The 57,671-nt window shown below is 71.5% G+C and carries 51 protein-coding genes and 2 pseudogenes (1 of these 53 running past the window's edge); 37 read left to right on the top strand and 16 right to left on the bottom strand.

The window, feature by feature from the left end; genetic code table 11:
• The 6 genes from arc to prcA all read left to right on the top strand — a co-directional run.
• Positions 1-1,720, top strand: the 3' portion of a protein-coding gene (arc, locus tag JF597_RS30680) for a proteasome ATPase (protein WP_294002788.1). It extends 47 nt beyond the left edge of the window; only the last 1,720 of its 1,767 coding nucleotides appear in the window; the start codon falls outside the window, past its left edge; its stop codon occupies positions 1,718-1,720.
• Between the two features lie 244 nt (positions 1,721-1,964).
• The gene (gene dop / locus JF597_RS30675) at positions 1,965-3,476 is read left to right on the top strand and encodes a depupylase/deamidase Dop (protein ID WP_366916466.1); all 1,512 of its coding nucleotides are present in this window, start codon (positions 1,965-1,967) and stop codon (positions 3,474-3,476) included.
• Positions 3,477-3,666: 190 nt separating this feature from the next.
• A complete protein-coding gene (locus JF597_RS30670) occupies positions 3,667-3,885 on the top strand; it encodes a ubiquitin-like protein Pup (protein WP_234531430.1) in 219 nt (72 codons plus the stop codon).
• Between the two features lie 32 nt (positions 3,886-3,917).
• Positions 3,918-4,487, top strand: a complete 570-nt coding sequence (locus JF597_RS30665) for an endonuclease VII domain-containing protein (RefSeq protein WP_294002786.1) — start codon at positions 3,918-3,920, stop codon at positions 4,485-4,487.
• Positions 4,439-5,284: a proteasome subunit beta gene (prcB, locus tag JF597_RS30660; protein WP_294002784.1), complete on the top strand. Its 846-nt coding sequence runs from the start codon at positions 4,439-4,441 to the stop codon at positions 5,282-5,284. The genes JF597_RS30665 and prcB overlap by 49 nt, the downstream gene beginning before the upstream one ends.
• Before the next feature lie 69 nt (positions 5,285-5,353).
• Positions 5,354-5,992: a proteasome subunit alpha gene (gene prcA, locus JF597_RS30655; protein ID WP_294002782.1), complete on the top strand. Its 639-nt coding sequence runs from the start codon at positions 5,354-5,356 to the stop codon at positions 5,990-5,992.
• An 81-nt stretch (positions 5,993-6,073) separates the two neighbouring features.
• Here prcA and JF597_RS30650 read toward each other — a convergent pair whose 3' ends face one another.
• Complete coding sequence (locus JF597_RS30650) at positions 6,074-7,090, bottom strand: LacI family DNA-binding transcriptional regulator (RefSeq protein WP_294002780.1); 1,017 nt, start codon at positions 7,088-7,090, stop codon at positions 6,074-6,076.
• Positions 7,091-7,178: 88 nt separating this feature from the next.
• Here JF597_RS30650 and JF597_RS30645 point away from each other — a divergent pair.
• From JF597_RS30645 to JF597_RS30595, 11 genes and pseudogenes are all read left to right on the top strand, one after another.
• Positions 7,179-8,416, top strand: a pseudogene (locus tag JF597_RS30645) (MFS transporter).
• A 9-nt stretch (positions 8,417-8,425) separates the two neighbouring features.
• Positions 8,426-9,787, top strand: coding sequence for a Pup--protein ligase (pafA, locus tag JF597_RS30640; protein WP_294002778.1), 1,362 nt, complete (start codon positions 8,426-8,428; stop codon positions 9,785-9,787).
• Between the two features lie 114 nt (positions 9,788-9,901).
• Complete coding sequence (locus JF597_RS30635) at positions 9,902-10,900, top strand: FKBP-type peptidyl-prolyl cis-trans isomerase (RefSeq protein WP_294002776.1); 999 nt, start codon at positions 9,902-9,904, stop codon at positions 10,898-10,900.
• Between the two features lie 75 nt (positions 10,901-10,975).
• Positions 10,976-11,347 (top strand): FKBP-type peptidyl-prolyl cis-trans isomerase, encoded by a 372-nt coding sequence (locus JF597_RS30630; RefSeq protein WP_294002774.1) that lies wholly within the window; start codon positions 10,976-10,978, stop codon positions 11,345-11,347.
• 206 nt (positions 11,348-11,553) lie between these two features.
• On the top strand, positions 11,554-12,507 hold the full coding sequence (locus JF597_RS30625; protein ID WP_294002772.1) for a WYL domain-containing protein: 954 nt from the start codon (positions 11,554-11,556) through the stop codon (positions 12,505-12,507).
• A gap of 19 nt (positions 12,508-12,526) precedes the next feature.
• Positions 12,527-13,537: a YafY family protein gene (locus JF597_RS30620; protein WP_294002770.1), complete on the top strand. Its 1,011-nt coding sequence runs from the start codon at positions 12,527-12,529 to the stop codon at positions 13,535-13,537.
• Between the two features lie 186 nt (positions 13,538-13,723).
• A complete protein-coding gene (locus JF597_RS30615) occupies positions 13,724-13,984 on the top strand; it encodes a hypothetical protein (protein WP_294002796.1) in 261 nt (86 codons plus the stop codon).
• Positions 13,985-13,994: 10 nt separating this feature from the next.
• Complete coding sequence (locus tag JF597_RS30610) at positions 13,995-14,189, top strand: hypothetical protein (RefSeq protein ID WP_294002768.1); 195 nt, start codon at positions 13,995-13,997, stop codon at positions 14,187-14,189.
• Positions 14,190-14,449: 260 nt separating this feature from the next.
• Positions 14,450-14,734, top strand: a complete 285-nt coding sequence (tatA, locus tag JF597_RS30605) for a Sec-independent protein translocase subunit TatA (RefSeq protein ID WP_181806521.1) — start codon at positions 14,450-14,452, stop codon at positions 14,732-14,734.
• 47 nt (positions 14,735-14,781) lie between these two features.
• Complete coding sequence (tatC, locus tag JF597_RS30600) at positions 14,782-15,723, top strand: twin-arginine translocase subunit TatC (protein ID WP_294002763.1); 942 nt, start codon at positions 14,782-14,784, stop codon at positions 15,721-15,723.
• An 83-nt stretch (positions 15,724-15,806) separates the two neighbouring features.
• On the top strand, positions 15,807-18,659 hold the full coding sequence (locus JF597_RS30595; RefSeq protein ID WP_294002761.1) for a DEAD/DEAH box helicase: 2,853 nt from the start codon (positions 15,807-15,809) through the stop codon (positions 18,657-18,659).
• A gap of 98 nt (positions 18,660-18,757) precedes the next feature.
• Here JF597_RS30595 and atzF read toward each other — a convergent pair whose 3' ends face one another.
• The 4 genes from atzF to JF597_RS30575 are packed head-to-tail and all read right to left on the bottom strand — an operon-like array spanning position 18,758 to position 25,366.
• Complete coding sequence (gene atzF / locus JF597_RS30590) at positions 18,758-20,413, bottom strand: allophanate hydrolase (protein ID WP_294002759.1); 1,656 nt, start codon at positions 20,411-20,413, stop codon at positions 18,758-18,760.
• A gap of 17 nt (positions 20,414-20,430) precedes the next feature.
• Positions 20,431-23,943, bottom strand: a complete 3,513-nt coding sequence (locus JF597_RS30585; protein ID WP_294002757.1) for a 5-oxoprolinase/urea amidolyase family protein — start codon at positions 23,941-23,943, stop codon at positions 20,431-20,433.
• Entirely contained in the window at positions 23,940-24,545 is a 606-nt protein-coding gene (locus JF597_RS30580) for an urea amidolyase associated protein UAAP2 (protein WP_294002755.1), read from the bottom strand. Before JF597_RS30580 ends, JF597_RS30585 begins: the two co-directional genes overlap by 4 nt.
• Positions 24,542-25,366, bottom strand: a complete 825-nt coding sequence (locus tag JF597_RS30575; RefSeq protein WP_294002753.1) for an urea amidolyase associated protein UAAP1 — start codon at positions 25,364-25,366, stop codon at positions 24,542-24,544. Before JF597_RS30575 ends, JF597_RS30580 begins: the two co-directional genes overlap by 4 nt.
• Before the next feature lie 184 nt (positions 25,367-25,550).
• Here JF597_RS30575 and JF597_RS30570 point away from each other — a divergent pair, with 184 nt between their 5' ends.
• From JF597_RS30570 to JF597_RS30545, 6 genes are all read left to right on the top strand, one after another.
• Positions 25,551-26,177, top strand: coding sequence for a TetR/AcrR family transcriptional regulator (locus JF597_RS30570; RefSeq protein ID WP_294002751.1), 627 nt, complete (start codon positions 25,551-25,553; stop codon positions 26,175-26,177).
• Positions 26,178-26,510: 333 nt separating this feature from the next.
• A complete protein-coding gene (locus JF597_RS30565) occupies positions 26,511-28,130 on the top strand; it encodes an ATP-binding protein (RefSeq protein WP_294002749.1) in 1,620 nt (539 codons plus the stop codon).
• Positions 28,127-28,534 carry a roadblock/LC7 domain-containing protein gene (locus JF597_RS30560; RefSeq protein ID WP_089103096.1) on the top strand — a complete coding sequence of 136 codons (408 nt, stop codon included), beginning with the start codon at positions 28,127-28,129 and terminating at the stop codon, positions 28,532-28,534. Before JF597_RS30565 ends, JF597_RS30560 begins: the two co-directional genes overlap by 4 nt.
• Positions 28,531-28,959 (top strand): DUF742 domain-containing protein, encoded by a 429-nt coding sequence (locus tag JF597_RS30555; protein WP_294002746.1) that lies wholly within the window; start codon positions 28,531-28,533, stop codon positions 28,957-28,959. The genes JF597_RS30560 and JF597_RS30555 overlap by 4 nt, the downstream gene beginning before the upstream one ends.
• Positions 28,940-29,560: an ATP/GTP-binding protein gene (locus JF597_RS30550; RefSeq protein WP_294002744.1), complete on the top strand. Its 621-nt coding sequence runs from the start codon at positions 28,940-28,942 to the stop codon at positions 29,558-29,560. The genes JF597_RS30555 and JF597_RS30550 overlap by 20 nt, the downstream gene beginning before the upstream one ends.
• Before the next feature lie 64 nt (positions 29,561-29,624).
• A complete protein-coding gene (locus JF597_RS30545) occupies positions 29,625-31,112 on the top strand; it encodes a cytochrome P450 (protein ID WP_294002742.1) in 1,488 nt (495 codons plus the stop codon).
• Here JF597_RS30545 and JF597_RS30540 read toward each other — a convergent pair.
• Positions 31,109-32,065, bottom strand: coding sequence for an RluA family pseudouridine synthase (locus JF597_RS30540; protein WP_294002740.1), 957 nt, complete (start codon positions 32,063-32,065; stop codon positions 31,109-31,111). The genes JF597_RS30545 and JF597_RS30540 overlap by 4 nt on opposite strands.
• An 85-nt stretch (positions 32,066-32,150) precedes the next feature.
• A complete protein-coding gene (locus JF597_RS30535) occupies positions 32,151-33,677 on the bottom strand; it encodes an amino acid permease (RefSeq protein WP_294002738.1) in 1,527 nt (508 codons plus the stop codon).
• 237 nt (positions 33,678-33,914) lie between these two features.
• Between JF597_RS30535 and JF597_RS30530 the strand changes: the two genes are divergently transcribed.
• The 3 genes from JF597_RS30530 (at position 33,915) to JF597_RS30520 (ending at position 36,531) form a co-directional block, all read left to right on the top strand.
• A complete protein-coding gene (locus tag JF597_RS30530) occupies positions 33,915-34,550 on the top strand; it encodes a PadR family transcriptional regulator (RefSeq protein WP_294002736.1) in 636 nt (211 codons plus the stop codon).
• Positions 34,551-34,747: 197 nt separating this feature from the next.
• A complete protein-coding gene (locus JF597_RS30525) occupies positions 34,748-35,758 on the top strand; it encodes an ATP-binding cassette domain-containing protein (RefSeq protein ID WP_294002734.1) in 1,011 nt (336 codons plus the stop codon).
• Complete coding sequence (locus JF597_RS30520; protein WP_294002732.1) at positions 35,755-36,531, top strand: ABC transporter permease; 777 nt, start codon at positions 35,755-35,757, stop codon at positions 36,529-36,531. The genes JF597_RS30525 and JF597_RS30520 overlap by 4 nt, the downstream gene beginning before the upstream one ends.
• Before the next feature lie 91 nt (positions 36,532-36,622).
• Here the strand turns inward: JF597_RS30520 and JF597_RS30515 are convergent, their stop codons facing one another.
• The 3 genes from JF597_RS30515 to JF597_RS30505 all read right to left on the bottom strand — a co-directional run bounded on the left by JF597_RS30515 (position 36,623) and on the right by JF597_RS30505 (position 39,043).
• Positions 36,623-37,468: a siderophore-interacting protein gene (locus JF597_RS30515; protein WP_294002730.1), complete on the bottom strand. Its 846-nt coding sequence runs from the start codon at positions 37,466-37,468 to the stop codon at positions 36,623-36,625.
• 116 nt (positions 37,469-37,584) lie between these two features.
• A complete protein-coding gene (locus tag JF597_RS30510) occupies positions 37,585-38,514 on the bottom strand; it encodes a 5'-3' exonuclease (RefSeq protein WP_294002794.1) in 930 nt (309 codons plus the stop codon).
• A 355-nt stretch (positions 38,515-38,869) separates the two neighbouring features.
• Positions 38,870-39,043, bottom strand: a complete 174-nt coding sequence (locus tag JF597_RS30505; protein ID WP_294002728.1) for a hypothetical protein — start codon at positions 39,041-39,043, stop codon at positions 38,870-38,872.
• A gap of 343 nt (positions 39,044-39,386) precedes the next feature.
• Between JF597_RS30505 and JF597_RS30500 the strand changes: the two genes are divergently transcribed.
• Positions 39,387-39,959, top strand: coding sequence for a helix-turn-helix domain-containing protein (locus JF597_RS30500; RefSeq protein WP_294002726.1), 573 nt, complete (start codon positions 39,387-39,389; stop codon positions 39,957-39,959).
• Between the two features lie 112 nt (positions 39,960-40,071).
• Complete coding sequence (locus tag JF597_RS30495) at positions 40,072-40,782, top strand: helical backbone metal receptor (RefSeq protein WP_366916465.1); 711 nt, start codon at positions 40,072-40,074, stop codon at positions 40,780-40,782.
• Here the strand turns inward: JF597_RS30495 and JF597_RS30490 are convergent.
• Positions 40,694-41,812, bottom strand: a pseudogene (locus tag JF597_RS30490) (TDT family transporter). The gene JF597_RS30495 and the pseudogene JF597_RS30490 sit on opposite strands and share 89 nt — an antisense overlap.
• A 70-nt stretch (positions 41,813-41,882) precedes the next feature.
• Here JF597_RS30490 and JF597_RS30485 point away from each other — a divergent pair.
• On the top strand, positions 41,883-42,803 hold the full coding sequence (locus JF597_RS30485) for a LysR family transcriptional regulator (RefSeq protein ID WP_294002724.1): 921 nt from the start codon (positions 41,883-41,885) through the stop codon (positions 42,801-42,803).
• 455 nt (positions 42,804-43,258) lie between these two features.
• Here JF597_RS30485 and JF597_RS30480 read toward each other — a convergent pair whose 3' ends face one another.
• Entirely contained in the window at positions 43,259-43,951 is a 693-nt protein-coding gene (locus JF597_RS30480) for a gamma-glutamyl-gamma-aminobutyrate hydrolase family protein (RefSeq protein ID WP_294002722.1), read from the bottom strand.
• A gap of 59 nt (positions 43,952-44,010) precedes the next feature.
• Positions 44,011-44,745, bottom strand: coding sequence for an FCD domain-containing protein (locus JF597_RS30475; protein ID WP_294002720.1), 735 nt, complete (start codon positions 44,743-44,745; stop codon positions 44,011-44,013).
• A gap of 108 nt (positions 44,746-44,853) precedes the next feature.
• Between JF597_RS30475 and JF597_RS30470 the strand changes: the two genes are divergently transcribed.
• Genes JF597_RS30470 through JF597_RS30455 form a run of 4 tightly spaced genes read left to right on the top strand, consistent with a single transcriptional unit; the run spans position 44,854 to position 49,240 of the window.
• Complete coding sequence (locus JF597_RS30470; protein ID WP_294002718.1) at positions 44,854-46,212, top strand: glutamine synthetase family protein; 1,359 nt, start codon at positions 44,854-44,856, stop codon at positions 46,210-46,212.
• A gap of 8 nt (positions 46,213-46,220) precedes the next feature.
• Positions 46,221-47,600 carry an aldehyde dehydrogenase family protein gene (locus JF597_RS30465; protein ID WP_294002716.1) on the top strand — a complete coding sequence of 460 codons (1,380 nt, stop codon included), beginning with the start codon at positions 46,221-46,223 and terminating at the stop codon, positions 47,598-47,600.
• On the top strand, positions 47,597-48,388 hold the full coding sequence (locus JF597_RS30460; protein ID WP_294002714.1) for a 3-oxoacyl-ACP reductase: 792 nt from the start codon (positions 47,597-47,599) through the stop codon (positions 48,386-48,388). The genes JF597_RS30465 and JF597_RS30460 overlap by 4 nt, the downstream gene beginning before the upstream one ends.
• A 48-nt stretch (positions 48,389-48,436) precedes the next feature.
• Positions 48,437-49,240, top strand: coding sequence for a DUF2510 domain-containing protein (locus JF597_RS30455; protein ID WP_294002790.1), 804 nt, complete (start codon positions 48,437-48,439; stop codon positions 49,238-49,240).
• Here JF597_RS30455 and JF597_RS30450 read toward each other — a convergent pair.
• Entirely contained in the window at positions 49,237-50,439 is a 1,203-nt protein-coding gene (locus JF597_RS30450) for an amino acid deaminase/aldolase (protein ID WP_294002712.1), read from the bottom strand. The two genes, JF597_RS30455 and JF597_RS30450, sit on opposite strands and share 4 nt — an antisense overlap.
• A 1,736-nt stretch (positions 50,440-52,175) precedes the next feature.
• Between JF597_RS30450 and JF597_RS30445 the strand changes: the two genes are divergently transcribed.
• On the top strand, positions 52,176-53,306 hold the full coding sequence (locus JF597_RS30445) for a hypothetical protein (protein WP_294002710.1): 1,131 nt from the start codon (positions 52,176-52,178) through the stop codon (positions 53,304-53,306).
• Complete coding sequence (gene mycP, locus JF597_RS30440) at positions 53,303-54,466, top strand: type VII secretion-associated serine protease mycosin (protein ID WP_294002708.1); 1,164 nt, start codon at positions 53,303-53,305, stop codon at positions 54,464-54,466. The genes JF597_RS30445 and mycP overlap by 4 nt, the downstream gene beginning before the upstream one ends.
• Positions 54,467-54,590: 124 nt before the next feature.
• Here the strand turns inward: mycP and JF597_RS30435 are convergent, their stop codons facing one another.
• A complete protein-coding gene (locus JF597_RS30435) occupies positions 54,591-55,604 on the bottom strand; it encodes a serine hydrolase (protein ID WP_294002706.1) in 1,014 nt (337 codons plus the stop codon).
• Between the two features lie 150 nt (positions 55,605-55,754).
• On the opposite strand from JF597_RS30435, the gene JF597_RS30430 reads away from it, so the two are divergent.
• On the top strand, positions 55,755-56,489 hold the full coding sequence (locus JF597_RS30430; protein ID WP_294002703.1) for an SseB family protein: 735 nt from the start codon (positions 55,755-55,757) through the stop codon (positions 56,487-56,489).
• A gap of 7 nt (positions 56,490-56,496) precedes the next feature.
• Here the strand turns inward: JF597_RS30430 and JF597_RS30425 are convergent, their stop codons facing one another.
• Positions 56,497-56,871 carry a DUF1844 domain-containing protein gene (locus JF597_RS30425; RefSeq protein ID WP_217550395.1) on the bottom strand — a complete coding sequence of 125 codons (375 nt, stop codon included), beginning with the start codon at positions 56,869-56,871 and terminating at the stop codon, positions 56,497-56,499.
• A 376-nt stretch (positions 56,872-57,247) separates the two neighbouring features.
• On the opposite strand from JF597_RS30425, the gene infC reads away from it, so the two are divergent.
• Positions 57,248-57,671: translation initiation factor IF-3 (gene infC, locus JF597_RS30420; protein WP_294002698.1), on the top strand; the 424-nt coding region annotated here is incomplete at its 3' end.

The raw sequence follows: 57,671 nt of genomic DNA, 5'->3' as shown, positions 1-57,671 counted from the left end.
AGGGTCCGACGACCCGTCCGAGCAGATCGCCTATCTTGAGCAGGAGATCGCCGTCCTGCGACGCAAGCTCGCCGACTCTCCGCGACACACGAGGATTCTCGAAGAGCGGATCGTCGAGCTGCAGACGAACCTGGCCGGCGTGTCCGCCCAGAACGAGCGACTCGCGAACACCCTCCGCGAGGCCCGCGACCAGATCGTGGCCCTCAAGGAAGAAGTCGACCGACTCGCACAGCCGCCGGCCGGCTTCGGTGTCTTCCTCACGGCGAACGAGGACGGCACCGCCGACATCTTCACCGGCGGCCGCAAACTGCGGGTGAACGTCAGCCCGAGCGTCGACCTGGACGACCTCAGGCGCGGCCAGGAAGTCATGCTCAACGAAGCGCTCAACGTGGTCGAGGCCATGGAGTACGAGCGCGTCGGCGACATCGTCACCCTCAAGGAGATCCTCGAGGACGGCGAGCGCGCCCTCGTCCTGGGGCACACCGACGAAGAACGGGTGGTCCGGCTCGCCGAACCCCTGCTCGACGTGAACATCCGCCCCGGCGACGCCCTGCTGCTCGAACCCCGCTCCGGCTACGTCTACGAGATCGTCCCCAAGAGCGAGGTCGAGGAACTCGTCCTCGAAGAGGTCCCCGACATCGGCTACGAGCAGATCGGCGGACTCGGCGGCCAGATCGAGGCCATCCGGGACGCCGTCGAGCTCCCCTACCTCTACCCCGACCTGTTCAAGGAGCACGAACTGCGCCCGCCCAAGGGTGTCCTGCTCTACGGACCCCCCGGATGCGGCAAGACGCTCATCGCCAAGGCCGTCGCCAACTCGCTGGCCAAAAAGGTCGCCGAAGTCACCGGCCAGGCCGCCGGCAAGAGCTTCTTCCTCAACATCAAGGGCCCCGAGCTCCTGAACAAGTACGTCGGCGAGACCGAGCGGCAGATCCGCCTCGTCTTCCAGCGAGCCCGCGAGAAGGCCAGCGAGGGCACCCCCGTCATCGTCTTCTTCGACGAGATGGAATCCCTCTTCCGCACCCGCGGCTCCGGCGTCAGCTCGGACGTGGAGAACACCATCGTCCCCCAGCTGCTCGCCGAGATCGACGGCGTCGAAGGCCTTCAGAACGTGGTCGTCATCGGCGCCTCCAACCGCGAGGACATGATCGACCCCGCCATCCTCCGCCCCGGCCGACTCGACGTGAAGATCAAGATCGAGCGTCCCGACGCCGAGGCAGCCAAGGACATCTTCGGCAAGTACCTCACCGAACGCCTCCCGCTCCACTCCGACGACCTCGGAGAGCACGGCGGCAGCAAGGCCACCACCGTCGAAAGCATGATCCAGACGGCAGTGGAACACATGTACGCCGAATCCGAGGAGAACCGCTTCCTGGAAGTCACCTACGCCAACGGCGACAAGGAAGTCCTCTACTTCAAGGACTTCAACTCCGGCGCCATGATCGAAAACATCGTCGGACGCGCCAAGAAGATGGCGATCAAGGACTTCCTCGAGCACAACCAGAAGGGCCTCCGCGTCTCCCACCTCCTCCAGGCCTGCGTGGACGAGTTCAAGGAGAACGAGGACCTGCCCAACACCACCAACCCCGACGACTGGGCCCGAATCTCCGGAAAGAAGGGCGAACGGATCGTCTACATCCGTACCCTCATCACCGGAAAGCAGGGCGCGGACACCGGACGCTCCATCGACACGGTGGCCAACACCGGACAGTACCTGTAAAACACAGGGCGGCTGCGGGTGCCCTCACCGGGTACCCGCAGCCGACTGTTTTTCCGGCCAAAACCGGAACCGAGGCGAGCAAGGCAATGACGCAAATGATCTCCCCACCAGCGCAAAGGCGTTCTAGGCTCTTTCCTACCGCCGAGTCGCGCAGTGCGGGGACGGGCACCGCACACGCACCGGAGCGCCAGCGGTACGCGAGCGGAGCCCACGACCGAGGGCTCCGCCGGGCAAGGAGGGCCGCATGACCGTACGGCGAGTAATGGGCATCGAGACGGAGTACGGGATCTCCGTCCCCGGCCACCCCAACGCCAATGCCATGCTCACCTCGTCCCAGATCGTCAACGCCTACGCGGCGGCGATGCACCGGGCCCGGCGGGCCCGCTGGGACTTCGAGGAGGAGAACCCGCTACGGGACGCCCGAGGCTTCGACCTCGCACGCGAGGCCGCCGATGCCAGCCAGCTCACCGACGAGGACATCGGCCTCGCCAACGTGATCCTCACCAACGGCGCACGCCTCTACGTCGACCACGCACACCCCGAATACAGCGCCCCCGAGGTCACCAACCCCCGCGACGCCGTCCTCTGGGACAAGGCCGGCGAACGCATCATGGCCGAAGCCGCCGAACGAGCCGCCGCACTCCCCGGCGCCCAGCCCATCCACCTCTACAAGAACAACACCGACAACAAGGGCGCTTCCTACGGCACGCACGAGAACTACCTGATGAAGCGGGAAACCCCCTTCTCCGACATCGTGCGCCACCTCACCCCCTTCTTCGTCTCCCGCCAGGTCGTCACCGGCGCCGGCCGCGTCGGCATCGGCCAGGACGGCCACGAACACGGCTTCCAGCTCAGCCAGCGCGCCGACTACTTCGAGGTCGAGGTCGGCCTGGAGACCACACTCAAACGGCCCATCATCAACACCCGCGACGAACCCCACGCCGACGCGGAGAAGTACCGCCGCCTCCACGTGATCATCGGCGACGCCAACCTCTCCGAGATCTCGACCTACCTGAAACTCGGCACCACGGCCCTGGTCCTCTCCATGATCGAAGACGGCTTCATCGCCGTCGACCTCGCCGTCGACCAGCCCGTACGCACCCTCCACCAGGTCTCCCACGACCCCACCCTCAAGCGCCTCGTCACCCTCCGCAGCGGACGCACACTCACCGCCGTCCAGCTCCAGATGGAGTACTACGAGCTCTCGCGCAAATACGTGGAGGAGCGCTACGGCGCCGACGCCGACGACCAGACCAAGGACGTCCTCACCCGCTGGGAGGACACCCTCAACCGCCTCGAACACGACCCCATGAGCCTCTCCGGCGAACTCGACTGGGTCGCCAAACTGGAGCTCATGGAGGGCTACCGCCGCCGCGACGACCTCGACTGGGACGCCGCCAAGCTGCACCTCCTCGACCTCCAGTACGCCGACGTACGGGCCGAGAAGGGCCTCTACAACCGCCTCGCCGCCCGCGGCCGCATGAAGCGGCTCCTGGCCGAGACCGACGTCGAACGGGCCCGCACGAGCCCTCCCGAGGACACCCGGGCCTACTTCCGCGGCCGCTGCCTCGAGCAGTACGCCGACGACGTCGCCGCCGCCAGCTGGGACTCGGTCATCTTCGACCTCCCCGGCCGCGACAGCCTCCAGCGCGTCCCAACCCTGGAACCGCTACGCGGAACGCGAAATCACGTCAAGGAGCTCCTGGACCGCTGCCGCACCGCAGAAGACCTGGTCAGGGTCCTCTCCGGCGGCTGAACGGGTACCCGGAGCACACCGGGCGGCCGGGGTCAAAACCCCGGCGCCCGGGAATCATCGAGGTGGCCCCCGTACGTTGGAGAAACTGCGGGGCCGATGTCGGACCCGGCTTGTAGGGTCTGATCATCACCGATCGGCAGGAAAGCCGACCTGTCGACCCATGTCGGGCGAACTGAGCGGGGTGAGTGTCATGGCAACCAAGGACACCGGCGGCGGACAGCAGAAGGCGACGCACTCCACCGAGGAGGTCGAGGAGCAGGCGGCAGAGTCGCAGGGCTCCGAGGACCTCAAGGAACGGCACGAGAAGCTGTCGGACGACGTGGACTCCGTCCTCGACGAAATCGATGATGTGCTCGAGGAGAACGCAGAGGACTTCGTGCGCTCATTCGTTCAGAAGGGTGGCGAGTAGTCTTCGAATCGAAGGTGGCGGGGGCGCTTCGGATGGCAAGCGAAGAAGGTGTGAAGCGCTGTGTGCGGTGCGGGGAGTGCAAGCCGCACGCAGCGTTCGCCCGTAAGCGGTCCAGCCTGGATGGTTTGCAGCGCCATTGTCGGGACTGTGCGACCAACTATCACTGCGGCGCCCCGGGGCTTCCCGGCGGCGTTCGCGTGCCTGAGGGACACAAGCGTTGCCGTGGATGCGGGGAAGTGAAGCCGCACAGTCAGTGGCACCGAAGGGGCCAAGGCCTTGCCAGCCGCTGCCAGGCCTGCAGGGCGGCGGCTCAGCCCGCTCAGTGTCTTCGGCGCAGGTATGGGCTCACCGAAGCCGAACGCGACGAGTTGATCGCCTCCCGAGGCGGCGTCTGCTGTATCTGCCTATCCGCCCCCGCCGTGCATGTGGATCACTGCCACAAGACGGGTAGGGTCCGAGGCGTACTGTGCTTCAACTGCAATTCGGCCATCGGTCTGTTGAGGGACGATCCCGAGACGCTCAACCGAGCCGCCGACTACCTGGAAGGAAACGCGTGGAAGCCAACACTCGTAGCACCGGGCGTCTACCAGCTGCCTTCCTGACGCCTGGGTCCTCCTCGTTCATGGACTTTCTCGGGGAGCACCAGCCGGAGCTGCTGCCCGGCAGGCGGCAGTTGCCGCCCACGCAGGGGGTGATCGAGGCGCCGCACGGGACCACGATCGTGGCGGTGACCTTCCCCGGGGGCGTGGTGCTCGCCGGTGACCGTCGGGCCACGATGGGCAATGTGATCGCGCAGCGGGACATCGAGAAGGTGTTCCCGGCCGACGAGTACTCGGCGGTCGGTATCGCCGGCACCGCCGGTCTCGCCGTGGAGATGGTGAAGCTCTTCCAGCTGGAGCTGGAGCATTTCGAGAAGGTCGAGGGCGCCCAGCTGTCCCTGGAGGGCAAGGCGAACCGGCTGTCGACGATGATCCGGTCCAACCTGGGCATGGCGATGCAGGGTCTGGCGGTCGTGCCGCTGTTCGCCGGGTTCGACGTGGACCGGGCGAAGGGGCGGATCTTCTCGTACGACGTGACGGGCGGTCGTTCCGAGGAGCACCACTTCGCCGCCACCGGGTCGGGCTCGATCTTCGCGCGCGGTGCGATGAAGAAGCTCTTCCGTGAAGACCTGTCCGAGGAGCAGGCGACCACACTGGTGGTACAGGCTCTGTACGACGCGGCCGACGACGACTCGGCGACGGGTGGTCCCGATGTCGCGCGCCGGATCTACCCGATCATCACCGTGATCACCGAGGGCGGTTTCCGCCGGCTCACCGACGACGAGTCCTCTGAGCTCGCCCGTGCGGTGCTGGCGCGCCGTCTGGAGGAGCCGGACGGCCCGCGCGCGGCGCTGCTGTAGGGCGTCGGCGTTCTTATCAAGGTGATCCCAGTGACTTCGACGGAACCCTAAGGAAGGGGACGGATACCGGTGTCGACGCCGTTCTATGTCTCACCTCAGCAGGCGATGGCGGACCGTGCCGAGTACGCCCGGAAGGGCATCGCGCGTGGCCGCAGTCTGGTTGTGCTCCAGTACGCCGACGGCATCGTGTTCGTCGGTGAGAACCCGTCCCGTGCGCTGCACAAGTTCAGCGAGATCTATGACCGGATCGGTTTGTACGCGCACACGTTGCGCACGATCTTCTCGTCGGCGGCGGAGAAGCCGTACGAGGTGGAGCTGGTGGTCGCCGAGGTGGGGGAGACTCCGGAGGGTGACCAGATCTATCGGTTGCCGCACGACGGTTCGATCGTGGACGAGCACGGTTCGGTGGCGGTCGGTGGCAGTGCGGAGCAGATCAGTACGTATCTGGACCGTGAGCACCGGGAGGGTATGACGCTGGCGGAGGCTCTGAAGCTGGCGGTGACGGCGTTGTCGCGGGAGCCGAACGGTACGCAGCGGGAGATTCCGGCGGAGCGTCTTGAGGTTGCGGTGCTGGACCGGACGCGTCCGCAGCAGCGGAAGTTCAAGCGGATCGTCGGTCCGCAGTTGTCGCGGCTGCTGGAGTCGGGCGGTGCGGCCACGGCTGCGGAGGCGGATGAGGCCGAGGAGTCGGGCGGGGACGTCGAGTAGCCCTCGGTATCAGCCCCGCTCTGCGCGCCCCGTCCGGTGGTCACCGGACGGGGCGCCGGCGTGTGTGCACCCGTTCGGCGGCTATGAGGGGCGTGGGGGTGCTGTGGAGCCGCGTACGACGAGTTCTACGGGGATGTCTCCGTGTTCGGGTTCGCGGCCGTCCAGGACGGCGAGGAGGGCTTGCATGCCGCGTTCGCCGAAGAGTTCGGCGTCGAGGCGGACGGTGGTGAGTTCGGGGTCGATGGCGGTGGCGAGGGCGAGGTCGTCGAGGCCGGTGACGGAGATGTCGTCGGGGATGCGCAGGCCGTGGCGGCGGAGGGCTTTGTAGGCGCCGGCGGCGAGTTTGTCGTCGTCGCAGACGAGGGCGGTGGGGTGGGGGCCGGGGGTGGTGAGGGCGGCTTCGGTGGCGGCCTGGGCGTCTTCGATGGAGATGGGGGCGTGGATGGTGCGTACGGAGGTGCCGGGGACGGCTGCGGTGCGGGTCGCCAGTTCGCGGGCGCGTGCTTCGAAGGTCCAGGAGGGGACGTCGGCGGCGAGGTGGAGGAAGTGGCGGTGGCCGAGGCCGAGGAGGTGGTCGGCGACCTGGCGTACGCCGTCGGCGATGTCGAGGTTGACGGTGGCGGCGCCGAGGCTGCCGTGGGGGTCGCTGTCGAGCATGACGAGGGGGAGTTGGTCGCCGCGGATGGCGGTGAGGGCGTCGGCGGCCATGGAGGAGGCGATGACGCCGTCGAGGGCGGCCTGAGCGGAGGCGAAGGGGTCGCGGGCCGGCCCGATGCCCTCGGGGGAGGGGTAGAGGACGACTCCGAAGCCGTTCTCGGCGGCCACCCGGGCGGCGCCGGTGTAGACGCCCGCGAAGAACTCGGTGGTGAGGGCGGGGACGACGAGGAGGACGGTGCGGGTGTGGCCGAGGCGGAGGTTGCGGGCGGCGAGGTTGGGGCGGTAGCCGAGGTCGCGGGCGGCTTCGCGGACGCGTTGGGCGGTGGTTTCGGAGACGCGGCCGCGCCATTTGTCGCCGAGCACGAGCGACACGGCTGCCTGGGAGACGCCGGCGGCTTGGGCGACGTCGCGGCTCGTGGGGCGCGTGCTGCTGGATGGCACCGGGGGTGGGCTCCTTCGTCTGGACGTGTGAACAGCGCACATGGTACGTATGGGAGCCGGGGTTATACGTAAAACGTGGAGGCGGGACATGGCCGCGGGGTACCTGGAGATCCTCAGGGCGAGGCACGCGGCCCGGCTGCTGACGGGGACGCTGGTGGGGCGGTTGCCGAACGCGACGGCCGCGATCGCGATCGTGCTGTTCGTGCGGGCGGGGGGCGGTACGTACAGCCTCGCGGGGGCGCTGGCGGCGGCGTACGGGGTGGCCAACGCGGTGGGTCAGCCGGTGCTGGGGCGGCTGGTCGACCTGTGTGGGCAGCCGCGGGTCCAGTTGCCCGCGGCGTTCGCGTCGGCCGTCGCGATGGCCGTGTTCGCCTTCGCGGGTACCGGGTCGCCGGTGGTGGCGTACGGGGCCGTGGCGGCGGCCGGGTTGTTCACTCCGCCGCTGGAGGGCGGTCTGCGTGCTCTGTGGCCGAGTGTTCTCGGCGCCGAGGAGCAGGTGCACACGGCGTATGCGATGGATGCGGTGGCGCAGGAAGTCATGTTCACGGTGGGGCCGTTGCTGGTGACGTTGTGCGTGTCGCTGTGGTCGGCGCAGGCGGCGTTGCTCGTGGTGAACGTGGTGGGGGTGCTGGGGGCGCTGTCGGTGGTGGTCTCGCCGCCGTCGCGGGCGTGGCGTTCGGCGCCGCGTGCGGCGCACTGGCTGGGGGCGCTGCGTTCGCCCGGGCTGCTGGCGCTGCTGGCGGCGTTCCTGTTCGTGGGGGTGGCGATGGGGTCCATCACGGTGGCCACGGCGGTGATGCGGTGTACGGCTGGATGATGGCGGCTCTGGGGCTGGGTGCGCTGTCGGGGGGCAGTGTCTACGGGGCGCGGCGGTGGGTGGGGGAGCCGGCGCGGCGACTGCGGGTGCTGGTGGCTCTTCTGGCGGTGTGTTATCTGCCGTTGATGCTGATGCCGGGAGCGTTGGCCATGGTGTTGCTCACGGTGTTGGCTGGGGTGTTCCTGGCGCCGGCGATCGCGTGTGCGTTCGTGCTGGTGGACCGGCATGCGCCGGTCGGTACGGTCACCGAGGCGTTCTCCTGGCTTGTGACGACGTTCACAGTGGGGGCGTCGGTGGGAACGGGCCTGGCGGGGCCGGTGGTCGAGGCGGGCGGGGCCCTGTGGGGGTTCGCCGTGCCGGGTGCGGCGGGGGGTGTGTCGTTGCTGGTCCTGGCGGTCACGGGGCGGGTCCTCGCAGCTCCCGGTGGGGGTGCGGTGGTTGCGGCCGGTTCGGAAAATGATCCAAATCGTGCTGCCGAACCCCGTTTCAGCTCAGGGGATCGGGCGTAATGTTCAGTCATGGACCGCCGCATTTTCGGGCTGGAGAACGAGTACGGCGTCACGTGCACGTTCAGGGGACAGCGCCGCCTGTCGCCTGACGAGGTGGCGCGGTACCTCTTCCGCCGTGTCGTGTCATGGGGCCGTAGCAGCAATGTCTTTCTGCGGAACGGCGCCCGGCTCTATCTCGACGTGGGCTCACATCCGGAATACGCGACACCCGAGTGTGACAACGTGACCGAACTGGTCACCCACGACAAGGCCGGCGAGCGCATTCTCGAAGGGCTGTTGGTGGACGCCGAACGACGCCTGCATGAGGAAGGAATCGCGGGCGACGTCTACCTTTTCAAGAACAACACGGACTCGGCGGGCAACTCCTACGGTTGCCACGAGAACTATCTGGTGGCGCGGCACGGGGAGTTCTCCCGGCTCGCGGACATCCTGATCCCGTTCCTGGTGACCCGGCAGCTGCTGTGCGGCGCCGGGAAGGTGCTGCAGACGCCGCGCGGTGCGGTGTACTGCGTGAGCCAGCGGGCGGAGCACATCTGGGAGGGCGTCTCCTCGGCGACGACGCGTTCCCGGCCGATCATCAACACGCGCGACGAGCCGCACGCGGACGCGGAGCGCTACCGCCGGCTGCACGTCATCGTCGGTGACTCGAACATGTCCGAGACGACGATGCTGCTGAAGGTCGGCGCCACCGACCTGGTGCTGCGCATGATCGAGGCGGGCACGGTGATGCGGGACCTGACCCTGGAGAACCCGATCCGGGCGATCCGCGAGGTCAGCCACGACATCACGGGCCGGCGCAAGGTGCGCCTCGCCAGCGGCCGGGAGGCCTCCGCGCTGGAGGTGCAGCGGGAGTACTACGAGAAGGCCGTGGACTTCTGCGAGCGCCGCGGTATCCGGACCGGCACGGTCGAGCAGGTGCTGCAGCTGTGGGGCCGCACGCTGGACGCGATCGAGTCGGAGGACCTGGACCGGATCGGCACCGAGATCGACTGGGTGATGAAGAACAACCTCATCAAGCGGTACCGGGCCAAGGACAACATGACCATGTCCCATCCGCGGGTGGCGCAGATAGACCTCGCTTATCACGACATTCACCGTCGTCGAGGTCTGTATTACCTGCTGGAGAAGAAGGGGCAAGCCACGCGGATCTGCAATGACTTGAAGATCTTCGAGGGTAAGTCGGTACCGCCGCAGACGACTCGGGCGCGGTTGCGCGGTGACTTCATCCGGCGGGCCCAGGAGCAGCGCCGGGACTTCACGGTCGACTGGGTGCATCTGAAGCTCAACGACCAGGCGCAGCGCACGGTGTTGTGCAAGGACCCGTTCCGTTCGGTCGACGACCGGGTGGAGAAGCTCATCGCCGGTATGTGAGAGATCGGCACAGAACGCCACACGGGCGCCGTACGTTTTCCGTACGGCGCCCTTCTCACGTCGTAGAGTTGCGCGCACGCCATCCGCAAGATCGACCGATTACGAGGCTCTTCCGTGCGCCGACGCTCTCTTCTCCTTGCCGCTGTTCCCGCGGGACTGGTCACGCTCGCCGGGTGTGGTGACGACTCGTCCTCCTCCAGCAAGGCCAGCGCCTCGCCGTCGGCCACCGCCTCGGTGCCGCCGCCGAAGATCGTGGACGGGCCGTTGCCGGCGATCACGGCGGGCACGAAGTTCGATGAGAAGCCGACGGTGGCCAAGGGCAGCGGGGATCCGTCGAAGAACCTGGCGGTCAAGACGGTGATCGCGGGCGGTGGCAAGACGGTCGCGGAGAACGACTTCATCCAGGCCAACTACCTGGGGCAGATCTGGTCCACGGCCAAGGTCTTCGACCAGTCCTACGACCGTACGCCGCTGCTGATGCAGCTGGCCGCGGGCAGCATCATCGACGGCTGGCGGTACGGGCTGGCCGGGAAGAAGGTCGGCAGCCGGGTGCTGATGGCCGTGCCGCCGACCTGGGGGTACGGCAGCTCGGGGAACTCGCAGGCGGGGATCAAGGGCACGGACACGCTGGTGTTCGTGGTGGACGTGCTGAACTCGTTCAACTCGAAGAGCTCCAGCACGGGCAAAGAGGTCGCGCAGAGCGACGCCGCGCTGCCGAAGATCGGCACGAACACGGACGGCAAGGCCCCCTCGATCGAGATCCCGAAGGCGGACCCGCCGAAGAAGCTGGTGTCGAACTACGTGCTGGAGGGCGACGGCCCGGTGGTGCAGTCGACGCAGACCATCCTGTGCCAGTTCAAGGGGGAGGTCTGGGACAGCGGCAAGGCCTTCGAGCAGACGTACGAGAGCGGGCGGCTGGCCCAGTTCTCGCTCGAGCAGATGCAGGAGGTCCTCAAGGGGCTGGCGCAGGGGATCACCGGCAAGAAGGTGGGCAGCCGCATCATGGTCGTCACGCCGCCGGACCTCGCCTACGGGAACAACCCTCCGAACGGCGGCGTGGTGAAGAAGGGTTCGACGCTGGTGTTCACGGTGGACATTCTTGCGGCGATGTAGTCGTGCGGGCGTGACCCGGGCGGGGATGAAAGACTGTCCGGGTTCCGTGTCGTAACACAAGCAGGAGCCCAAGACGTGAGCATCGACAAGCCCGAGATCGACTTCCCCGAGGGCGAGGCCCCGGCCGACCTGGAGATCAAGGACATCTGGGAGGGTGACGGCGAGGTGGCCCAGGCGGGTCAGACCGTCACCGTGCACTACGTGGGTGTCGCGTTCAGCACCGGCGAGGAGTTCGACGCCAGCTGGAACCGGGGCACGCCGTTCCGTTTCCCGCTCGGCGGTGGCCGGGTCATCAAGGGCTGGGACCAGGGCGTGCAGGGCATGAAGGTCGGCGGGCGCCGCCAGCTGACCATCCCGGCCCACCTCGCCTACGGCGACCAGAGCCCGACGCCCGCGATCAAGCCCGGCGAGACGCTGATCTTCGTCGTGGACCTGATCGCGGTCTGATTCCCCGCCCCGGCCCGGCGCCGTCGGGCGCTGACCGGTCGTGGCCGGAAACCGGCTGCACGAGGGCCCGTGCCGTGCGCGCGGGCCCTCGGCGTCTGCCGGGTCCAGTCCGTTTCGGACCTCGTATTTTGTACTGGCTTTTGCCGTGACGCTCCGGAGCGGTACGGTCATCGGTCAGAAGCACCATAGGGAGGCGAAGGGCGTCGATGGCCATTGCCAAGGCCGAGCGGCTGATGAACCTGGCGCTGTGCCTGCTGGGGACGCGGCGGCCGCTCAGCAAGCGTGAGCTGCGGGAATCCATCGAGGCCTACCTGGAAGCGGGCAGTGACGACTCCTTCAGCCGGATGTTCGAACGGGACAAGGACGACCTCCGCGAACTCGGGCTGGTGATCGAGACCGTCGAGAACCTGGACGGCGAGGTCGGCTACCTGGCGCGCCGCGACAGCAACCGCCTGCCGCCCATCACCCTGGACGCCGAGGAAGCGGCCGCTCTCGGTCTCGCCGCCAAGGTCTGGCAGCAGGCCCGGCTCGCCGGCGCCGCCAGCGGCGCCCTGCAGAAGCTGCGCGCGGCCGGGCTGCCCGAGGACGTCGACCCGTACGAGGCGCACGGCGCCCTCGAGCCGCGCATCCCGGTGCACGAGGCCGCCTTCGAACCGCTGATGCTGGCCTGCCGGGACCGCCGCCCGGTCGTCTTCGACTACCGCAAGGCCACCGCCGCCCACCCCGAGACCCGGAACGTGGAGCCCTGGGCCCTGGAGTGCTGGCGCGGCCACTGGTACCTGGCGGGCTGGGACCGCGACCGGGGCGCCGAGCGGGTGTTCCGGCTGTCCCGGATCACCGGCAAGGTCCGCTCCCGGGGCGCCGCCTTCAGCGCGCCGGTCCCCGACGTCGTCACCGTCCGCGAGACGGTGGCGAGCTGGGCCGGTGAGATCGCGGACCGCTCCGCGCTGATCCGGCTGCGCTCCGGGTCCGGGTACCCCCTTCGGGCGAAGGCCACCGCGGTGCGGGAACTCGGAGACGGGTGGGACGAGTTGGAGATTCCGTACGGGCACGGGCTGGATGCCTGGCTGGTGGAGTTCGGACCGGACGTGATGGTCCTGGAGCCGGCCGAGCTGCGGGCGGACGTCGTCGACCGGCTGCGTGCCGTGGCCAAGGGCTGAGGGGGAGCGGAGCAAGGCAGTGGCAGGCAAACCGGTCAGGCCCGTGAACGCCATCGACCAGACCCGGCGGATGCTCTCCCTGGTGACCTACCTGCGCGAGCGCCCCGGCGCCCGGATCGCGGACGTGGCGCGCGCCTTCGGCATCACCGAGGACGAGCTGGTCTCCGACCTCGACGTGCTGCCCATGTGCGGCACCAGCTTCCGGGGCGGCGATCTGCTGGACATCGACACCGACGGCGAGCGGATCTGGTGGCACAACGCGGCCGCGCTCGGCGAGGAGGCCGCCGAACCGCTCCGGCTCGCCGCCGACGAGGCGACCGCACTCCTGGTCGCCGCCCGCGCCGTGGCCACCCTGCCCGGGCTGCGCGAGGGCGACCGGCAGGCGCTGCTGCGGGCCACCGCCAAAGTGGAGACGGCGGCCGGCGAGGCGGGTGACGCCAGCGCCCGGCTGTCGGTGACCTTCGAGTCCGAGGGCGGGGTCTTCGCCGACGTCGACCGGGCGATCGCGGAGCGCCGCCGGCTGTGGATCCGCTACTACTCGCCCGCCCGCGACGAGGTCACCGAGCGCGAGATCGACCCCATCCGCCTGGTCAGCGTCGGCCACACCTACGTGGAGGCCTGGTGCCGCCGCTCCGAGGCCCGGCGCACCTTCCGGCTGGACCGGGTGGCGGAGATCAAGATCCTTGACGAGCCGTCCGCGCCCCCCGAGATCGAGCTGCGCGACCTGTCCGAGGCCCTGGTGCAGCCGGCCGCCGAGGACCCCGAGGTGGTCGTCGAGGTCGGTCCGGCCGGCCGCTGGGTCGCCGAGTACTACCCGCACGACAGCGCGGATGAGCTTCCCGACGGCGGATTGCGTATTACCCTGCGCACCCCCGATCCGGCCTCCCTGCGCCGGCTGGCGCTCAGGCTCGGCGGTGACGGCCGGATCGTGTCACCGCCCGAGCTGGCCGAGGCCGCCCGCCGGGCGGCCCGCGAGGCACTGGCGGCGTACGACCACGTTGGGCACGGCGACGAGGAGGGGCATGAGTGAGTCGGAGGGGCGCGCCGGTGTCGAGGGGGTGACCGCGCCGAGGCCCGCAGGGTCGAGCACGGTCACCCCCTCGACACCGGCTGAGGCGTGCCGAAGGCGAACGATCAAGAAGGAGGGGCGAGGGTTTTGAACGAGTCTTCGGGGGTTCTGGACGAGTCTTCGGGTCCCGGCGCGGGTGCCCGGGAGATGACGGTCGCGGCCGCCTTCGCCGGGATGAGAAGAGTGGTCCCCGTGGTGTTCCGGGCCGGCTGCCCGGACTGCCGGGGCAGTTTCGAGCTCACCGCGAGCGCCCTGCGCCTGGCCGTCGGAGCCACCAGCAAGACGACGTTCTACTCGTTCACCTGCCCCGACTGCGGGGCCGCCGTCCGCAAGCCCGCCGGCGAGCGGATCGTCGAACTGCTCACCGGCGGCGGGGTCCGCACACTGCGGCTGCACCCCACCGTCTAGGCTCGGCCCCATGTTCTGGGCGATGGTCGCGGTTGCTGTGGGTTTCGTGGGGCTCGCCGTGCTCGGCGTGCTCGCCGTCCGGGTCTTCCTGGAGGCGCGACGGCTGGGCGCGCAGGTCGCGGACTCGGCACGGCGCATCAACCGGGCCGCGGAGGACCTGGAGCGGGCGGCCGAGAGTGCCGCCCGCACTGTGGACGCACTGTGACTCCCGCTGTGCGAGCGGTGTGAGTAGTGGGCCATAAGCGGTTTGCGTCACTTCGCCCTGTCACGGTGCCCGTAGGGACAGGTACGCTGCTGCACGCGGCACGGAGAACGAGGCCCGTTCCGCGGACCGGGAGTACGCACGGGGATTGCCTGACGTTTACCCCTGAGCGTTACGATCGCTGAGAGCACGATCACTCGGACGCATGTCCGACGGATCGCACAGCATCCCACCCAGCCGCCTCGGTGAGAAGGTAAAGACTTATGTTCGGAAGGCTCGGCGCCCCCGAGATCATTCTCATCCTCGTCGTCGTCATCCTGCTGTTCGGCGCGAAGAAGCTTCCCGACATGGCGCGCTCGCTCGGCAAGTCCGCTCGCATCCTCAAGAGCGAGGCCAAGGCGATGAAGGAAGACGGCAACACCACGACCTCCGCCCAGGCGCCCGCCTCCGGCGAGCAGTCCCAGGCCCAGCGCACCATCCAGGCGGCCCCCGGCGACGTCACCAGCGCCCGCCCGGTCAACGAGCCGTCGGACACCACCCAGCGCTGACGCAAGGCCGGTAGCCCCCGGCCTGCCGCACGAGATGAGGACGTGGGTTGCCAAAGTCTGCCCGCAATCAGGAGAAGGATCCCGAGGGGCGGATGCCTCTCGCGGATCACCTTCGTGAGCTCCGCAACCGGCTCGCGAAGGCCATGCTGGCCATCATCGTCATCACGGTGGTCGCCGCCTTCTTCTACAACAACGTCATCGACTTCCTCACCAAGCCGATCCTCGACTCGGTCGGTTGCCATCACACCTTCTCGGAGATGAACACGACGAAGGGTGACGAGCAGTGCGCGCAGATCACCATCAACGGTCTGCTCGCGCCCTTCACCCTCGCCCTCCAGGTCTCCCTGATGGCCGGTGTGGTCTTCGCCTCGCCGGTCTGGCTGTACCAGCTGTGGGCGTTCGTCGCCCCAGGTCTGCACCGGCACGAGAAGAAGTACGCCTACGCCTTCGTCGGCACCGGCGTCCCGCTCTTCTTCGGCGGCGCCTACTTCGCGTACCGGGTCCTGCCGACCACCGCGAAGGTGCTCATCGGCTTCACCCCGCACGGCGTGAGCAACCTGCTGCCGCTCGACGACCTGCTGCAGCTGGTCACCCGCATGGTGATCGTCTTCGGTCTCTCCTTCGAGCTGCCGCTGCTCCTGGTGTTCCTCAATCTCACCGGAATCATCACCGGCAGGCGCATGCTCGGCTGGTGGCGGGCGATGATCCTCGGCATCACGGTCTTCGCGGCCGTGGCCACCCCGAGCACCGACCCGCTCTCCATGCTGGCGCTCGCCGGACCGATCTGGGTGCTGTACTTCGGCGCGGTCGCGTTCTCCCTCGTCAACGACCGGCGCAAGCGCCGCCGCGACGACGACGGCCTCGACGACGACGAGGCCTCCGACCTCGACCTCACCCCCGAGGACATCGGCGAGATCGAGACCGTCTCCGCCAGCCGCGCGCTGCCCGAGGGCCCGGATCGGGTCAACGGCTACGACGACGTGACCTGACAGGGCGACCACAGCCACCGGGAGGTGCCCGCGTCCCATGACGCGGGCACCTCTTCGTCGTCCGTTGTCCCATGTTCCGGATAATGATCGTCCTGTTGTCAGTGGGGACCGGTACGCTCGAAAGCACGATGACAGAGGACCTCTCACCGGCCGAGCGGTATGCGGCGGCCCGCAGGCGGGCCGCCGAGCAGGCCACCGCGCTCGCGTCGTTCCGCGAGATGTACGACTTCGGCCTCGACCCCTTCCAGATCGAGGCCTGCCAGGCACTCGAAGCCGGAAAGGGCGTACTGGTGGCCGCCCCCACCGGCTCCGGCAAGACGATCGTCGGCGAGTTCGCCGTCCACCTCGCCCTCATGCAGGGCAAGAAGTGCTTCTACACGACGCCCATCAAGGCGCTGTCGAACCAGAAGTACGCCGACCTGTGCCGCCGCTACGGCGACGGCATGGTCGGCCTCCTCACCGGTGACAACAGCATCAACCCGGACGCCGCCGTGGTCGTCATGACCACCGAGGTCCTGCGGAACATGCTGTACGCGGGCTCCCAGACCCTCCTCGGCCTCGGCTACGTGGTCATGGACGAGGTCCACTACCTCTCCGACCGCTTCCGCGGCGCCGTCTGGGAAGAGGTGATCATCCACCTCCCGGAGTCCGTGACCCTGGTCTCCCTGTCGGCGACCGTCTCCAATGCCGAGGAGTTCGGCGACTGGCTGGACACGGTCCGCGGCGACACCGAGGTCATCGTCTCCGAGCACCGGCCCGTCCCGCTGTTCCAGCACGTGCTCGCCGGACGCCGGATGTACGACCTGTTCGAGGAGGGCGAGGGCCACAAGAAGGCCGTCAACCCCGACCTCGCCCGGCTGGCCCGCATGGAGGCCCAGCGTCCGTCGTACCAGGACCGCAGACGCGGCCGTGCCATGCGCGAGGCCGACCGGGAACGGGAGCGCCGGCAGCGGTCCCGGGTGTGGACACCGGGCCGCCCCGAGGTCATCGAACGCCTCGACAACGAGGGCCTGCTGCCCGCCATCACCTTCATCTTCAGCCGCGCCGCCTGCGAGGCCGCCGTCCAGCAGTGCCTGTACGCCGGACTCAGGCTCAACGACGACGAGGCACGGGAGAAGGTGCGTGCCCTGGTCGAGGAGCGCACCTCGTCGATCCCGCCGGAGGACCTGCACGTCCTCGGCTACTACGAGTGGCTCGAAGGCCTGGAGCGCGGCATCGCCGCCCACCACGCCGGCATGCTCCCGACCTTCAAGGAGGTCGTCGAGGAACTCTTCGTACGCGGCCTGGTGAAGGCCGTGTTCGCCACCGAGACCCTCGCGCTCGGCATCAACATGCCCGCCCGCTCGGTGGTGCTGGAGAAACTCGTCAAGTGGAACGGCGAGCAGCACGCCGACATCACCCCGGGCGAGTACACCCAGCTGACCGGCCGTGCGGGCCGCCGCGGCATCGACGTCGAGGGCCACGCGGTGGTGCTCTGGCAGCGCGCCATGAGCCCCGAGCACCTGGCCGGGCTCGCCGGCACCCGCACCTATCCGCTGCGGTCCAGCTTCAAGCCGTCGTACAACATGGCGGTCAACCTGGTCGAGCAGTTCGGGCGGCACCGGTCTCGGGAGCTGCTGGAGACCTCGTTCGCGCAGTTCCAGGCCGACAAGTCGGTCGTCGGGATCTCCCGCCAGGTCCAGCGCAACGAGGAAGGGCTCGCCGGCTACAAGGAGTCCATGACCTGCCACCTCGGCGACTTCGAGGAGTACGCGCGGCTGCGGCGGGAACTGAAGGACCGCGAGACCGAACTGGCCCGGCAGGGCGCCTCCCAGCGGCGCGCCGAGGCGGCCGTCGCCCTGGAGAAGCTCAAACCCGGCGACGTCATCCACGTGCCGACCGGCAAGTACGCCGGCCTCGCGCTGGTGCTGGACCCCGGGCTGCCCGCCGGGCGGTCCAACGGTCACCGCGGCTTCGAACAGCACGACGGCCCCCGGCCGTTGGTGCTCACGGCCGAGCGGCAGGTCAAGCGGCTCGCCTCCATCGACTTCCCGGTGCCGGTCGAGGCGCTGGAGCGGATGCGGATCCCCAAGTCCTTCAACCCCCGCTCCCCGCAGTCCCGTCGGGACCTCGCCTCCGCGCTGCGCACCAAGGCTGGGCACATCCCGCCGGAGCGGGCCCGCAAGAAGCGGTCGCAGGCCGCCGACGACCGCGAGATCGCGCGGCTGCGCACCGCGATCCGCGCGCACCCCTGCCACGGCTGCAACGACCGTGAGGACCACGCCCGTTGGGCCGAGCGCTACCACCGGCTGATCCGGGACACCTCCCAGCTGGAGCGGCGCATCGAGGGCCGGACCAACACCATCGCCCGGACCTTCGACCGGATCGTGGCACTCCTGACCGAGCTGGACTACCTGCGCGGCGACGAGGTCACCGAACACGGCAAGCGGCTGGCCCGCCTGTACGGCGAACTCGACCTGCTCGCCAGCGAATGCCTGCGGGCCGGTGTCTGGGAGGGCCTCGGCCCCGCGGAACTCGCCGCGTGCGTCTCGGCGCTGGTGTACGAGGCCAGGGTCGGCGACGACGCCATGGCGCCCAAGCTGCCCTCCGGCAAGGCCAAGGCCGCGCTCGGTGAGATGGTGCGGATCTGGGGGCGCCTCGACGCCCTGGAGGAGGAGTTCCGCATCAACCAGACCGAGGGCGTCGGGCAGCGCGAACCGGACCTCGGCTTCGCCTGGGCCGTCTACATGTGGGCTTCCGGGATGGGCCTGGACGAGGTGCTGCGGGAAGCGGAGATGCCGGCCGGCGACTTCGTCCGCTGGTGCAAGCAGGTCATCGACGTGCTGGGGCAGATCGCGGCGGCTTCTCCTGCGGAGGGCTCGACCGTGGGGAAGGCCGCGCGTAAGGCGGTTGATCTGGTGCTGCGGGGGGTTGTGGCCTACTCGTCGGTGGGGTAGCGGGTTCGTTGGCGGGTGCGGGTGGAGTGCGGCTGGTCGCGCAGTTCCTCCCCCAGCCTTCGGGCGGGGGTACCCCCAGCGCCCCTGGGCAGGGTGCGTCACCCTCGGCCGAGAAAGCTCCGCCAGCCTCCGTACCGTGTGATGTCCTCGGTGTCCGTCAAAGCGCTTGGTTCGCACAGGAAGCCGGGGACGCTGCTGCCGTCTGCCAGTTCTACGCTGCCCAGCGTCATCGGGCGGGGGAGCGCGGCGAGCAGGCGGCCCAGGCCCTCGGGCGGAAGGCTCCAGACCTCCGCCTCGATCGCCGCTCCGGCCTCGCCGACGTGGACCAGGCCCGGCTTCGGCGGGGTCGTCCGCAGCGCGTGGAAGCGGTACGTCGGTGCCGTCGTCGTGGTTCGCTCCAGTACAGCTCCCAGCGCGAGGAGTTGGGAGTTGAGGGGCTGGCCCGTCAGGTGGGCGCCCAGTACCGCCAGGCTCACCCGCGGTTCCAGGGTGCGGGCGATCGTGGCGAGGCGGGTGTCCGTGAACGCCGGGCCGATCAGCATCACGCCGAACGGCCGGCCGGCGACCTCGCCCGCCGGGACCGCCACCGCCGCCAGGTCGAAGAGGTTCGTGGAGTTGGTGAAGCGGCCCAGGCGGGCGTTGGCGCCCAGCGGGTCGGCGGCGACCTCGGCGAGGGTGGGGTGGCCGGGGGCCGTGGGGAGCAGCAGGGCGTCCGCGTCGGCGAGTTCGGCCAGGGCGCGGGTGCGCAGCTCCGTCAGGCGGTCCTGGTCGGTGAAGAGCCGGTGGGCCGGGATGTCGCGGGCCCGGGTGATGATGCCGGCGACGGTGGGGTCGAGGCCCTCGCCACCGGATGAGATCAACTTGTCGACAAAGGGGCCCACCGCCGTGTAGCGCTCGGCCACGAACGCGCCTTCGTAGAGCATGGCCGCCGCCTCGGTGAACGGAGTCAGGTCGAGCGGGCGGATCGAGGCGCCCGCGGTCCTCAGACGGTCCACCGTCTCCTGGTAGGCCTCTGCCCAGCCCTCGTCCAGCTCGCCGAGCTGGGAGAGCGGCGGGACCGCGATCCGCCAGGGGCCCGGGGCCCGCTGGGGGAGCGGCGGGAGCGTGCGGTCCGGTGGGGCCGCCATGTACGACAGGGCCTGCTCCGCCTCCGGGAGGGTGCGGGCGAACACCGTCACGCAGTCGAGGGACGCGCAGGCCGGGACGACACCGGCCGTCGGGACGAGGCCGCGGGTCGGTTTCAGGCCGACGATGCCGTTGAAGGCGGCCGGGACCCGGCCCGAGCCCGCGGTGTCCGTGCCGAGGGCGAGGTCGACGATGCCGAGGGCCACGGCGACGGCCGAGCCGGAGCTGGAGCCGCCGCTGATCCGGCGGGGGTCGATGGCGTTGCGGACCGCGCCGTGCGGGGAGCGGGTACCGACCAGGCCGGTCGCGAACTGGTCGAGGTTGGTGGTGCCGAGGGCGAGTGCGCCGGCCGCGCGCAGGCGGGCCACCACGGGGGCGTCGGCCTGCGGTTGGTACGCGTAGGCCGGGCAGCCGGCCGTCGTGGGCAGCCCGTGCACGTCGATGTTGCCCTTGGCGGCGAACAGGCGGCCCGCGAGGGGGAGGTGTTCCCCCGCGGCGACCCGCTCGTCGATCGCGCGGGCCTCCGCCTCGGCCTCCTCCTGCGGGCGCAGGTCGATCCAGATCTCGGGCCGGTCGACGGCCTCGATGCGCGCGTAGGCGGCACGGACCCGGGAGAGGGTGCTGGACATGGTCTTGCTCCTGTCGCTCAGTTCGCGGCCGGCGCCAGGACGAGCAGGGCCGTCCCCGCCTCCACCTGGTCGCCGGGCCGGGCCAGGACCTCCGTCACCACACCGGGCATCGGCGCGTGCACCCTGGACTCCATCTTCATCGCCTCCAGGGCGAGCAGCGGCTGGCCCGTCGTCACCTCGTCGCCCGGCGCGACGTTCACCTGCCATACCGAGGCCGTGAACTCCGCCTCCACGAGGTGGCCGCCCGGCGGGACGGACACCTCGGCCGGTGCGGCCGCCGGTGCTGCCGAGGCGTCCGCCCTCGCGAACTCGCCCGCCGCTTCCCACGCGTCGCGCTCGGCCGCGAAAGCCGTCTGCTGCCGTGACCGGAACCTCTCGATGGACAGGGCCTGTTCGGTGAGGAACGCCTCGTACGCGGAGAGCGAGAAGGTGCCTTCCTCGATGCGGGGCACGAACCGGCCGGAGGTGATGTCGGCGCGCAGGTCGAGGAGTTCGTCGGCGGACACCGGGTACCACCTGATCCGGTCGAAGAACCGCAGCAGCCACGGCATGCCCGGCTCGAACGCGCCGCGCTGCTGCCAGCCCGACCACACCTGGGTCGTACGGCCCACGAACTGGTAGCCGCCCGGGCCCTCCATGCCGTAGATGCACAGGTAGGCGCCGCCGATGCCGACGGAGTTCTCGGCGGTCCAGGTACGGGCCGGGTTGTACTTCGTGGTGACCAGGCGGTGGCGGGGGTCGAGCGGGGTGGCGACCGGGGCGCCCAGGTACACGTCGCCGAGGCCGAGGACCAGGTACTCCGCGTCGAAGACCGTGCGGTAGACGTCGTCGACCGAGTCCAGGCCGTTGATCCTGCGGATGAACTCGATGTTCCACGGGCACCAGGGGGCGTCGTCGCGGACGCCCGCCATGTAGCGGGCGATCGCCTCGCGGGTCGCCGGGTCGTCCCAGGAGAGGGGGAGGTGGACGGTGCGGGAGGGGACCACCAGTTCACCGGTGGGCGGGAGCGAGGCGACGATCTCCCGTACCGTGGCGAGGAGGTCGGACTGGGGGAGAGCTGCGGGGTCCGTCTGGATCTGGAGGGACCGGATGCCGGGGGTGAGGTCCCTGACCCCGGGCAGGTCCGCCGCCGTCACCGCTTCCATCAGGGCGTGCACCCGCATCCGCAGGGCGAGGTCCAGCTGCATGGGACCGAACTCGACCAGCAGGTTGTCGTCGCCGCTGCGCCGGTAGGTCACGTCACCGTCCCGGGCCAGGACACCGCCGTCGACCATCTCGGGGCGGGGCGCGCCCGTGACGTCGACGGGGGTGAAGCGGACCGTGTCGCCGGGGCGGAGCTGGCCGAGCTTCCAGCGTTCGCCGCTCAGGACGGTCGCGGGGCAGACGAAACCGCCCAGGGAGGGGCCGTCGGGGCCGAGCAGGACCGGCATGTCGCCGGTGTAGTCGACGGCGCCGACCGAGTACGGGGTGTCGTGGATGTTGGAGGGGTGCAGGCCCGCCTCGCCGCCGTCGGTGCGTGCCCAGCGCGGCTTGGGGCCGACCAGGCGGACTCCGGTGCGCGCCGAGTTGAAGTGCACCTTCCACTCGGCCGCGTAGAAGTCGCGGATGTCGTCCTCGGTGAAGAACTCCGGGGCGGCGTGCGGGCCCTCGACGGCCGCGAGCTGCCAGTCGGCGGTGAAGTGCGGGCGTTCGGCGACCGGTTCCCCGTGCGTCACCGCTCCGCCGTGCAGGACGTCACCCGTGCGCAGCGCCCGGCCGCCGTGGCCGCCGAACCGGCCCAGGGTGAAGGTGCTCGCGCTGCCGAGGAAGGCGGGGACGTCCAGGCCGCCGCCGGCGAACAGGACGTAGGTGCGCAGACCGTGCTCGGCAGGGGCGCCGATCTCCAGCAGGCCGCCCGCCGGGACGGTCACCGGCTGCCACTGGGCGACCGGGGCGCCGTCGACCGTGACCGGGGCCGGGGCGCCGGTCACGCAGACGGTGGCGGAGTGGGTGAAGCGCAGGGAGGGGCCCTGGAGGGTGCACTCGAGGCCGGGCGCGCCCTCCGGGTTGCCCAGGGCGCGGTTGCCCAGGCGGAAGGAGCGGTCGTCCATCGGGCCGCTCGGGGGGACGCCCACCTGCCAGTAGCCGGTGCGGCCCGGCCAGTCCTGGACCGTGGTGAGCGTGCCTGCGGCGGCGACCTCGATGCGGGGGGTCGGGTCGGTGACCGTGGCGAGGGAGGCCGTGGAGTGGGCGGCGGAGCGGAAGCGGGGGTCGGTGAGCGCGGCGCGTACCAGGCCGAGGTTCGTCTCGATGCCGTCGACGCGGGTGCGGGCCAGCGCCGCGTCCAGCCGGCGCAGTGCCTCGGCGCGGTCCGGGCCGTACGCGATCACCTTGGCGAGCATCGGGTCGTACGACGTGGTGACCTCGGTGCCGGTCTCCACCCAGCCGTCGACGCGTACGTCCTGCGGGAACTCCACCCGGGTCAGCAGGCCGGCGCTGGGCCGGTGGTCGCGGGAGGGGTCCTCGGCGTAGACGCGGGCCTCGACGGCGTGGCCGCGCGGTTCGCCCGGGTCGCGGACGACGTCGGTCTCGCCCCGGGCCAGGCGCAGCATCCAGGCGACCAGGTCGACGCCGTAGATCTCCTCGGTGACCGGGTGCTCCACCTGGAGGCGGGTGTTGACCTCCAGGAAGTAGGCCTCCTCGCGGGCCGCGTCGTACACGAACTCGACCGTGCCGGCCGAGCGGTAGCCGACCGAGGCGCACAGGTCCCGGGCGGCGGCGGCGAGCCGCGCGCGGACCCGCGGGGGCAGGCCGGGGGCGGGGGCCTCCTCGACCACCTTCTGGTTGCGGCGCTGGAGGGAGCAGTCCCGGTCGCCGAAGGTGACGACCCGGCCGGCGCCGTCGCCGAAGACCTGGACCTCGACGTGGCGGGCGTGCTCGACCAGGCGTTCCAGGAAGACCCCGGCTGAGGAGAAGGACGCGGCGGCGACCCGCTGGACCCGGTCCCAGGCGTCGGTCAGGTCACCGGCCGATCGACAAGCCGACATACCGATACCGCCGCCACCGCCGGTGGCCTTGAGCATGACGGGATAGCCGAGGGCGGAGGCCTCGCGGAGGGCCTCGTCCAGGTCTGCCAGCAGCCCGGTGCCCGGCGCCAGGGGCACACCGGCGGCCTGCGCGGCCGCCCGTGCGGTGTGCTTCGCGCCGAACAGCTCCAGCTGTTCGGGGGTCGGGCCGACGAAGGCGATCCCCGCCTCCTCGCAGCGCCGCGCGAAGGCGGCGTCCTCGGACAGGAAGCCGTAGCCGGGGTGGATCGCGCCCGCGCCGGTGTCCTTGGCCGCTTTGAGCACCAGGTCGGCGTCGAGGTACGACTCCTTCGCCGGGGCCGGGCCGAGCCGGACCGCCTCGTCGGCGAGGCGCACGTGCGGGGCCGAGCGGTCGGCGTCGGAGTAGACGGCGACCGTGCGCAGGCCCAGTTCGCGGGCGGTGCGCAGGACACGGACGGCTATCTCGCCGCGGTTGGCGACCAGCAGCTTCTCGAAGGAGGTCATCGCGCGGCCCCGGTGATCGTCATCTGCACCGCCGTGGGGTCGAAGCCGTTGCAGGGGTTGTTGATCTGGGGGCAGTTGGAGACCAGGACGAGGACGTCGCGTTCGGCGCGCAGGGTCAGCTTCCGGCCCGGGGCGGAGAGGCCGTCGACGATGCCGAGGGTGCCGTCCTTCTCGACGGGCACGTTCATGTACCAGTTGATGTTGGAGACCAGGTCGCGTTTGCCCAGGCCGTGACGGGCGCCCTCGGCGAGGAAGTTGTCGACGCAGGCGTGCTGCGACCAGGTGTGGTGGCCGTAGCGGAGGGTGTTGGACTCCTTGGAGCAGGCGCCGCCGACCGTGTCGTGGCGGCCGACCTCGTCGGCGGTCACCGTCATCAGCGGGGTGTGCTCGTTGGAGAGCAGCACGCTGCCGGTGGTGAGGAAGATGTTGCCCTGGGCGTGGACGGTGTCGGGCGCGCTGTAGCGGACCGAGGTGTCGTGGGCGTCGTAGACGAGGAAGTCGACGGCCTGGTTGCCGTGCAGGTCGGTGATGGTGAGGGACGCGCCCGCGGGGATCACGGCGGACCAGGCGGCGCGGGCCGGGACGACGGTCTGCGTGCTCATGCGAGCCCCCTCGCGGCGAGGAATTCACGGGTGTTGAGGAAGGCGCGGCGGCCTTCGGGGGTGGCGTCCCAGAGGGGAGCGCCGGGCGGGGTGGGCGCGGCGCGCCAGGCCAGGACCTCCAGGGGGGAGCTGACGTAGTCGGGGCGCGGGTCGGCCGGGTGCGGGACGTTGGCGATCAGTACGGTCACGTCCTGTTCGGTGCGGAGCGTGACGCTGCCGCCGGGGCCGGAGGGGCCGGTGAAGTCCAGCGTGCCGTCGTCGCGTACCTCCACGCCCTGGAAGAACGACAGGGACGGCGGGAGGTCGCGCGGTTCCAGGCCGTTCTTGGCCGCCGCCAGTTTGAACAGCTCGCGGCCCGCGGGGGAGGGCGACTGCGGGGTGCCGTCGCCGTACCGCTCGGTGTTGCGGGCCAGGGTGGAGGTGCCGCAGAGCGCGTCGTGCCGGCCGGAGGTGTCGGCGACGACGGAGGCGAGGACCCGGCCCTGGTCGGAGAGGAGCAGGACGCCCTCGCCCAGGTAGGCGTTCCACTGGACCTTGACCGTGTCGGCGACGTTCAGCCGCTCCCAGGGCCGGCCGTCGGCGTACAGCAGGAGGTGGGCACAGGCGTCGCCGACCGGGTCGGTCAGACGCAGCTCGGTGCCGCGGGCCAGGACCCGGTGCGTGTAGTTGCCGCCCGCCACCGTCTCGGCCCACACCAGATGCCCCGCCTCGCAGGGCGGGTCCGGCCAGTCGGCCGCCGGTACGACGGGCATGGCCTCGGCGCGGGTGCCCTCCTGGGCGCGGGCGTGCGCGCGGGCTCCGTACGTGGTCGCTGTCGCCATCGCTGACCTCCGGCTCCTTCGGCTGGGAGAGATTTCTGTCGCTCGACAGAAATTAGGGGCGGGCCGGGTCGGCGGCGTTGCCGTGGCGTTCCGGCCCGGTTACCGAGGTCTCACCGGGCGGCGGACCGGCCGGGGGCGGCGTCGGCGTGCTGGTGGTGCGGCGTCGTGTGCGAGGATCGAACGCATGGGGACGAGCAGTGGCCGCCGGGTCGGCCGGCCGCGAGCCGCGCAGCGACCGGACAGCGGTCTCGAGCCGCGGGCCGAACTGCTCGCGGCGGCGGCCGAGTTGTTCACCACCCGGGGCTACGCGGCCACCACCACCCGGGCCGTCGCCGAGCGGGCGGGCATGCGGCAGGCGTCGATGTACCACTACGTCTCCGGCAAGGAGGAACTCCTCGCCGAGCTGCTCGAGTCCACCGTCACGCCGTCCCTGGCCTGTGCGCGGGAGTTGCTCGCGGACGACGCGACGCCGGCCGAGGAGCGGCTGCGGGTGCTGTGCCGGGCCGACGTGGAGCTGCTGTGCGCCGGTCCGCACAATCTCGGCGCGCTCTACCTGCTGCCCGAGGTGCACACCGAACGGTTCGCCGGTTTCCACGCCGTACGCGGGGAACTCAAGGACGCCTACCGGCAGTTGATCGCCGGTACGGCGGCCGGCGGGGCGCTGGTCAAGGGGGAGCTGGAGCTGCGGACCGATCTCGTCTTCGGGCTGATCGAGGGTGTCATCCTCGTCCACCGCTCCGAACCCGAGCGCCCCGCCCACGAGTTCGCCCGCGCCACGGCCGAGGCGGCGCTGCGGATCGTGGGGGTCTGAGCGGTCTCGCGGGGCGCCGGAGGTTCCGCTCCGGAGGCTCCTTTCACTCATCACGGTGAGTGACTTCGCACACCCGTGTGTCGTGACGTGTCGTGTTCGAGCGAATGCCCTCCGTGCAAAACGACTGAGGGTACTCCGGGGCTTCGGGCGTTTTCAGGTGCTTGCCGAATATGACACGGCCTTGATCCGGTCGGACTAAGCTCGCCCGCGGCGCACCGAGTTGAGGTGAATTCGTGCGCCTGTTCCCAAACATACGGAAGATCCAGACTGCTCCATGAACCTTCCCCCCACGAGCTCCCCCGACACCCAGCCGATTCGTCTCAGAAGGCATACATGGTGAGTGTGCAATCGCCTCCCGATGGCCGTGAACTTTCCCTGGCGCGCGTGCTGTTGCTGCCCGCCATACTGATGGCCGCGGCGACCGCCGCCGCCGTCGTCCTGGTGGCGGAAACCGCCCGGGTCGCCGTCGGCGTGTGCGGGGCCGTCGGCATGGTGCTGGTGCTCGCGACGGCGGCGGAAGCGGTACGCCGCGGCCGTAGGCTCCAGGAGGCCCGCGCCGAGCACGACCGTCACACCGCGTATCTGGAACGGCGCCTCACCGCGAGCGAGGAGGAGATCGAGCACCTCGGCCGTGAGGTCTTCCCGACCGCGCTCTACCGGCTGAAGGCCGGTGAGTCACCCAAAGAGGTGGTTCGCCAGCTCTTCGACGTCGACCCGCGGATGCGCCACGCCCCCGAGTCGCAGCGCCGCCTGATCCGCATCATGCTCGACATCGTCGACGAGGAAGACCTCCAGCGCGACTCCCTGGAGCGCTCCTTCGTCAGCGTCGCCCGGCGCGTCCAGGCCATCGTCCACCAGCAGGCCCACGAACTGCGGGAGATGGAGGAGGACCACGGCCGCAACCCCGAGGTCTTCGACGACCTGCTGCGCATCGACCACGGCACCGCGCTGATCGGGCGCCTCGCCGACTCGGTCTCCGTGCTCGGCGGCGGCCGCCCGGGCCGCCAGTGGCCCAACCCCGTCGCCCTCTACAGTGTGCTGCGCGGCGCCATGTCCCGGATCCTGGAGTACCGGCGCATCGAGCTGCACTCCATCTGCCAGGTCAACATCAAGGGCACCTCCGTCGAGCCGGTCATCCACGCGGCCGCCGAACTCCTCGACAACGCCACCCGCTACTCGCCGCCCTCCACCAAGGTGCACGTCACCGCCGTCGAGGTGCAGTCCGGCGTGTGCATCGAGATCGAGGACGCCGGCGTCACCCTCAACGAGGAGGCCCGGGACCGCCTGGAGGGCCTGCTGGAGAAGGCCAAGCAGGGCAAGGACATCCAGGTCCTCGGCGAGAACCCGCGGCTCGGCCTCTCGGTCGTGGGCCGCCTGTGCAAGACGTACAACATGGACGTCTCGCTGCGCGCCTCCGCGTACGGCGGCGTCCGGGCCGTCCTCATCGTGCCCAGCGACATGATGACCACCGACCCCGCCCCCGGCATCGCCCACGGCATCGGCGCCACCGGCATCCCCAAGCCCGAGCTCGGTGCCCTCGAAGGCCCCAAGCGCCCGCCCAAGAGGCGCCGGCCCACCAGCCCCCGCATCCCCGCCGGGATCTCCATGGAGGACGACGTCCCCGAGGTCACCGAATGGACGGCGGGCGGGCTGCCGCAGCGGCGCAGCCGGATGAAGACCCCGCTCAGCCAGCGGATCGCCGAGCAGGCCGCCATCGAGCGCGCCGAACGCGAGGGCAACCCGACCATCTGGTCGCAGCACAAGGAGCCCGAACCCGAGCCCGAGCCGGAGCGCCGCGAGCCCGGCCTCTGGGTCGAGGCGTTCTGGGAGGGGCTCAAGAAGAACAACCCGGGTGTCCATCCCACCGACTTCACCCGGAACCCCACCAAGTACCTGCATCTGATCAATGATCCGGCCGGCAGCGAGGCCGACGACGAGGGGGACCTCAAGTGATCCAGCAGCGAGGCAACTTCGACTGGATGCTCAAGCAACTCGCCGACGGCGTACCGGGCGTCGAGATGATCGTCGTGCTCTCGGCCGACGGCCTGCGCATCGCCCGGCACGGTGGCGACCCCGACGCCGCCGACCGGCTCGCCGCGGCCTGCGCGGGCGTGCAGAGCCTGGCCAGTGCCGTCGCCCAGGAACTCCCCATCAGCAACGGCGACATGAACCTCGTCCTGATCGAGATCGACAGAGGTTACTTCTACCTCATGTCCGCCGGTGCCAACGCCTACCTCGCCGTGCTCGCCGACGTCACCTGCGAGCCCGGCCGGATGAGCGAGATGATGCGCGACCTCGTCGTCCGCATCGGCGCCCACCTCACCAGTCCGCCCCGGCGGAACGGGCAGACCGTATGACTCCTCCGCAACGCAAACGGCGCCGGCCCAGGCCGGAACTGGCTCAGCCCCCGGCCCCGTCCGTGCCGCCGGCCCCCGAGCACGGCGGCGAGGACGAGGACAACAAGAACCCCGAACGGCTCTACGTCATCAGCGGTGCCGACGGCGCCCGGGCCGAACTCGACCTGGTCACCTTAATCGTGGCGCGCGCCGCCGCACCGCCGTCCGTCACCCCGGAGCAGGCGGCGCTGCTCCGGCTCTGTCTCGCCCCCCTGTCCGTGGCCGAGCTCTCGGCCTACCTCAACCTGCCGTTCAGCGCGATGACGGCACTGATCACCGAGCTGATCACGGCCGAACTGGTGCAGGCGCGCGCCCCGATCGTCCGCCAGGCGCTCCCCGACCGTTCACTTCTCGAAGCGGTGATGCATGGACTTCAAAAGCTCTGACACCATCCCCGGCCCCCGCACCGAGGACCATCTCCCGCACACCGCCCAGGCCGCGGTGAAGATCGTGATCGTGGGCGGCTTCGGGGTCGGCAAGACCACGATGGTCGGTTCCGTCAGCGAGATCAGACCGCTGACCACCGAGGAGACCATGACCCAGGCGGGCATCGGGGTCGACGACAACTACGGCTCCGACACCAAGACCGCCACCACCGTGGCCATGGACTTCGGCCGCATCAGCATCACCGACCAGCTGGTCCTCTACCTCTTCGGCACCCCCGGCCAGGAACGCTTCTGGTTCCTGTGGAACGGCTTGTTCGAAGGCGCCCTCGGTGCGGTCGTGCTCATCGACACCCGGCGCCTGGAGGTCAGCTTCGACGTGATGGGACGCCTGGAGGAGCGCGGGGTGCCGTTCGTCGTCGCCGTCAACTCCTTCCCGGACGCGCCGCGTTATCCCATCGACGAACTGCGCACCGCGCTGGACCTGCCCCCCGACGTCCCCATCATCGAGTGCGACGCCCGCCGCCGGGCCTCCAGCCGTGACGTCCTGATGACCCTGATGCGCTTCCTGCACTCGCTCGCCATGTCCGGCGCGCTCACCTGACTCTTCCCACGGCTCTTCTGCCGGATTCCCACGACTACTTTCGGATCTCTTCGGAGCGATCACTGTGACGCCTGAATCCCCCCTCCCGGCCGGCGCCAGCACGGACCCGGTCCCGCCGCCCGGCTGCCCGGCGCACCGCGGCCCCGGCGGACTGCAGCGGCTCTACGGCGCCGACGCGGACCACCTGGGCGAGCTGTACGAGGAGCTGCGCGAGGAACACGGCTCCGTGGCCCCCGTCCTGCTTCACGACGACGTACCGATCTGGGTGGTCCTCGGGCTCACCGAGAACCTCCAGATGGTCCGCACTCCCGCCGTCTTCACCCGGGACAGCCGCATCTGGACCCCGCTGCGCGAGGGCATGGTCAAGCCCGACCACCCCCTCATGCCGCACATCGCCTGGCAGCCCATCTGCTCGCACGCCGAGGGCGACGAACACCTGCGGCTGCGGGCGGCGGTCCAGGGCGCCATGACCACCATCGACCACCGCAGCATCCGCCGCCTCATCGGCCGCTACACCCAGCTGCTGGTCAACGAGTTCTGCGAGAAGGGCCGCGCCGAACTGGTCTCCCAGTACTCCGAGCACCTGCCGATGGCCGTCATGTGCGAACTGCTCGGCATGCCCGAGGAGTACAACGACCGGATCGTGGAGGCCACCCGGGACGCGCTCAAGGGCACCGAGACGGCGATCGCCAGCAACGAGTACGTCATGGGCTGCCTGACCCGGCTCACCGCCCGCCGCCGGGCCCGCCCCGAGGACGACTTCACCAGCCACCTCGTCAACCACCCGGCCGGGCTCAACGACGACGAGGTGGCCCAGCACCTGCGGGTCGTCCTCTACGCCGCCTACGAGACCACCGCCAACCTCCTCGCCAACGCGCTGCGCATGGTCCTCACCGAGCCAGGTTTCCGTGCCCAGCTCAACGGCGGCCAGATGACCGTGCCCGAGGCGATCGAGCAGTCCCTGTGGGACGAGCCGCCGTTCAGCACCGTCTTCGCCTACTTCGCCAAGCAGGACACGGAACTCGGCGGCCAGCGCATCCGCAAGGGCGACGGACTGCTCTACGCGCCCGCGCCGGGAAACGTCGACCCGCGCGTCCGCCCCGACCTGAACGCCAACATGCAGGGCAACCGCTCCCACCTCGCCTTCGGCGGCGGCCCGCACGAATGCCCCGGCCAGGACATCGGCCGTGCCATCGCCGACGTCGGCGTCGATCAGCTGCTGACCCGGCTCTCCGACATCCAGCTCGACTGCGAAGAGGAGGAGCTGCGCTGGCGCGCCTCCATCGCCTCCCGGCACCTGGTGGAACTGCCGGTGCGCTTCGACCCCAAGCCGAAGCAGGACGTCACCCTCATGCCGAGCCCGGCCCTCGTGCCCCCGCAGCGCACCGACTGGCAGGTCGGCATCCCCCGCCCGGCAGCACCGGAACCGGTCCCCGCCCCCGCCCCCGCCCCCGAGCCGAGGCCGGCGGCGCCGGTGGCCGTGTCCGCCTCCGAACCGGCCAGGCCCAGCGGCATCTGGCCCAGGCTGCGCCGCTGGTGGCTGGGCCGCTAGCAGCTCGCCCGACCGGCCCAGTCCTCGTACGACTCCCACGCCTGCAGCGTCCGCCCGCTGCACAGCCGGTGCTCCACCCCCGTGACCGGATCGGTGAACTCCAGCCTCCGCGCCAGCAGTTGCAGCGGCCGCCGGAAGTCACCGTCCGGCACGGGGCCGGTCACCACCGGATACAGCGGATCACCGAGGATCGGCACACCCAACGCGCTCATGTGGACGCGCAGTTGATGGGTCTGTCCGGTGTGCGGGGTGAGCCGGTAGCGCCCCAGGTCTCCTCGGCGTCCGACCAGCTCGACGAGGGTCTCCGCGTTGGGTTCCCCCTCGGTCTCCCGGGCCGCGGGCACCCCGCGCTCCTTGAGGATGCGACTGCGCACGGTCCGGGAAACGGCGAGCGAAGGGTCGTACGGCGCGATCGCCTCGTACTCCTTGCGCACCCGCCGCTCACTGAACAGCGTCTGGTACGCCCCCCGCTCCTCGGGCCGCACGGTGAACAGCACGAGCCCGGCCGTGAGCCGGTCCAGCCGGTGCGCCGCCCCGAGCGCCGGTATCCCCAGCTCCCGCCGCAGCCGGGCGAGAGCGGTCTCGGCGACGTGACTCCCGCGTGGGGTGGTGGCGAGGAAGTGCGGCTTGTCGACGACGACGAGGTGGTCGTCCCGGTGGACGACGTCGAGCGGGAAGGGGACGGGGACCTCGGGGGGCAGGTCGCGGTGGAACCAGAGGTAGCGGCCGGGGGAGTAGGGGGCTTGGGCGGCGACGGGGTGTCCGTCGGCGCCCACGACGAGCCCTGCGTCCAGCATCTCCTCGACGACCCCGGGTCCGGCACCGGAGAGCCGTGCCACGAGGTATTCGCCGACGGTGCCCCAGCCGTCGGAGAAGGGCAACCGGATCCGCACGGGGTCCACCCCTTGTCGCTGCGGGAGGGGAGAGGGCGGGGCCGCGGTCTTACGTCTCATTTGCAGCCAAGGCTACGGGGAACGCCCTTTTCCTGGGGGCGCGGGGAACTGCGCGACCAGCCACACTCCACCCGCACCCGACCGACTACGCCGCGGCCTCCGGCACAGCAACCGCACTCCGGGACTCCGCCCGGGTGAGCCTCCATACGCCGCCCACCACCACAGTCCCGACCAGGAACAACACGGTGAACCACCGGAAGTACCAGTGGCCCCCACTGGGGTCGTACACCGCCCCCCGAGGCCACGCCAGATTCACGGTCATCACCAGCCCGTACAGCAGCGCCCCCGCGTTCACCGGCACCCCCCACCGCCCCAGCGAGAACAACGGCGCCCCGGTCTCGTCCGCCCCCTCGACCCGGAACTCCCCGCGCAGCCGCCGCACCAGCAGCGGCCCGGTCACCATCGCGTACGCGAGGTACAGCATCACGATGCAGGTCGTCCCGATCGCCAGGAACGCGTCCGGCGACGCGAAGTTGAGCAGCAGCAGTACGGCGGCCAGCACCCCCACCACCACGGCCGGGGCGCCCGGCATCCCGGTACGCGGATTCACCCGTGCCAGCCGCTCGGCGAACGGAAGCTGCCCGTCGCGCGCCATGGAGAACAGCATTCGCGAGGCCGCGGTCTGGATCGCCAGTGTCGCCACCGCGATGGCCACCACCACGTCGGCCAGCAGCACCCGGCCCACTCCGTCCCCGAGGCTGCTGGTCAGGACGTAACTCAGCCCGTCGACCCCCAGGTGCCCGTCGGTCAGGCTGGGCGCGGCCAGCAGGCCGCCCAGGATGACCAGGCCGCCGAGCAGCCCCGCCGCGGACAGCGCGGTGAGGATCGTGCGCGGTGCCGTACGCCGCGGGTGGTGCGTCTCCTCGCTCATCTCGCCCGCGCTGTCGAAGCCGATCATCACGTACGCGGCCGTGAACGAGCCGACCAGGAGGGCGCCCAGCAGACCGCCCTCGGCGGCCGTGCCGGTGTGGAACGTGATGCCCGGGGAGCGCTTGGAGTGGGTGAGCAGCAGCACGACGATCAGGACCGCGCCGATGATCTCGGCGGTCACCCCGACCCGGTTGATCACCGACATCACCCGGTTGTCCATGATGTTCACGAGGGTGGTCAGCACCAGCAGGAGGACGCCCAGCACGGCGGCGTTGGCGGTACCGTCGGCCGAGGTGACCGCGGTGTCCGTGCCGATCAGCTGGAAGCCGGACCAGAGCGCGGGCAGCACCATCTGGAGTGCGAGCGCGGCCGCCGCGACCACCACGATCTGCCCGATCACCATGATCCAGCCGGCGAACCAGCCGAAGGACGGGTTCGACAGGCGTGAGGACCACTGGTAGATGGCGCCGGAGATCGGGTAGCGGCCGGCCAGTTCGGCGAAGCACGCGGCCACCAGCAGCTGGCCGGCCAGCACGGCCGGCCAGGCCCAGAAGAAGACCGGGCCGCCGAACGCGTACCCGAAGGCGAAGAACTGGAAGACGGTCGTCAGTACGGAGATGAAGGAGAACCCGGCGGCGAACGAGGCGTACCGGCCGAGGCTGCGGTGCAGCTCCTGGCGGTAGCCGAACTCCTCCAGGGAGCGGTCGTCGGGTTCCACGGGGCGGTCGTCGAGTGTCGTCACGGCGGCACCTGCCTGTCAGGCGGACATCCTGTCGAGGACGGACATCGCGGATTTCCTGTCGGGCGACAGAAATTAGGGACGCGCTGTTTCGGACGCGTCACGCAGGCGTGTCCGGGGCGGGCCCAAGTCCTCACGCTCTTGCGGAGTCGGCCCAGACGCGATACATCGTGTGTATTGACGGGCCTGCTCGACTCGCGATATGTTCGGCCACGGATATTCGGAGGCGAGGTGGTCGGTGTGGCGGTCAAGCGGCGCAAGCTCAGCAATCCCCTGGCGCTCGTCGTGCTGACGACCCTGTGGCAGAAGCCGATGCATCCGTACGAGATAGCCCAGACCATGCGCCGTCAGGGCAAGGACACCAGCACCCGGATCAACTACGGCTCGCTCTACACGGTCATGCAGAACCTGGAGAAGCACGGCTTCGTCGAGGTCGCCGACGTGGAGCGGCAGGGCAACCGCCCGGAGCGCACGGTCTACGGCATCACGGACGCCGGGCGCGAGGAGATGGTCCACTGGCTGTCCGACCTCATGGCCGTGCCGGCCAAGGAGTACCCGATCTTCGAGACGGCGCTCTCGCTGATGGGCGCCCTGCCGCCCGACGAGGTCGCCCGCCTGCTGGAGGGGCGGCTGAGCTCCCTGGAGGTGGAGGTCGCCGGCGGCAGGGCCGTGCTGGAGAAGCTGCACGAGACCCTGCCCCGGCTCTTCGTCGTCGAGGTCGAGTACCACCTGCACATGCTGGAGGCGCAGACGGAGTGGGTCCGCGGCTTCGTGCGGGAGATACGGGACGGTTCGCTGCCGGGCGTCGAGGGCTGGCGCCGGTTCCACGAGACCGGCGAGTTCCCGCCGGAGTTCACGGAGGTGGAGCAGCAGTAGAGGAAGCTGCGAGATAGACAGACCCCGGCAGAGCTGTTGCAGCAGCTCCGCCAGGGTCTCGAACCCCGAGCTGAACCCGCCGTGAGGCAGATCCGGGCGATCGAGGTGCGGCACACCCAGGATAGCCCGGTGCTCCTCAAGCGGATCAGCTGTCATCCCCTGTCATCTGTCATCCGCTCACACAGGAGAGCCCTGTCATGAACACCCGTGCGCCCGCAGTGCAGGCGCGCCAGCTGACCAAGACCTATCCAGGCGACGTCACCGCGCTCAACGGCATGGACGTCACCGTCGAACCCGGCACCGTCTTCGGGCTCCTCGGGCCCAACGGCGCCGGCAAGTCCACCACCGTCAAGATCCTCACCACCCTGGCGCGCCCCGACTCGGGCACCGCCACCGTGGCCGGCCACGACGTGCTGCGCCATCCCGACCGGGTGCGCCGCGCGATCGGCGTGGTGGCCCAGAACTCCGGCGCCGACCCGGTCGCCACCGGCCGGGAGAACCTCCGGCTCCAGGGCAGGCTCTACGGCCTGCGCGGCGCCGGTCTCGACCGCCGGGTCGACGAGCTGCTGGACCGCTTCACCCTCACCGAGGCCGCCGGCCGCCAGGTCAAGGGGTACTCCGGCGGGATGCGGCGCCGGCTGGACGTGGCCCTCGGCCTGGTCCACCGTCCCGAGGTGCTCTTCCTCGACGAGCCCACCACCGGTCTCGACCCCGAGGCCCGCACCGCGATGTGGGACGAGATCGGCCGGCTGGCAGGCGAGGAGGGCCTGACCATCCTGCTCACCACGCACTACCTGGAGGAGGCCGACCGGCTCGCCGAGCGGATCGCGATCGTCGACCGAGGCCGGGTCGTGGTCGAGGGCACCCCGGACTCCCTCAAGGGCGAACTGCGCGGCGACGCCGTCCACGTGGAGCTGCGCGAGGCGCCCGGCGAAGCCGGCCGCACCCTGCTCACGGGCGCTCTGACCGGGCTGCCCGGTGTGCACGAGGCGCTGTTCGACGGGCGCCGGATCAGCGCCCGGGCCGACGACGGGGCCGCCGCGATGCCGGCACTGCTGGCCGCCCTGGAGCGGGCCGGGGTGACCGTGGTCGCCGCGACCGTCGCCCGCCCCTCCCTCGACGACGTCTACCTGCGCTACGCGGGCCGCCGTTACGCGGAAGCCGACGGCGCCGCCGACTCCCTCGCCCTGGCCGGAGGTGCGCGATGAGCAACGCCGTGTCCCAGACCTGGTACATGACCCAGCGCCAGCTGGTGGTGTTCGCCCGGCAGCCTGCGTTCGCCGTCATCACCCTGATCCAGCCGGTGATCTGGCTCTTCCTGTTCGGCAACCTGTTCAGGAAGGTCGTCGAGCTGGGCGGCTTCGGCACCACGTCCTACCTGGACTACCTGGTGCCGGGCGTGGTCGTGATGAGCGCCCTCAGCTCCAACATGTGGGCGGGTATGGGCACCCTGGAGGAGATCCAGCGCGGCACCCTCAACCGCTTCCTGACCACGCCGGTCAGCAGGGCCGCGCTGATGAACGGCAACGTGGTCAACAACGGGCTGGTCACCGCCGGCCAGTCGCTGATCATCGTGCTGCTCGGCCTGCTGGGCGGCGCCGACTACCCCGGCGGGGCCGGCGGCATAGCCGTCCTGCTGGTGTCCGCCGTGCTGCTCGGCACGATCTTCGGCGCGCTGTCCAACGCGCTCGGCATGCTGGTGCGGGAGCGGGAGTCGATCATCGGGATCAACACCTTCCTGCTGCTCCCGCTGACCTTCCTCTCCAGCGCCTTCATGGCACCGTCCCAGATGCCCGGCTGGATGCGGCACACAGCCGACTTCAACCCGCTCAACTGGGCGATGGTGGCGAGCCGGTCGGCGCTGTCGGCGGACCCCGACTGGGGTACGGTGCTCGGCCGCGGCGGGGCGCTGCTGGCGCTGGCGGTGGCGGCCGTGTGGCTGTCGATCAGGACCTTCAGGTCGTACCAGCGGTCGGTGTGACCGGCTCGTCGTAGCGGCGGCCGGTGCGACCGGCGAAGGGCGGCGGCACCTTCTCGTGAGGTGCCGCCGGTCCGCGGTGCGGCAGGTCTGTTCAGGCCGCGGCGGCGCCGCCCTCCTGCTCCTCCTCGATCCGGGCGTTCCACTCGCGCTTGGAGGCCTGCCAGCCGTCCTCGTTGTGCCCGAGGCGCCAGTAGCCGGAGATCGACAGGTCCTCGCGCGGGATCTGGCGCTCCACGCGCAGCAGCGCCCGCAGCTCCTTCACGAAACTCGCCTCGCCGTGCACGAAGGCGTGCACCCGGCCCTCCGGGAAGTCCAGCGCCCGTACGGCGGCGACCAGGGCCTCGCCGACCGGCCGTTCGCCCCGGTGCAGCCAGACGACCTCCACATCGGAGTCGATCTTCTGCTCCTCCTCGGGGCCGGAGATCTCGACGAAGGCGAACGCCTTCGCCCCGGCCGGCAGGGACTCCAGCGCACGGGCGATCGCCGGCAGCGCGCTCTCGTCGCCGGCGAGCAGGTGCCAGTCGGCGCCCGCGTCGGGGGCGTAGGCGCCGCCGGGGCCCATGAAGCGGACGGTCTCGCCGGGCTGGACGCGGCAGGCCCACGGCCCGGCCAGGCCCTCGTCGCCGTGCACCACGAAGTCCAGGGTCAGCTCCCGGTGTTCGGGATTCCAGGAGCGCACGGTGTAGGTCCGGGTCACCGGCCAGTGCTCGCGGGGGAACTCGGCCCGGATCCGCTCCAGGTCGAAGGGCTCCGGGTAGGTGACGCCCGCCGGCCCGAAGAGGAGCTTCACGTAATGATCGGTGCAGGTGTCCGCGGCGAAGCCGGTCAGCCCGTCACCGCCGAGGACCACGCGCTGCATGTGCGGGCTCAGCCGTTCGGTGCGCACCACCTGAGCGGAATGGGGCTTACGCGGCTTACGTCCCGGGCGCTCTGCCATGACCGGCCTCCCTGCGCAATTGGTTAGGTTTACCTAAGTTAGCACCTCCTTCCGGGTTAACACCTCTTCCATGAACACTTGATGGGCGGGTTTTGCCGGAAGAATTCCTTCGGGCGTCAGGCTTCCAGCGTCGCCAGCAGGCGGTTCAGCGAGCCGCCCAGACCCCAGTGCGCGGCCAGGGTGTTCAACTGCGCCGGGTCGCGGGGGGCCTTCGGCAGTGCCGTGTCGACGTCCGGCAGCGGTACGTCACCGGCGACCCGGACCACCTTCGGGGCCACGGCGACATACGGCCGGGCTTCGTCCAGCCGCTTGCGCTGCGACGGCGTGAGCTTCGCCTTCGGGTCGTCGACCGCGGCCATGATCCCGGCCAGGTCGCCGAACTCGGCGAGGAGCTTGGCGGCCGTCTTCTCGCCGATGCCCGGTACGCCCGGCAGCCCGTCGCTCGGGTCGCCGCGCAGCAGTGCCAGGTCCGCGTACCCGCCTCCGTCCACGCCATACTTCTCGCGCAGCCACGCCTCGTCGGTCGTCTGCAAGGTGCCGACGCCCTTCAGCGGGTACAGCACCCGCACCCCGCGCGCGTCGTCCACCAGCTGGTAGAGGTCGCGGTCGCCGGTGACGATGTCCACCGGGCCCGCGGCACGCGCGGTGAAGGTGCCGATCACGTCGTCGGCCTCGTACCCGGCGACACCGACCCGGGCGATGCCGAGCGCGTCCAGCACCTGCTCGATGACCGGCACCTGCGGGGAGAGGGTGTCCGGCACCTCCTCCTCGTCCGGTCCCGTCTCGTGCTCCTCGGCGACCCGGTGCGCCTTGTAGGAGGGGATGAGGTCGACCCGCCACTGCGGCCGCCAGTCCGCGTCCATGCAGGCCACCAGCAGGTCCGGCCGGTGGTCCTTGACCAGCCGGTCGATGAAGTCCAGCAGCCCGCGCACGGCGTTGACCGGCGTGCCGTCCGGCGCCCTCACGGAGTCCGGGACGCCGAAGTAGGCGCGGAAGTAGAGCGAGGCGGTGTCGAGAAGCATCAGTCGTGCGGTCACGCCAGGCATCATGCCGTACGGCACCGACGACGACCGGCTCCCGGCACCGGCCGGCCCTCCCCGCATCCCGACTTCACCGGCGGACGGGCCCCGACATCACCGGCGGTCGAGACCCGACATCACCGGCGGACGGATCCTCGCCTACGAAAAGAATCCGGCCAACCACATAGCGCTACGGCACTGCCCAAGCCTTTGCGCCCTTCCGGCCGGAACGGCCGACCGTGCGTTCGAGGCGCCCGCACCCCGTCCCGGTGCGCCGAGGCCCCCTGCAACACCGCGGTCCACGGCGCGACCGCGGAACTGACCGGCCGCCACCGCGCCGACCGCGCCACCGGCCGGCAACCCCAAGCCGGCCCGCGGGACTTCACCGTCCGGCGGGCCCGCCCCGGATCACCGCCTCGACCAGCCACTCCTCGCCCGGGGCGCCGCCGGGAACATCGGCGACCGCTCGCGCATCGAACTCATGGGGTGACCCCTCGTCCTGATCCAGGGCCAGCGCCTGCGGAGCGACTTCGGGAGCTGGTCGACGTATGCCCACGACTCCGCCTCGGGCCGGGCCGGCCGGCTGAGTCCGCGCACCCCCGGGGGCAGCCGCGCCCTCGCCGGTCCGGCGGCCGCGCCGATCGCCGTCCCCGGCGGCCTTCCGGCACTCCTGGTCAGCGTGTTCATCCCGAAGGAGGAGCCCGCGCACGGTGAGCCCGGCGAGCTCGTGCACTGGCGCGAACTGTGAGGGTCGCGCTCACCGGACGTGACAGGGATGTGACGGCCGCCTGAAACGGTTTGCCGAACATGCGTAGGGTGCAGAGAACCCATCAGGAGGGGCCCGGCCGGAGCGGGGCACCCGAAGGACGGAACGACGAGCGAAGGAGGGAGCCGGAGCGATGGGCGACCACAAAGACCAGCAGCCCGTGCGGGTGGGCGCGGCAGTGCGGCGGCGCCGCCGTGCGCTGGAGCTCACCCTCGCCGTCGTCGCCGAACGCAGCGGCCTGTCGGTGCCCTTCCTGAGCCAGGTCGAGAACGACAGGGCCCGCCCCAGCCGCACCTCCCTGGAGAAGCTCGCCGACGCCCTGCGCACCACAGCCGTCGAACTCCTCGCCGCCGCCGACCCGGCGTGCAGCGTGGACGTCGTACGCGCCGAGGACGCCACCGAGCCGGACTTCGCGCCGCAGGTGCGTTCCCTGGTCCGCGGTCACCACCAGCTGCACGCCTCGGAGTTCACCGGCGACCACGACGCCGGCCGCGAATTCCAGCACCGTAATGACGAATTGATGTACGTCGCCGACGGCGCCGTGGAGGTCGAGGCCGAGGGCCGCGCCTACCGCCTCGGCCGCGGCGACACCCTCTACCTCACCGGCGGGGTCCGCCACCGCTGGCGCGCGACGGTCCCGGACACCAGGGTCGTCGTGGTGGCGGTGGCGGAACACATCGAGGCAGTCCACGATCGCCAGCGCTGACCTCCCCGGTTCCGAATCGCCCCACTCTCAGGCGCCCCGTACCGGAGCGCCGCGTCAGGGGCGCGAGGAACTGCGGGACAAGCCCCTGCGCACCCGCAGTGAGCCACGGCGCGTGGTCTCCCTCGTCCCCTCCCTCACCGAGGCGATCGCAGAGACGCTCCCGGAAGTCCTGGTCGGCGCCACCGACTGGTGCACGCACCCCGCCGGCCTCGGCATCACCCGCATCGGCGGCACCAAGAACCCCGCCCTCGACCGCATCCTCGCCCTCACCCCCGACCTGGTCATCGCCAACGAGGAGGAGAACCGCGCCCCCGACCTCGACGCCCTGCGCGCCGCCGGCGTGGAGGTCCTGGTCACGGAGGTGCGGGACGTACCGCAGGCCTTCCGTGAGCTGGCCAGGGTGCTGGCCGCGTGCGGGGCGTGCGGCCGCCCCGGCTGGCTGGACGAGGCGGAGCAGGCGTGGTCGGCACCGGTGCCCGAGCCCTCCGCCGCGGCGGTCGTGCCGATCTGGCGGCGGCCGTGGATGGTCCTCGGCAGGGACACCTTCGCGGGTGACGTGCTGGCCCGGCTGGGGGTCCGCAACCTCTTCGCCGACCACGCCGAGCGCTACCCGCGCATCCCGGTCGGGGAACTGCTCGACGCGGCCCCCGACCTGGTCGCCCTCCCGGACGAGCCCTACCGCTTCACGGCCGCCGACGGCCCGGAGGCGTTCCCCGGGCTGCCGTGCGCACTGCTCAGCGGACGGCACCTGACGTGGTACGGACCGTCACTGGCCGAGGCGCCACGCGTGCTGGGCGAGGCGCTGCGAGCAGCTCTCCGCTGAGCAGCCCGCGCACGGTGCCGGAGGCGGCCGCGAGCCAGCCGGCGACGAGCAGGCCGTACAGACCCACCGCCAGCCAGTGGCAGCCGGCGAGCCCGGTGTGCCGCCCGAGCGCGGCGGCGCCCGTGACGCAGGTGCCCACGGGGAAGGTGAAGGCCCATCACGTCATCGCGAACCGCATGCCGTGCCGTCGGGCGCGCACCACGTGCGCGGTCGCCAGCGCCAGCCACAGGAGCGCGAACCCCATGACCGGAACGCCATACAGCACGGCGAGGAGGCCGAAACCGGTCGCGTACGGTGCCGGCACGACCCCGGGGGCGAGGTCCGCGAAGGCACCCACCGCCGTCGTCGACTGCCCGAGCGGGCCCAGCACCAGGAAGATCGTCGGCGTCAGCGCGAGCGGCAGCGGGCCGCCGGTGACCAGCCGGGCGAAGACGAGCGTCAGCATCAGCAGCGTGGCCAGCAGGCTCAGCCCGAAGAGCGCGAAGCAGCCGTAGAGCAGGGCCGCACGGGGCTGGCCGGGCGGCAGATGCGGGACCAGCTGGGGCCCCAGCGCCGCCGAGACCATGGGCGCGACCAGCGGCAGCAGCCACGCCGGAGAGGCCTGACCGGGCTCGACCCGGTGCCGTACGGCCAGCAGGTACGGCACGGCGACGGCGGCCACGAGCCCCACCGCGGTACCGGCGGTGAACAGCACGGAGTCGAGCACGACGGCGGCCGGCTCGCCGATCCAGTCCCGCCCGAGGGCGAGGGCACCGCCGCCGACGGCCAGCAGGGCCATGGAGAGACAGCCGTAGAAGGGCGCGACCGCGGGGTCGCGGAGGTGGGCGAGGGCCTGGTCGCGGTGGCAGGTCCAGTGCAGGACACGGGCGACCAGCAGCACCAGGAGTTGCAGCAGGGACAGCGCCCAGACGGCGACGAAGAGCTCACGCGGGCCGCCGGCGCCGAGCGCGACGCCGCCGAGGGCGAGGGCCGCGGTGCCCATGACGGACGCGTACCAGTTGGGGCCGAGGTGACGGACTGCGGTGACCATGAGGCCACGGTCCCGCCGCTGTGGGCCCGCTACCAGGGAGTCGGTCTCTATGGGGGCATAAGCTGGTCTTATGAGCGAGACGGAGGAGCGGGCGGGCGGTGGCACGCTGGCGCACCGGGTGCCGGATCTCGGCGCGCTGGAGCTGCTGCTGGCCGTGGCGCGGCTGGGCAGTCTCGGGGCGGCGGCGCGGGAGGTCGGCATCACCCAGCCGGCGGCCAGCAGCCGGATCCGGTCCATGGAACGGCAGCTGGGCGTGGCCCTCGTCGACCGTTCACCGCGCGGCTCCCGGCTCACGGACGCGGGGGCGCTGGTGACCGACTGGGCGCGGCGGGTGGTGGAGGCGGCCGAGGCCTTCGACGCGGGCACCCAGGCGCTCCGGGACCGCCGTGACTCGCGGCTGCGGGTCGCGGCGAGCATGACCATCGCCGAGTACCTGCTCCCCGGCTGGCTGCTCGCGCTGCGCGCCCAGCGCCCCGACACGGCGGTGTCCCTGCTCGCCGGCAACTCGGCGGCGGTGGCGGAACGGCTGCTCGCGGACGAGGCGGACCTGGGCTTCGTGGAGGGCCTGACGGTCCCGCACGGCCTGGACTCGGCGGTGATAGCCCACGACCGCCTGATCGTCGTGGTCGCCCCCGCCCACCCCTGGGCCCGCCGCCGACGCCCGCTCGCCGCGGCGGAGCTGGCGGCCACCCCTCTCATCCTCCGCGAACGCGGCTCCGGCACCCGCCAGGTCCTCGACGCGGCCCTGGGCGGCCTGGCCCGCCCGCTGATCGAACTGTCCTCGACCACGGCCGTGAAGGCGTCGGCCGTCAGCGGCGCCGGCCCGGCGGTCCTCAGCGAACTCGCGGTGGGCGAGGAACTGGCGATGCGCCGCCTGGTCAGCATCCCACTGGAGGGCATCGCCCTACGCCGCGACCTACGAGCCGTCTGGCCAACAGGCCACCGCCCGACCGGCCCGGCCCGCGAACTCCTCTCCCTCACCCGCACCTGACCAACTCAGGGGGCTCCGCCCCCTGCACCCCCGAATCCCCCGCCCACCCACCACCCGACTCGGTTGCTCGAGAGGGAGAGTCCGAAAGAGCTCGGACGACTCGGTCACTTGAAGAGGAACGGTCTGAAAGACAGCCCGTCCGGGCGTCCGAGGGCGAAGGCGGGTCGGTGCTATCTCTCAGTCTGTTCGGGCGTCTGAGGGCGAAGGCCGGTCGGCGCTGTCTCTCAGTCTGTTCGGGCGTCTGAGGGCGAAGGCCGGTCGGTGCCACCTCTCGTCCTGTTCGAGCGTCTGAGGACGTAGGGCGGACGGCACCCCTCCAGCCCGTCCGGCGTTTGAGGACGAGGCCGTAGGCCGATGCGGGGGGCCGGGGGCGGCAGCCCCCGGAGCGGGCGGTCGAAGGGGGCCCACCCCCTGGAGGATGGGACGGGTAGGGGCGGCGGGGGCGGGAACGCCGGTCAGGACCCCGACGCTGCGGTGACCAGTGCTCGCATCACGCGCAGGTCCTCGCCCATCTCCGGATGCCACTGGACGCCGAGGACCCAGCCGCGCACGGCGGGCAGTTCGACCGCCTCGACCGTGCCGTCCGCCGCGTACGCAGACGCGACCAGGCCGTCGCCGAGGCGGTCCACCGCCTGGTGGTGGAAGGTGGGGACCGAGGTCTCCTCCGGGACCGTCTCGGCGTACCGCGTCCCGGGGACCGGCTTCACCTCATGGCGGCCGAAGACCCCCGGCACCTCCGCATGCCCCTCGATGTGCTGGACCAACGTGCCCCCGAGGGCGACGTTCAGCAGCTGCATGCCCCGGCAGATGCCGAGCAGCGGGACGTGCGCGGCCAGCGCCGCGTCGATGAGGGCCAGTTCCCAGGCGTCCCGGGCGCGGGCGGGGCGCCCGGTACGGGGGTCGGGCTCGGCGCCGTAGCGGACCGGCTCCACGTCCGGGCCGCCCGCGATCACCAGGCCGTCCAGCCGGGCCACCGTCGCCGCCGCGTGCTCCGGGGCGTCCGGCGGCAGCATGGCCGCCAGGCCGCCGGCCCGCTGGACCAGCCGTGGGTAGCCGGCCGGCAGCAGGGCCGCCTCCAGCTCCCAGACGCCCCAGCGCGTCCCGGCCTCCAGGTATGTGCTCACGCCGATCAGCGGCCGTCCGGTCATGGACCCCTCCCGAGTCACAAAGGTGTGCGTGCGTACCTTTATGGCATGCCCGTGGGCCGTCACGCCAGGAAGCCCCGCAGCAGCGCCGCCGTCCCCGCGCAGTGCTCCCGCATCATCTCCCGCGCGCCGTCCGCGTCCCCGTCTAGCACCGCCTCCACCAGCGCGATGTGCTGGCGCTGCGAGTGTTCCAGGTTGCGGACCAGGAGCGGGATGCAGTCGAGGAGGTCGTTGACCGTGGCCCGTACGGCCGCGTACTGGGCGGTGAGGGAGGGGGAGCCGCACAGTTCGGCGAGCGTCAGGTGCAGCAGGGTGTCGAGGCGGCGGTAGTCCGCCAGCGGTGCCTCGTGGGTGCGGGCCAGCGCCTCGCGGAGGCGGAGGGTCTGCTCGCCGCTCAGGCCATGGGACGCGCACAGGCCCGCCGCGCCCACCTCCAGGACCTCCCGGAAGCGCAGCACGTCCTCGATGTCGACCTCGGTGATCCGGCGCCGCAGTTCGTCCTCGCCGCCGGCGTCCGTGCGCGGCAGCACGAACGTGCCGCCGTACCGTCCGCGCCGGGACTCCACCAGTCCCTGGTCCTGGAGCACCTTCAGCACCTCGCGCAGCGTCACCCGGCTGATCCCGAGCCGCTCCGCCAGCACCCGCTCCGCGGGCAGCCGCTCGCCGCCCGGGACCAGGCCGAGCCGGACGACCTGCAGGATCTGCTCCAGCGCCTCCTCGAAGCCGTTGCCCGCCCGCACCGGTCGCAGCACCGGAGTCAACGGGTCGTCGAGGGCGCCGTCCGTGTCCGGCGACATATGGCCGTACCCCCTTCCCAAGCAATGGTTCTGTTCAATACCTTAGAGCTCCCCGCCCGGCCGCAGAAGCGCAGCAGCACCATCGCGAAAGAAGCCGAAGGAGCTCCCGTGGCAGACCGCACACCCCCGCTGAGCGTCGAGGAGCTGCACACCCTCGTCGCGAGCGGCGAGATCGACACTGTCGTCCTGGCCTTCCCCGACATGCAAGGGCGGTTGCAGGGCAAGCGGTTCGCCGCCCGCTTCTTCCTCGACGAGGTCCTGCGGCACGGCACCGAGGGCTGCAACTACCTCCTCGCCGTCGACACCGAGATGAACACCGTCGACGGCTACGCCATGTCCTCCTGGGACCGCGGCTACGGCGACTTCGCCATGCACCCCGACCTCGCCACCCTCCGCCGCGTGCCCTGGAACGCGGGCACGGCGATGCTCATCGCCGACCTCGCCTGGAACGACGGCTCCCCGGTCGTCGCCGCGCCCCGGCAGATACTCCGCCGCCAGCTGGAGCGCCTCGCCGAACTCGGCTACACCGCACAGGTCGGTACGGAGCTGGAGTTCATCGTGTTCAAGGACACCTACGAGGCGGCCTGGGACGCGAACTACCGGGGGCTGACCCCGGCCAACCAGTACAACATCGACTATTCGGTGCTCGGGACCGGACGGATCGAGCCCCTGCTGCGCCGGATCCGCAACGAGATGGCGGGGGCGGGGCTGACCGTCGAGTCCGCCAAGGGCGAGTGCAACCCCGGTCAGCACGAGATCGCCTTCCGCTACGACGAGGCCCTCGTCACCTGCGACCAGCACGCCGTCTACAAGACCGGCGCCAAGGAGATCGCGGCCCAGGAGGGCGTCTCCCTCACCTTCATGGCCAAGTACAACGAGCGGGAGGGCAACTCCTGCCACATCCACCTGTCGCTGACGGACGCGGACGGCGCCAACGTGTTCAGCGACGGGCCCGGCATGTCCGACGTGATGCGGCACTTCCTCGCCGGCCAGCTCGCCGCCCTGCGCGACTTCTCGCTCCTCTACGCCCCCAACATCAACAGCTACAAGCGGTTCCAGCCGGGCTCCTTCGCCCCCACCGCCGTCGCCTGGGGCCAGGACAACCGGACCTGTGCGCTGCGCGTCGTCGGCCACGGCCGCTCGCTGCGCTTCGAGAACCGGCTGCCCGGCGGCGACGTCAACCCGCACCTCGCCGTCGCCGGCCTGGTCGCGGCCGGGCTGTACGGCATCGAGCAGCAGCTGGAACTCCCCGAGCCCTGCCCCGGCAACGCCTACACCGCCGACTTCGCCCACGTCCCCACCACCCTCCGCGAGGCCGCCGAGCTCTGGGAGAACAGCCCCGTCGCCAAGGCCGCCTTCGGCGACGAGGTCGTCGCGCACTACCGCAACATGGCCCGCGTCGAACTGGAGGCCTTCGACGCCGCGGTGACCGACTGGGAGCTGCGCCGCTCCTTCGAACGCATGTGAGGCACCCCTTGTCGCAACAGTACGAACTCGACGTCCTCAACCCGGCCACGGAGGAGGTGATCGCGACCGTCCCGGGGGCCGTGGCGGAGGACATCGACACCGCCGTACGACGGGCCGCGCGCGCCCAGGAACGCTGGGCCGCCCTCGCCCCCGGCGAGCGGGCCCGGCTGCTGCGCCGGTTCGCCGTCGCCGTCGACGAACACCGGGAGGAACTGGCCCGGTTGGAGGTCCGGGAGGCCGGGCACACCATCGGCAACGCCCGCTGGGAGGCCGGCAACGTCCGCGACCTGCTCGACTACGCGGCAGGGGGAGTGGAACGGCTAACCGGCCGTCAGATCCCGGTCCCCGGCGGCCTCGACGTCACCCTTCTCGAACCCCTCGGGGTCGTCGGCGTCATCGCCCCCTGGAACTTCCCCATGCCCATCGCGGCCTGGGGTACCGCCCCCGCCCTCGCCGCCGGCAACGCGGTGATCCTCAAGCCCGCCGAGACGACCCCGCTCACCGCCCTCCGCCTGGCCGAACTCGCCCTGGCCGCAGGCCTCCCGGAACACCTCTTCCAGGTGCTCCCCGGCCGCGGCGACATCGCCGGCGAGGCCCTGGTCCGCCACCCCGGCGTCGCCAAGATCGTGTTCACCGGCTCCACCCGGATCGGCAGGCGCATCATGGCGCTCTGCGCCGACCAGGTGAAGCGCGTGACCCTCGAACTCGGCGGCAAGAGCCCCAACCTCGTCTTCGCCGACGCCGACATCGAGGCCGCCGCGGCCGCCGCCCCGATGTCCTTCCTGGACAACTCCGGCCAGGACTGCTGCGCCCGCACCCGCATCCTCGTCCAGCGCGCGGTCCACGACCGTTTCGTCGAACTCCTCGCCCCCGCCGTCGAGTCGGTCACCGTCGGCGACCCGGCCGACGAGCGGACGGACATGGGCCCGCTGATCTCCAAGGCCCAGCTGGAACGGGTCCGTTCGTACGTCGACGCGGACGCGCTCGGCATCCGCGGCAAGGCCCCCGAGGGCCCCGGCTTCTGGTTCCCGCCGACCGTCCTCACCGGCGTCGACCCGCACGCGCGCGTGGCCGCCGAGGAGGTCTTCGGACCGGTCGCCGTCGTCATCCCGTTCGAGGACGAGGCCGACGCGATCCGGCTCGCCAACGACACCGACTACGGCCTCTCCGGCTCGATCTGGACCCGTGACGTGGGCCGCGCCCTGCGCGTCTCCCAGGCCGTCAAGGCCGGCAACCTGTCCGTCAACTCCCACTCCAGCGTCCGCTACTGGACCCCCTTCGGCGGCTTCAAGCAGTCGGGGATCGGCCGCGAGCTCGGCCCGGACGCCCTCACCGCCTTCACCGAAACCAAGAACGTCTTCATCAGCACGGAAGGCCCCGCACAGTGACCGCTGAGACCCCTGACATCGTCTGCCGCCGGCTCGTCGGCCGTACCGCCGTCATCACCGGAGCCGGCAGCGGCATCGGCCTCGCCACCGCACGTCGGCTGGCCTCCGAGGGCGCCCACGTCGTCTGCGGCGACGTCGACGAGACCCGCGGCAAGGCCGCCGCGGAGGAGGTCGGCGGCCTCTTCGTGAAGGTCGACGTCACCGACGCCGAGCAGGTCGAGGCCCTGTTCAAGACGGCCTTCGACACCTACGGCAGCGTCGACATCGCCTTCAACAACGCCGGTATCTCGCCGCCCGACGACGACTCCATCCTGGAGACGGGACTCGAGGCCTGGAAGCGCGTCCAGGAGGTCAACCTCACCTCCGTCTACCTGTGCTGCAAGGCCGCCATCCCCTACATGCGGCAGCAGGGCAGGGGCTCCATCATCAACACGGCGTCCTTCGTGGCCCGGATGGGCGCGGCGACGAGCCAGATCTCCTACACCGCCTCCAAGGGCGGGGTCCTGGCCATGTCCCGGGAACTGGGCGTGCAGTTCGCCCGCGAGGGCATCCGCGTGAACGCGCTCTGCCCCGGACCGGTCAACACCCCCCTCCTCCAAGAGCTGTTCGCCAAGGACCCCGAGCGGGCCGCCCGCCGCCTGGTGCACATCCCGCTCGGCCGGTTCGCCGAGGCCGAGGAGATCGCCGCCGCCGTCGCCTTCCTGGCCAGCGACGACTCCTCCTTCGTCAACGCCAGCGACTTCCTGGTGGACGGCGGGATCTCTGGGGCGTACGTCACGCCCCTCTAGGAGTCCGTGTACCGATCCCCACCCCCGTCCTACAGTGCGGGAGTGAGCATGACGCCGCCGCCCGGCTGGTACGCCGACCCCGAGGCCCCGCACCTGGAGTGCTGGTGGGACGGACGGGCCTGGACCGAGCACCGGCGCACCCCCTCCGGCCTCCCCGCGCCGCCGAACCCGGCGGCGCGGGCGTCCGGACGGGCCAAGGCGGTCGCGCTGATATCCGCCGCGGCCGTGCTGGCGACGGCGATAGTCTCCGGCGCCACCGTGCTCCGCACCGACGAGGCGAGCGGCAGAGCCGGCACCACGGTCCGCGCCGCCCCCAGCGCGGCGGCGCCCCCGTCCCTCGTCGTCGACCAGCTCAACGGCATCACCCTGCCGGTGCCGGCCGGCTGGACCGGCTCCTCGTACCTCGCCCAGGACGACGTCGTGATGACCACCGACGGCACCTACGCCTGCCCGGCCCACACCGGCCGGTGCCGCCACGGCCAGGTCATCAGCCGTACGGCGGGCAGCGCCGACGGCGTCTCCCCGCGCACCGTCGCCGAACGGGACGTACCCGACGCGGCCGAGGCCGCCTACGGCCGCGATCCCGGCGGCCGCCGGCCCTTCGGCGGCATCCGGTCCCACCAGGTCGTCAAGTCCGGACGGGTCGCGGTGGCGGGCCGCGACGGCTACCTGGTCCGCTGGTGGGTACGGACCGCCGAGGGACCGGGCGGCTACGTCCAGTCCGTGGCCTTCCCGTCCGGCACCGGCCTCCCGGCCCCGGTCGTCGTCCGGTTCGTCTTCGACGCGGGCCCGGACGGACCGCCGCTGTCCGACATGGACGAGATCACCAGCGGTATCCGTCCGGTCGGTTAGAGGAAGGTGTGACCTTCGCCCCGGTACGTCGGTACCGTCGCCGTCACACGGTCGCCCTCGACCAGCTGCAACTCGGCGAACCGTTCGCACAGTTCACCCGCCTTGGCGTGCCGGAACCACACCTTGTCGCCGATCAGCAGATCGTCCGCCGCCGAGCCGAGCAGCGGGGTCTGCACCTCGCCGGGGCCCTCCTGGGCGTCGTACGACAGCCCCTCCGGGAGGTACGGCACCGGGAGCCGGTCCGGGCCCGCGGCGCCCGAGGCCGGGTAGCCGCCGCCGAGGACGGTCACGACCCCCACACCCGGACGCCGTACCACCGGCATGGCGAAGAGCGCGGCCGGACGGCCGGTGAACGACGTGTAGTTGTCGAAGAGACGCGGCACGTACAGGCCCGACCCGGCCGCTATCTCGGTGACCGCGTCCTCCGCCGCCGTGGTCTGCACGCTGCCGGTGCCGCCGCCGTTGACGAACTCCAGGTCCGGTGCCACGGCCCGGACCGCCCGCACCACCGCGCCGCGCCGCTCGGCCAGCTCACGGCGGGCGGTGGCCTGCATCAGCCGCACCGCGCGGGAGCGCAGCGGCCGGCCGGCGACATCGTCCCCGACCCCGGCGATGTGCCCCTCGTACCCCATGATCCCGACCAGTTTGAAGCCCGGCCGCCGGACCACGGTGCGCGCCAGGTCGGCGAGCTGGGCGGGGGAGTACAGCGGCGAACGCCGGGCCCCGACCCGCACCCGGCCCCCGAACAGCTTCAGCGAGGTGTCCAACTCCAGGCAGACCCGGATCACTTCGCCACCGCCGTCCCGGGCTCCGTCGATCAGGTCGAGGTGCGCCGGGTCGTCGATCATCACGGTCACGGCGGCGGCCAGCTTCGGATCGGCGGCCAGCTCGGCGTACGCGTTCCGGTCGGCGGACGGATACGCCAGCAGGACGTCGTCGAACCCCGACCGTGCCAGCCACAGCGACTCCGCGAGCGTGAACGACATGATCCCCGCGAAACCGTCCTTCGCGAGCACCCGTTCCAGCAGGTGGCGGCAGCGCACGGACTTGCTCGCGACCCGGATCGGCTTGCCGCCGGCCCGGCGCACGAGGTCGTCCGCGTTGGCGTCGAAGGCCTCCAGATCAACGATCGCGAGAGGGGCGTCCAGATGGGCGGTGGCCCGGTCGTAACGGGCCCGGTCGGCGGCGCGCGCAGTCATGAACGAAGCCTGCCAGACAGGATTACCGCAGGGTAGGGGGACGATCCGGGCAGATGCCGCGGGCCCGCGGACTGGTTGCCGTTCGCGCTCGCACAACCCGTAGAGTGACGCGCACGTACGGCGGAACGTCCCGGCCGCCTGACCCGCGCCGGGATGCGGATCCGCGCGTACGGGTATGCCTGCCCGGAGGCGGACGCCTTCGCGCCGGGTAGCACGACGGCCCGTACGAGGAGTTGGCCCGGGCACGAGGAAACGGGGGGCGCATGAGCGGCGAAGCGCGGCACGCCCCGATCCCACGACGCCCCTCACCCGACCACACCCCGGCGGAGCCGCCCGGGAAGCCCGCGACAGCGCCCGACGGGACCTGGCCGGGCGACGGTGGTTCCGGCCGCGGCGATGTCCCGGACCCGGCGGGCGCGTCCCGCCGGGCGGACCGGCCCGGGTTCTTCGACCGGCCGTCCCGGATGAACCGGTCGCAGCGGCCGGACGTATCCACGGGCGGGGGCGGGGCCACCGGGCAGGACCAGCTGCCGGAACGGCCCGGCGGGCAGCAGAGTCGTGATGGCCGGACGAGTCGGGGCGGTGCGGTGGGGCAGGTCGAGCAGGGTGCGGGGGACCGGGCTGTCGGCCGTTCGACGTCCGCCGAACGCATCGTCCGGCCCCGCCACCCCGGCCTCCGGCCGCCACAGGGCCAGCCGCCCCAGGACGCCTCCACCGCATCCCCGCCGCCACCACCGGCCTCGGCCCGCTTCCCGGACACACCTCCGGCGCCTGCTGGCCGGGAGCCCGGGGGCCGGGCGGTGCCGCGGACGCCGTCGGCGCTCTTCGGTGGGGAGACCGAGCTACGGGGGCCGTCGGCGTCCTCGGACCGGGAGCCCGGCCACGCTGTGCCGCCCGCGTCCTCCGGGCGGGAGACCGGGCGGACCGCGCCGTTCCGGCTGTCGTACGGTTCGGGCCCGTCGCCGCGGCGCGCGGATTCCGGGTCGCAACCGACCGCCCCGCCGCGCCCCCTTCGCGCGGCGACGGAACCGGAGCCGTCGTCGGACGAGCGGCGCGGCGCCGCTGGGCCGTCGGCTGCGCGTCCGGGTACGGGCACGCCGTCCGCACCCTCCGGCGAGCCCACCGGGGGTACGTCCGGCGGGGCCGAGCCGAGACGGCCCGAACCGCCGCGCGGCGACTACCCGACCAGCGCCGTCGGCGCGCAGGACTCGGGCAGCGCGTGGAGCCCGCACATGCGGACGTTCCCCGTCCCGACCGCCCCGCCACGCCCCACGGCGCCCCCGAAGGCGCCCCCACCGCCACCCCGGCCGACCCAGCCTCCGTCCGCCGGCGCGCCACCGCGCCCGCCGGCCGCCCCGACGGCAGGTACCCCACCGCGTCCGACCGCCCCTCCGCCGGCCGGCACCCCCGCGCGTCCCGCGGATCCTCCGCAGACGGGCACCGCACCGCCTCCGGCGGGGCGAGCGTCGACCGGTGTTCCCTCGCGTCCTGCGGGGTCTGCTGTCTCCGACGGTTCGTCGCGTTCGGCGAGCGTTCCTTCGCGTCCTGCGGGGTCTGCCGTGTCCGACGGTTCGTCGCGTTCGGCGAGCGTTTTTCCGCGTCCCGTGGGGTCTGCCGTCTCCGATGGCCCTTCGCGTCCGGGGAGCGCTCCGGTGCCCGGTGCTCCGCCGCGTCCGGCGGGACCTCCGGCGGCCGGTGCACCGGGGGGTGAGGCGCCGCCTCGGCCGGGTGGCCCGGTGGCCTCCGGTTCGCAGCGTCCGGCGGGGCTCCAGGAGAGCGGTGCCCGGACGCGTCCCGACGCCGCGCAGGCCACCGGTACGGCGTTCCCGGCCGTCGACGGGCCCGCACGGTCGGCGGCGGGAGCGCCGCCGCGGCCCTCGGCCGCTCCGGCCCCGGCCCGTCCGGGCTCCGCCACCGTGCCGCCCGTCGCCTCCACTCCCGTTCCGCCTTCCTACCGCGACACCGCCCTGCCGCCGCACCCCTTCGGCCTCGCCCCGGACCCCTCGATGTCCTGGACCTCCGCGGGAACTCCCGGCCGCGAGCGGCCCGTTGTGACCTTCGGTGAGCCCGAGGGGTACGACGAGCGGGGGCGGGGGCTGTCGTTGGCCGGTCGCGTGGCGCCTCGTACCGCCGCTGCCGCCGCCTGCATGGTCCTCGGCCTCGGCCTCATCGGCGGCGCTGTGACCGGCGGCTGGATCGTCGACGACGGCGGCGACGCGGGCGCGGCGACCACCTTCAGCTCCGCCTCCGGCCTCTGGCACAACGTGCCCGTCGACGAGCTGTTCCCGCGCACCGTGCAGGGCACCGGCGCCGGCCCCGGCGGAGCCGACCGCACCTGGACCCGGATCGCGGTCGCCCCGGCCACCGGCTGCACCGACGCCTTCGACCCGCTGCTGCGCAAGGCCCTCGCGCCCGTCGGCTGCCGGCGCCTGATCCGCGCCACCTACACCGACGCCACCCAGAGCTACGTGACGACCGTGGGCCTGCTGTTCACGAAGGCCGACCCGGCCGGTATGACCGCCCTCGCCAAGCGGTTCACGAGCGAGCGCCTGGACCGCCGTACCGACCTGCTGCCCCTCCCGTACGCCGCGAAGGACACCGCCGCCGAACGGTTCGGCCCGCACCAGCGCGCCTCCTGGACGATCTCCGTGCTCACCGACGCCCCGGTCGTCGCCTACGCCGTCTCCGGCTGGGCCGACGGCCGTACCGTCGACACCCCGCAGTCCGCCGCCGACGCCGAGGCGTCCGGCGCCACCACGGCCGCGGCCCAGGCCGGCCTCGGCAACGAGGCGCAGGGCCTGGCCGACCGCATCGAACGACGACTGCGCCAGAACATCTCAGGACCGGCAACGGAGACGCCCTCATGAAGCGCCGTGCGACCGGGGCCGCCGTGAGCCTGCTGCTGGCCGGCTCGCTCGCCCTGCTGCCGAGCACGACCGCGTACGCGGACAGCATCCGCGCCCAGCAGTGGGGCCTGTCCGCGCTGCACCTCGACGAGGCGTGGCGGACCACCAAGGGCAGGGGCATCACCGTCGCCGTCCTGGACACCGGTGTCGAGGCCGACCACCCGGACCTCGTCGGCAACGTCCTGGCCGCCAAGGACATGATCGGCTTCGGCGCCGGGCCGGGTGACCGCGACTGGGCCCGGCACGGCACCGCCATGGCCGGCATCATCGCCGGTCACGGCCACGGCGTCGGCAACGGCGACGGCGTGATGGGGGTCGCGCCCGAGGCCAGGATCCTCCCCGTCCGGGTCATCCTCGAAGACGGGGACAGCGCCCGCGCCAAGGCCCGCTCCACCCGGGGCGACGCCCTCGCCGAGGGCATCCGCTGGGCCGCCGACCACGGCGCCGACGTCATCAACCTCTCCCTCGGCGACGACTCCGACTCCGCGCACCCCGAGCCCAGCGAGGACGAGGCCATCCAGTACGCCCTGAAGAAGGACGTCGCGGTCGTCGCCTCGGCCGGCAACGGCGGCGACAAGGGCGACCACATCTCCTATCCGGCCGCCTACCCGGGCGTCATCGCCGCCACCGCGGTGGACAAGTTCGGCACCCGCGCCGGCTTCTCCACCCGCCGCTGGTACGCCACGATCAGCGCGCCCGGCGTCGACATCGTCATCGCCGACCCGGACCACAAGTACTACGAGGGCTGGGGGACGAGCGCCGCCTCCGCCTTCGTCTCCGGTGCCGTGGCCCTGGTGAAGGCCGCCCACCCCGGGCTCACCCCCGCCCAGATCAAGAAACTGCTGGAGGACACCGCCCGCGACGCCCCGGCCGGCGGCCGCGACGACTCCCGCGGCTTCGGCATGATCGATCCGGCGGCCGCCATCAAGGCCGCGGCCAGGCTGAAGACGCAGAACCTGACGTCGGCTTCCTACCGCAAGAAGTACTTCGGCCCCGGCCCGGACGCGGAGGAGAAGACGACCAGCGCGACGGACTGGGCGGCCCCGCTGGCCGGCGGCTCGGGCGGCGTCCTGCTGGTGGCGGCGGTGGTGCTCTGGAGAGGCCGCCGCAGGGCTGTCTGACTCGCCCATCCTCGAAACGCCCCGCAGGGGGTGCTGGGGGTACCCCCGGCCGAAGGCTGGGGGAGGAACTGCGCGACCGGTCCCACCGGGCCTGCACTCGCCCGCGAACCCCCGACCCCTCCCCTTACTGCGAAGCCGAAGCCGAAGCCGACGCGGACCCGGAAGAAGCGTCAGCCTCCGTGAAGGAACCCACCGCCGCCTTCGCCGCCGCCTCCACCAGGGCAATCCCCTTCGCCTGGCTCACGGTCCCCTTCGACAGCACGGTCACCAGATAGTCCGTGCCGCCCACCGTCACCCGCCCGATGCTGTTGACGTCCCACAACCCGGTCGTGCTCCGCGCCAGCCACCCGTTCTTCAGCGCGCACTCCGAACCGTCGGCGGCGGCCGACACCCCCCACCGCTGGTCCGACTCGACCGTCTTCATCAACCGCTGGACATACGCCCGCGAGGCCTCGCTCAGCATCGAGTCGTCCCCGAACACCTGCTGGAGCAGCGTGACCTGATCGGCCGCGGTGGTCTGCGTCAGCCCCCACAGCGCCCCGTCGCCCCCCTCGGTCGACGTCAGCCCGAACCGCTTGTTCGCGGCGTCCAGGCCCGCCGCCTTGCCGATGACGCCCCACAGTTGGGACGCCGACGTGTTGTCGCTGTTCTCGATCATCTTCGTGGCGTACGCCTTCTCCGTCGCCGTCAGATGCCGGCCGGCGTCCTGCGCCTGGAGCAGCAGCGTCGCCAGGATGTCGACCTTGACGATGCTCGCGGTGTCGAAGGCCGTGTCGCCGTGGACCGCGCTGTCACCGGAGTCGAGGTCGAGGACGGCCGCCGAGACCTTCGCCGCGGAGGGCACGGTCACCTTCGCCAGCGCCGAGGTCAGCAGCGCGTCCCGGTCCACGGCCGGCTCCGTCACGGGTTCCACCGATGCCTCCCCACTCGCCGAGGCCGATGCCGAGGAGGACGGCGCCGGCGACGCCGCCGAGGATACGGCGTCGTCGCGCGCGTGCGCCTTCACGTACACGGTCCCCGCGGCGGTGGCACCGACGACGGCGACCGTGGCGAGCGAGACGTAGAGGAGGGCCCGGCGCCGGGGCCGGGAGCGGCGCCGGGCCCGGCGGGATCCTGGGGTGGCTCTGGGGGAGTCCATGCCCGCGATGCTCGGGGCGGGGACTGTGCGAGCCGTTTGCCGGACGTTAGAAGTAGGTCAGGGAAATCTGAGATTCCCGTGAAAGCCGTGTCGTCGCGGTTTCGGGGGCCGCACAACCGCAGCAGGATCCCACCGATAGGGTCGGGGACCGTGGCGAACAAGAACATTCCCGACTCCGGCTACTCCGACGACGACGGCTCCGCCGACCCACGGCTGGCCGCCGCGCTGGCCGCCTGGGCCGAGGACCGAAGCGCCGTCGCGCCGGTCCTGGAGGCGCTGAAGGGCGCCCGGCTCCTGGTCCCGGTGGTCGCGGTGCTCGGCGAGGTCGAGGAGGACGAGCACGGGCTGCGCCGCGAGAAGACCAGCGACATGGCCGTCCCCACCCTGAAGGCGGGCCGCCGCACCGCGCTGCCGGCCTTCACCTCCACCGAGTCGCTGGCCCGCTGGGACCCGGCGGCCCGGCCGGTCGCCGTACCCCTGCACCAGGCGCTGCAGGCCGCCGCGCACGAGAAGGCCGACACGGTGGTGCTCGACCTGTCGGGGCCGGTGCCGTTCGAGCTGACCGGTGCCGCGCTGCTCGCCCTCGCCGAGGGGCGTACGACCGCCGACCCGCTCGCCGACCCGGCCGTGGTCGGGGCCGTCCGGGCCGCCGTGGCCGCCGAGCCCGCCGTGGTCCGCGCCCACCTCGGGCCCGGTGCGGCCGACGGGACGCTGGCGCTGGTCCTCGACCCGGCCGCGGCGCCGCCCGCCGAGGCCGCCCGGGCGGTCGCCGAGCGGCTCGCCGCCGACGAGACACTGCGGGCCCGCCTGGTGCGCGGCCTCGACCTGGCACTGCTGCCGGCCGGGACCACGCCTCCGGGCGAGCCCTTGTACGTAAGAGACTGAGCGGCGGCTAGCCGTAGACGGGGCCGGTGTACTTCTCGCCGGGGCCCTGGCCGGGCTCGTCGGGGACGATCGAGGCCTCGCGGAAGGCCAGCTGGAGCGACTTCAGGCCGTCCCGCAGCGGGGCCGCGTGGAACGAGCTGATCTCGGTCGCGGACGCGTCGAGCAGCCCGGCGAGGGCGGTGACCAGCTTGCGGGCCTCGTCCAGGTCCTTGTACTTGTCCCCCTCCTCGGTCAGACCGAGCTTCACGGCCGCGGCGCTCATCAGGTTGACGGCGACCGTCACGATCACCTCGACCGCGGGGACCTCGGCGATGTCGCGGGTCATCTCGTCGAAGTCGGGCTGCCCGGCGTCACCGGGGCCGGGAAGGGGCGTCTCACTCATGCCCCACACGATAGGCGCAGGGGTGCGGAGGCTCTCACCTAGCCCCAGGTCGTCTCAATTAGCCCTGTCCCGGCTTTGCTGCTAGCCTTGTCTGACGACCGGCCGGACGGGTATGCCTCACAGCTAGCCGACCCGGCCCACAAGTGGAGGCTTCGAACTCCCACCTGACTGCCCCCGGGGCGGCGGGTCACCGGTCAGACGGTCGCTTCGCCGTTCACGGCGACGGCGTTCCGTCCGATTCTGCGCCCCGCGATCCTCGCGGCGGTGTTCCGGTAGTTCGAGGAGCCCCGCCTGTGATCGTCCGGGGCATTTTTTCTGCTTCGGTGCGGTTAGGTCTTACGGAAACAGACGTTACGCGGCTGCCCGCCAGGCTGTCGTGTGGTGCTACCGAGGAGGATCCATCAGCACCGAGCCCCGCATCAACGACCGGATTCGCGTTCCCGAGGTGCGACTTGTCGGTCCCAGCGGCGAGCAGGTCGGGATTGTCCCGCTTGCCAAGGCGCTGGAGCTTGCGCAGGAGTACGACCTGGACCTGGTCGAGGTCGCGGCGAACGCCCGTCCGCCCGTGTGCAAGCTCATGGACTACGGGAAGTTCAAGTACGAGTCGGCCATGAAGGCCCGTGAGGCGCGCAAGAACCAGGCGCACACGGTCATCAAGGAAATGAAGCTCCGGCCGAAGATCGACCCGCACGACTATGACACCAAGAAGGGTCACGTCGTCCGGTTCCTCAAGCAGGGCGACAAGGTCAAGATCACGATCATGTTCCGTGGTCGCGAGCAGTCCCGGCCCGAGCTGGGCT

Source organism: Streptomyces sp., assembly GCF_019510245.1.
In the GTDB taxonomy this organism is placed as follows: domain Bacteria; phylum Actinomycetota; class Actinomycetes; order Streptomycetales; family Streptomycetaceae; genus Streptomyces.
The sequence above is the reverse complement of the archived record's forward strand: the minus strand, read 5'-3'. Positions and strand labels throughout refer to the sequence as shown.

Coding starts and splice junctions, on each gene's coding strand:
- dop (WP_366916466.1), top strand. CDS start 1,965: ATGACCGTACGGCGAGTAATGGGCATCGAGACGGAGTACGGGATCTCC.
- JF597_RS30670 (WP_234531430.1), top strand. CDS start 3,667: ATGGCAACCAAGGACACCGGCGGCGGACAGCAGAAGGCGACGCACTCC.
- JF597_RS30665 (WP_294002786.1), top strand. CDS start 3,918: ATGGCAAGCGAAGAAGGTGTGAAGCGCTGTGTGCGGTGCGGGGAGTGC.
- pafA (WP_294002778.1), top strand. CDS start 8,426: ATGGACCGCCGCATTTTCGGGCTGGAGAACGAGTACGGCGTCACGTGC.
- JF597_RS30625 (WP_294002772.1), top strand. CDS start 11,554: ATGGCCATTGCCAAGGCCGAGCGGCTGATGAACCTGGCGCTGTGCCTG.
- JF597_RS30615 (WP_294002796.1), top strand. CDS start 13,724: ATGACGGTCGCGGCCGCCTTCGCCGGGATGAGAAGAGTGGTCCCCGTG.
- JF597_RS30610 (WP_294002768.1), top strand. CDS start 13,995: ATGTTCTGGGCGATGGTCGCGGTTGCTGTGGGTTTCGTGGGGCTCGCC.
- tatA (WP_181806521.1), top strand. CDS start 14,450: ATGTTCGGAAGGCTCGGCGCCCCCGAGATCATTCTCATCCTCGTCGTC.
- JF597_RS30595 (WP_294002761.1), top strand. CDS start 15,807: ATGATCGTCCTGTTGTCAGTGGGGACCGGTACGCTCGAAAGCACGATG.
- atzF (WP_294002759.1), bottom strand. CDS start 20,413: ATGTCCAGCACCCTCTCCCGGGTCCGTGCCGCCTACGCGCGCATCGAG.
- JF597_RS30585 (WP_294002757.1), bottom strand. CDS start 23,943: ATGACCTCCTTCGAGAAGCTGCTGGTCGCCAACCGCGGCGAGATAGCC.
- JF597_RS30580 (WP_294002755.1), bottom strand. CDS start 24,545: ATGAGCACGCAGACCGTCGTCCCGGCCCGCGCCGCCTGGTCCGCCGTG.
- JF597_RS30575 (WP_294002753.1), bottom strand. CDS start 25,366: ATGGCGACAGCGACCACGTACGGAGCCCGCGCGCACGCCCGCGCCCAG.
- JF597_RS30570 (WP_294002751.1), top strand. CDS start 25,551: ATGGGGACGAGCAGTGGCCGCCGGGTCGGCCGGCCGCGAGCCGCGCAG.
- JF597_RS30565 (WP_294002749.1), top strand. CDS start 26,511: ATGGTGAGTGTGCAATCGCCTCCCGATGGCCGTGAACTTTCCCTGGCG.
- JF597_RS30555 (WP_294002746.1), top strand. CDS start 28,531: ATGACTCCTCCGCAACGCAAACGGCGCCGGCCCAGGCCGGAACTGGCT.
- JF597_RS30550 (WP_294002744.1), top strand. CDS start 28,940: ATGGACTTCAAAAGCTCTGACACCATCCCCGGCCCCCGCACCGAGGAC.
- JF597_RS30540 (WP_294002740.1), bottom strand. CDS start 32,065: ATGAGACGTAAGACCGCGGCCCCGCCCTCTCCCCTCCCGCAGCGACAA.
- JF597_RS30525 (WP_294002734.1), top strand. CDS start 34,748: ATGAACACCCGTGCGCCCGCAGTGCAGGCGCGCCAGCTGACCAAGACC.
- JF597_RS30520 (WP_294002732.1), top strand. CDS start 35,755: ATGAGCAACGCCGTGTCCCAGACCTGGTACATGACCCAGCGCCAGCTG.
- JF597_RS30515 (WP_294002730.1), bottom strand. CDS start 37,468: ATGGCAGAGCGCCCGGGACGTAAGCCGCGTAAGCCCCATTCCGCTCAG.
- JF597_RS30510 (WP_294002794.1), bottom strand. CDS start 38,514: ATGCCTGGCGTGACCGCACGACTGATGCTTCTCGACACCGCCTCGCTC.
- JF597_RS30500 (WP_294002726.1), top strand. CDS start 39,387: ATGGGCGACCACAAAGACCAGCAGCCCGTGCGGGTGGGCGCGGCAGTG.
- JF597_RS30485 (WP_294002724.1), top strand. CDS start 41,883: ATGAGCGAGACGGAGGAGCGGGCGGGCGGTGGCACGCTGGCGCACCGG.
- JF597_RS30480 (WP_294002722.1), bottom strand. CDS start 43,951: ATGACCGGACGGCCGCTGATCGGCGTGAGCACATACCTGGAGGCCGGG.
- JF597_RS30475 (WP_294002720.1), bottom strand. CDS start 44,745: ATGTCGCCGGACACGGACGGCGCCCTCGACGACCCGTTGACTCCGGTG.
- JF597_RS30455 (WP_294002790.1), top strand. CDS start 48,437: ATGACGCCGCCGCCCGGCTGGTACGCCGACCCCGAGGCCCCGCACCTG.
- JF597_RS30450 (WP_294002712.1), bottom strand. CDS start 50,439: ATGACTGCGCGCGCCGCCGACCGGGCCCGTTACGACCGGGCCACCGCC.
- mycP (WP_294002708.1), top strand. CDS start 53,303: ATGAAGCGCCGTGCGACCGGGGCCGCCGTGAGCCTGCTGCTGGCCGGC.
- JF597_RS30435 (WP_294002706.1), bottom strand. CDS start 55,604: ATGGACTCCCCCAGAGCCACCCCAGGATCCCGCCGGGCCCGGCGCCGC.
- JF597_RS30425 (WP_217550395.1), bottom strand. CDS start 56,871: ATGAGTGAGACGCCCCTTCCCGGCCCCGGTGACGCCGGGCAGCCCGAC.